This window comes from Burkholderia sp. WSM2230 (assembly GCF_000472445.1).
Taxonomy (GTDB): domain Bacteria; phylum Pseudomonadota; class Gammaproteobacteria; order Burkholderiales; family Burkholderiaceae; genus Paraburkholderia.
Genome location: NZ_AXAJ01000020.1, coordinates 1 through 57671 on the forward strand (window position 1 = coordinate 1; position 57671 = coordinate 57671).

The following is a 57671-nucleotide window of genomic DNA, read 5'->3' on the forward strand; positions in this document are numbered from 1 at the left end:
GTGTCGTATCACATGATGGGCGTGCCGACGGCGATGTTCACCCCGCTCTTCGTGATTGCGCGCACGGCGGGCTGGAGCGCGCACATCATCGAGCAGCGCATCGACAACAAGATCATCCGGCCGAGCGCGAATTACACAGGACCTGACGATCTGCCGTTCGTGCCGCTTGCGAAACGCGGTTGAGTTCGACCGTCTTGCGGCAATTTGCGTCCCGCGACCGGGGCGCGATGCGTGCCTCGCCCGGGTTCCAAACGGCCCTAACCGAGGCCGCGCTTTCACAGCCGCGAGCTACGCTACACTGACACGCCTCATCTGAATGCCTCCGCGCGCCCCGCTTCAAAGAGGGCGCTCGATCTGCTTCGCCGCCTTTGTTTGCGCTCCATTACCGATCGTCGCCAAGCCATGAATACTGCCTACCGCAAACGCCTTCCCGGCACCGAACTCGATTTCTTCGACGCGCGTGCCGCCGTCGACTCGATTCAGCCAGGCGCATACGACAAGCTGCCATACACCTCGCGCGTGCTCGCCGAAAACCTCGTGCGACGCTGCGATCCGGTGACGCTCGTCGCGTCGCTGAAACAGCTGATCGAGCGCAAACGCGAGCTGGACTTTCCATGGTTTCCAGCGCGCGTCGTGTGCCACGACATTCTCGGCCAGACCGCACTCGTCGATCTTGCGGGTCTGCGCGACGCGATTGCCGCGCAGGGCGGCGACCCGGCGCTCGTCAATCCGGTCGTGCCGACGCAGCTTGTGGTCGATCACTCGCTGGCGGTGGAATGCGGCGGCTTCGATCCTGACGCGTTCGCAAAAAACCGCGCAATCGAAGACCGTCGCAACGAAGACCGCTTCGATTTCATCAATTGGACGAAGCGCGCGTTCAGGAACGTCGACGTGATTCCGCCGGGCAACGGCATCCTGCATCAGATCAACCTCGAACGTATGAGCCCGGTCGTGCAGGTGAAAGACGGCGTCGCGTTTCCCGATACGCTGGTGGGCACGGACTCGCATACGCCGATGGTCGACGCGCTCGGCGTGATCGCAATCGGCGTGGGCGGACTCGAAGCGGAAAGCGTGATGTTGGGCCGCGCGTCGTATATGCGGCTGCCGGACATTGTCGGCGTGGAGTTGACGGGCAAGCCCGCCGAAGGCATTACCGCGACCGACGTCGTGCTCTCGCTCACCGAGTTTCTGCGCAAGGAGAAGGTGGTCGGCGCATATCTGGAGTTTTTCGGCGAAGGCACAGCGAAGCTCACGCTCGGCGACCGCGCGACCATTGCCAACATGGCGCCCGAATTCGGCGCGACCGCCGCGATGTTCTATATCGACGAGCAGACCATCAAATATCTGAAGCTGACGGGCCGCGACGACGCGCTCGTGAAGCTCGTCGACACGTATGCGAAGCAAACCGGCTTGTGGGCCGACAGCCTCCAGCACGCGGAATATGAGCGCGTGCTTCGATTCGATCTCTCGACGGTGGTGCGCACGCTCGCCGGGCCGTCGAATCCACATCGGCGCTTGCCGGTGTCGGAGCTCGCGGCGCGCGGCATCAGCGGCAAGGTGGAGAACGATCCGGGCCTGATGCCGGACGGCGCGGTGATCATCGCGGCGATCACGAGCTGCACGAACACGAACAATCCGCGCAACATGATTGCCGCCGGCCTGCTCGCGCGCAACGCGAACCGGCGCGGACTGACGCGCAAGCCGTGGGCGAAGACATCGCTCGCGCCGGGGTCGAAAGCCGTCACGCTCTATCTGGAAGAAGCCGGCTTGCTGCCCGAACTCGAGCAGCTTGGCTTCGGCGTGGTCGCTTATGCGTGCACGTCGTGCAACGGCATGTCGGGCGCGCTGGATCCGGCCATTCAGAAAGAGATCGTGGAGCGCGATCTGTACGCGACGGCTGTGCTGTCCGGCAACCGCAATTTCGACGGCCGCATTCATCCTTTTGCGAAGCAGGCGTTTCTGGCGTCCCCGCCGCTGGTGGTGGCGTATGCGATTGCGGGCACGATTCGCTTCGACATCGAAAAAGATGTGCTCGGCGTGGACGCCGAAGGCAACGCGGTGACGCTGAGGGACATCTGGCCGTCGGATGAAGAGATCGACGCGATCGTCGCTTCGAGCGTGAAGCCCGAACAGTTCCGCAAAGTGTATGAGCCGATGTTCGCGGTTTCCGTGGACGCGGAAGACAAAGCCGACCCGCTCTACGACTGGCGGCCGATGAGCACGTACATTCGCCGTCCGCCATATTGGGAAGGCGCGTTGGCGGGCGAACGCACGCTGAAAGGCATGCGCCCCCTCGCGGTGTTGGGCGACAACATCACGACGGATCACCTGTCGCCGTCGAACGCGATTTTGCTGGACAGCGCGGCGGGCGAATACCTCGCCAAAATGGGCTTGCCGGAAGAGGACTTCAATTCCTACGCGACGCATCGCGGCGATCACCTCACAGCGCAGCGCGCGACGTTTGCGAATCCGACCTTGAAGAACGAGATGGTGGTCGAAGACGGCAAGATCAAAGCCGGTTCGCTCGCGCGCATCGAGCCCGAGGGCAAGATCACGCGCATGTGGGAAGCGATCGAAACCTATATGGAGCGCAAGCAGCCGCTGATCGTTATTGCGGGCGCGGACTACGGCCAGGGCTCGTCGCGTGACTGGGCCGCGAAGGGCGTGCGCCTTGCGGGCACCGAAGCGATTGTCGCCGAAGGATTCGAGCGCATTCACCGCACGAACCTGGTCGGCATGGGTGTGCTGCCTCTGGAGTTCAAGCCGGGCGTGAACCGTTTGACGCTGGCGATAGACGGCACCGAGACCTTCGACGTGATCGGCGAACGCAAACCGCGCGCTGACCTGACGCTGGTGATTCATCGCACGAACGGCGAGCGTGTCGAGGTGCCGGTCACCTGCCGGCTGGATACGGCCGAGGAGGTTTCGATCTACGAAGCCGGTGGCGTATTGCAGCGCTTTGCACAGGACTTTCTGGAGTCGTCGAAGGCGGCGGCTTGATCACCATTCAGTTTCAGGACACTCTTTCATGGCGCACAAACCGCAGATCAGAATTCCCGCCACTTACATGCGTGGCGGCACGAGCAAAGGCGTGTTCTTCCGCTTGCAGGATCTGCCCGACGCGGCGCAAATGCCGGGCGCCGCGCGCGACGCGCTGCTGCTGCGCGTGATCGGCAGCCCCGATCCGTATGGCAAGCAGATAGATGGCATGGGCGGCGCGACGTCGAGCACGAGCAAGACGGTGATCGTCGACAAAAGCAGCCGGCCCGATCACGACGTGGATTACCTGTTCGGGCAGGTTTCGATCGACAAGCCGTTCGTCGACTGGAGCGGCAACTGCGGCAATCTGTCCGCGGCGGTCGGGCCGTTCGCGATCAGCGCGGGTCTGGTCGACGCGAGCCGCATTCCGCGCGACGGCGTGGCGATCGTGCGTATCTGGCAGGCGAACATCGGCAAGACGATCGTTGCGCACGTGCCGATGACGGACGGCGCGGTGCAGGAAACGGGCGACTTCGAACTCGACGGCGTGACTTTTCCGGCGGCGGAAGTGCAGCTCGAATTCATGGACCCGGCCGCGGACGAAGAGGGCGCGGGCGGCTCGATGTTTCCGACGGGCAATCTCGTCGACGATCTGGAGGTGCCCGGCGTCGGCACGCTGAAGGCGACGATGATCAACGCGGGCATTCCGACGATCTTCGTCAATGCGCAAGCCATCGGCTATACGGGCACGGAGTTGCAGGACGCCATCAATAGCGACGAAAAAGCGCTCGCGAAGTTCGAGACGATCCGCGCGCATGGCGCGCTGCGCATGGGGCTGATCAGACATCTCGACGAGATCGCGACGCGCCAGCACACGCCGAAGATCGCGTTCGTTGCCGGGCCGGCTGATTATGTGTCGTCGAGCGGCAAGCGGATTAATGCCGGCGACGTGGATTTGCTTGTGCGAGCAATGTCGATGGGCAAGCTGCATCACGCGATGATGGGCACCGCGGCGGTGGCCATCGGCACGGCGGCAGCGATTCCGGGGACGCTGGTCAACCTGGCGGCCGGCGGCGGCGATCGCGAGGCCGTGAGGTTCGGACATCCGTCGGGCACGCTGCGAGTCGGGGCGGAGGCGGCGCGCGTGGGTGGCGAGTGGGTGGTGAAAAAGGCGGTGATGAGCCGCAGTGCGCGCGTTTTGATGGAGGGGTGGGTTAGGGGTGTCGCGGGCTAGTGGAGTGGCTGGTGCTTTGCTTTGTGCGGTAGCGCTTGCCATAGGCGCGCCGCGGCCCTCTCTCTCATTCTCTCTCTCTTTCTCTCTTTCTCTCAACGATCAGGATGCCGATGTAAATGGGGCGTCCTGATCGGCGCTGTGAAGCCAGCGCATTCCTTGACAGCTTTGCATAGCGAAAGCGCCGTGAAAACCGGGCGTCATCGCGACTTCACGCGCACAGTCCGCGCCCATTTAGCCCGCCCAGTTGACTGCCGACACTGCGGTACTCGCTATAATCATCAGCGCATTGAGACACGCTCGATGAACGGGTTTGACCGTCTGCGATCGTAACCGCGCCGTTCATCAACTCCGGGGTGCGGGCGACCCACTGAAGTCTTAGAGAGATCGCACAATGAGTAGGAAAAAACTGCGGCCGCAAGCCGATTCTCGCCCGCCTGTCGACGCTCTCCAGTACGAAAAGCTCGCCCTATCGGCTTTTCATCTCTGCGATCGGCAGATGAGCAAACTGGATACGCTGGTTACGCTCGCGTCCACGATATGTAGGAATCCTGCCGTCACGAGCGAAGAGCGCCACCGGCTGCAGACCACGCTCGAACTGATTGCGAGCACTGGCGAGCAGTATCGGCGGGAACTCGCGTGTGATCGCGAACTGTTCCAGGTGATCGCGCTCGATGCAAAAGGAGTCGCCAGCAAGCGCATTACGGCAAGCCGCGCGGCGCGCCTCCTGCAGGAGGCCGCGAATAGGGCCGCCGCGCAAATGACAGGCCCGGGCGGCTCGAGCCTGCAGGCGCCCCTGGAGCACTGAGCCCGTTCACCTGCGCCGGCAAACCTACTTCGCGCCGTGCTTGGCCTGCCAGCGCTGCATGAAGCCGATTTCGTCGTGTTGCGCCTTGATGATGTTCCTGGCAAGGCGCTTCAACTCGGGGTCCTTGCCGTACTTGAGTTCCACTTGCGCCATCTCGATCGCGCCCTGGTGGTGCGGGATCATGTGCGCGACGAAATCCTTGTCGGCGTCACCGGTGTAGGCCGGCGCGCTCATGTCTTTCATCATCTTGTCGTCGGCGGCCTTGAATGCGGGCGTCGAGCCGCTCGAGCCGGCATCCGTTGAGGTCGACATGTCCATGCCGGGCATGGACGCTGTGTGTTGTGCATGAACAGGCATGGCCGCGACGGCACATGTCAAGCAGGCAAACGAACAGAGGGCACGCAACGAGCGAGGTTTTTTCATAGTCGATTTCCGTTTGAAAGCTCTCTCAGACGAGAGCGGGGGCGTCAGTTTCGCACTGACGGATGAAATCCTGCCGCTTCGATGGCTTCGATCAACCGCGGGGCCGGCAGCGTCGACGTGATCTTGACGATCTTCGTCGCCACGTCGATGTGAACCGCCGCAGCCGGATCGAGACCGGCGACCGCGCGAGCGATGGAGTTGGCGCAGCCGCCGCACGACATATCCTGAACTGCAAATTCCGTTTCCATTTCCATTCTCCTGAGATGAATCTCAAGACGATCTTGGACCTTCCCATGGGGGTAAGGTCAAGTCTGTATCGAGGCGTTTTACGTTTATTGCTGACGCCAATCTGCGCCCGCGTTTGGGAACGGTCCTACACAAGCAGTCGCACGCCAGATCGATAATGCGACGCGGCTCACAGCGCAAGGCGGCGTTCGCGGCCTGCGCCCGTCAAGACCTCCACGGTTCATCAACGCAGACTCATTCTTGCGATCATGCAAAGCCTAACCCCGGTGTCACCTGAAATTATCTCGCTGTGGTTCGACGAGGCGCAGGAGGCGCGCGTCACTGGGCGGCTCGACACGGCGCAGGCACTTCTGGATCGAATCATTGTGCATGACTGCGCTCACGCTGGCGCGCTGTATGCGCGCGGACTGGTGGCGCTCGCGTTGGACCAGTTGCCGTTGGCACAGCGCTGGATCGAGCGCGCCATCGAGGTCGAGCCGCAGCCGCCGTTCTTCGACATGCTGTGCCTGATCAAGATCAAGCTGCGCATGTTCGCGAGCATCGTGCAAACCGCGAGGGCGGGGCTCGCGCATCAGCCGGAGTCGCTCTCGCTTCACTACTATCTGGGCGTGGCGCTGCAACTGCAAGGGCGTGCGGACGAGGCCGCGTCCGTCTATCGGCGGTTGATCGAACTGAAGCCCGACTATGCGCAGGCGCACGCGAACCTCGGCGTCGTCGTGAAAGAGCTCGGCTGGTTGAGGGAAGCGGAGCAGCATATCAGGCAAGCCATTGCGCTCGACCCCGCGAATCGCGGTGCGCGCGCGAGCCTCGGCCAGGTGCTGCTCGCGGCCGGTCGCTATGAGGAGGCATGGCCGTACTTCGAGGACCGCTGGGCCAATTTCGTCGATGCGAACGGGCAACCCGCCCAGGACGCGCCGCAGATCCCGTTGCCGCAATGGAAGGGCGAGCGTCCCGACCTGGTGGGCGGCGCGCATGGTTTGACGGCGGGTGGCGCGCGTTTGCTGGTGCTGCCGGAGCAGGGCCACGGCGACAGTCTGCAATTCGTGCGTTATCTGCCGCTCGCGCTCGAACGCTTTGCCCGGGTGGGCTATATCTGCCCGCCGCCGTTGCGGCGGCTTTACGAGGAGTCCTTGTGCGCCCGCTGGCCAGGCCTCGTAATGCTCGACGACGTCATGCCCAACATCGGCAAATGGGACTGGCAATGCCCGTTGATGTCGCTGCCGCTCGCCTTCGGCACGCGCCTCGACAACATTCCTGCCGCGCCGTATCTGCACGCGGACCCGCAGCGCTCGGCCAGTTGGCGCGCAAGACTGGAGGCGCTGCCTCAGCCGGACTTGCCGCGCGTCGGCGTGGTGTGGGCCGGCGGTCACTCCGGTCTGATCGAAGATCGCGCGCGCAGTCTGACGTCGGCACAACTCGCGCCGTTGTTCGCGTTGTCGGCTGTTCGCTGGATCAGCTTGCAGAAGGCCGACGACCTCGCGAAGCGCCCGAGCGCCGCGACGAAGCCTCATCTCACCGACTGGATGGACGACGTCGCGGACTTCGCGGATACCGCCGCGATTATCGACAACCTCGATCTGGTGATTTCGGTCGACACGTCGGTCGCGCATCTCGCCGCAGCCATGGGCAAGCCAGTCTGGCTGCTCAATCGATTCGCGGGTTGCTGGCGCTGGCTGCGCGATCGCGATGACAGTCCGTGGTATCCGGGCGTGCGCATCTTCACGCAAGTGCAGCGGGGCGATTGGGCGGAGGTGATCGAACGTGTGGCGGCGGAATTGAGGCAGCGCTACGAACTGAAGGGAATGTACGGCTCCTTTGTGCGCTAGATGACTCAGCGTCGCGCAGGGGCTAGGCGCGGGGGCGACGCGAGGGTGAAGTTCGCAACGCACCGCTCGCCGACGCCCGCAGCATGGCTGCGATATTCTCTAACGAGCGCGCACGTCCAGCGCCCGCGCAATTCCACAAAGGAGCCGCGACATGAAAGCCGTCAAGATCGGATCGCCCGCCAGCGTCGACTCTCTACAAGTGGTCGATATCCGCGATCCTGGGGAGCCAGGCGCGGGCCAACTGCGGGTTCGCATTCACGCGAGTTCGTTGAACTTTCATGACTACGGCGTCGTGAGCGGCGTGCTGCCCGCCGAGGCGGGACGCATTCCAATGGCCGACGGCGCAGGCGTGGTCGAGGCGGTCGGCGAAGGCGTCGACGGATTCAAGGCGGGCGATCACGTGGTCTCCTGCTTTTTTCCGTTGTGGGAGAACGGTCCGCCCGCCGTCGGCGACTTCAAAACCACACCCGGCGACGGCGTCGACGGCTATGCGCGCGAAGTCGTCGTGCTGCCAAGCCATTATTTCACGCATGCGCCGCAAGGCTACAGCCACGCCGAGGCCGCGACGCTCACCACGGCAGGACTTACGGCCTGGCGGGCACTTGTGGTGGACGGTCAGTTGAAAGCGGGCGCCACGGTGCTCGTGCTCGGTACCGGCGGCGTGTCGGTGTTCGGCTTGCAGCTTGCCAGGGCGATGGGCGCGACGGTGATCGCCACGTCTTCATCGGATGCAAAGCTCGAGAAGCTGCGCGCGCTCGGCGCCGCTCATACGATCAACTACCGCCACAATCCCGAATGGGGCAAGGCGGTGCGCTCGCTGACGGGCGGGCGCGGCGTCGATCACGTGATCGAGGTGGGCGGCCCGGGGACCTTGCCGCAGTCGATCACGGCTTGCCGGATCGGCGGCCATATTGCACTGATCGGTGTGCTGACGGGACGCGCCGGACCGGTGCCGACCGCCGCGCTGATGGCGCGGCAACAGCGGCTGCAAGGCCTGATTGTCGGTAGCCGGCAGGACCAGCGCGAGATGGTTCGCGCGCTCGAGGCGACCGGCATCAAGCCGGTGATCGACAGCACGTTCGAACTCGCGCGGCTCGCAGACGCGTTCCGGCATGAGGCGTCGGGCGCTCACTTCGGCAAGATTTGCGTGTCGATTTGAGCGTCACGCGTGGCAGCGCTTGCCTCGCGCGCGCGGGCATTCAGCCGCGCTGTGCGAGGTCCGCGAAGCTGATGCGTGCAGCCGCGCATGCTTCGGTGAAGGCTTCGTCGTAGCTCGAGAAGAATACCGTGCGAGTTTGTCCGAGCGTCGTGAAGAGATCGACCAGCACGGCGCGCGCGGCGGCATCGAGTCCGCCCACGGGCTCATCCGCGATCAGCACGCGCGTTTCGCCGAGCACCGCGGAGGTCAGAAAAAACTTCTTGCGCGTGCCGAACGACATCTGCTCGAAGCGTTTTTCCAGATGCGGCGTGAGCCCGAAGCGATCCGCGAGCGCCAGCGTCGCGTCGCTCACGGTGGCGTTGCGCGCGGCCGCCACGCGCTGCAGATAGTCGCGGCCGGCGCAATCGGGCGAAGGCATGCAATCTTCCGGGACATAGGTCAGCAGTGATTTCGCCGCGGCGGGTGCCGCGTTCAACGAGTGTCCGCCGATCCACACGTCGCCTGTATCGGCTGTGAGAGCGCCGGCGAGAATGGCGAGCAGGGTGGATTTACCGGTGCCCGACTCGTCGTTGAGCGCAATGCAGCCGGCTGTGGAATCGTGGTTTAGTCCGGTGAAGACGACGCGGTCGCCATAACGCTTGCTGAGGTTTTCGAATCGAAGCATGAGTCGTGAAGTGCGGAGTGTGAATCGCGCGCAACAGCGCTGGCTGTCGCGGAGAGGCTCGCCAAATAGTGAAGCGTAACAAATCCTCCAGGCCGCCTTCGCATATTGGCCAGAACCCGCACCCGGCAACGCGCCAATGCGCCAAGGCGCGAATGCGCCAATGCGCCAATGCGCCAACCCGCGAACCCGCGAACCCGCCAACGCAAACATCGGCCCGCCCCCGCGATAGGCGCGCGCACTGAAAGCCCCGGAGCAGAACTCAACAACGCCCGCCAGAAAGTAGGGCTCGGTCCAAATGATAGGTCTACAGAATACACGGCCTTTTTTCCGCTGCTACACTGTGCGGCGGAGCAGTTTTCTACCGCATCTCATGCGCCGCTCGCGCCCTTATATTTCGCCTTCCAAACGGCGGGATAGGCGGTAGAAACAGGCCTTTTCTGCGATTTGGAAGAAGCAGCCGCAGGGCATACTGGCTCTACGCCACTGGGTTTAAAAGGGACGCATGGTTGGGTGTCCTTTCTTCCGTGCAGGCATGGCATCGCAATAGCCGATTCCTCTCCCAACCGTTCATCCTCTGATTCGACATGTTTTGGGGCTCGCTTGAGCCCGTTTTTGGAAGTGACTCATGAAGCCGGGAAAGAATTCGCTTGGGAAAACGCGGGCGCGGAAAATCGCCATTGCGGCTGGGGTGGTGCTCATTGCATTGGTACTTGCATTCAGTTTCTGGCATCACCAGCAGCGCGCGGCGCAACTCGCTCCCGCCCTGACCGGCGTCGCCAATCAGATGCGTCACGATACGTCCCCCTGGACGCGTGAAGAGAAAGACGCATCGCAGATGCTGCGCGATATTCAGGAAGCAAAGGTCGCCGCGATCGGCGTCAGTCCCAACGCGATTCTCGTGTCGAAGCGCGACGGTTCGCGATACTTCGTTACCGACCACAATGCGACCTTCTCGCATGCGCTTCTGCTCGGCGAAACCAGGTCCGGCGAGGCGGCTTCGTATCAACTGGTATGGCTACCCGATGCGGACATCCGCACAGGCGGCTCGCGCTGGCTTCAGGTGTTCGACCAGACGCGCGACGTGATCAGCCTGCTTTTGCCGTTGCTGCTGATCGGCGGCATGGTGTGGTTCATGCGCCGCGAGATGCGCGGCGGAGCGACGCTGCTCAGCAAGGCGCCCACGCTGCGTTTCGACGACGTAATCGGCGCCGGCGAAGCGAAGGCTGCGCTCGCGGACATCCGCGGCTATCTGTCGAACCCGAAGCAGTTCACGTCGATGGGCGTGCGCGCGCCATGCGGCATCCTGATGGTGGGCGGTCCAGGTGTCGGCAAGACGAGGCTTGCGCAGGCGCTCGCCGGCGAATGCGGCGCGAACTTCATCTCTATCACCGGTAGCTATTTCAGCGCGAAGTATTACGGCGTCGGCATCCAGAAGGTCAAGCATCTGTTCGAAATGGCGCGCAAGAACGCACCGACGGTGATCTTCATCGACGAAGCAGACGGTCTCGCGAAACGTACCGACACGGGTGGCGGTCCTGTCGAAGCCGAGAGCAACCGCATCATCAATCAGCTGCTCGCGGAAATGGACGGCTTTGCTTCGAATGAAGGCGTGATCATCGTCGCGGCCACGAACCATCCGGACAATCTGGACGAAGCATTGCGCCGCCCGGGCCGTTTCGACCGCACGGTGCAGGTTCGTCTGCCGGATCGCGAAGATCGCGCGAAAATCTTCCGCTTCTATGCGGAGAAGCTGAAAGCCAAAGCCGCGGACATCGACTACGATCAGCTCGCGCGACTGACCACGGGCCTGTCGCCCGCGACGGTCGCGATGGTCGTGAATCAGGCGGGGCTTGTCGCGCGCAAGGCCGGCGACACGGAAATCGCGGCCAAGCATTTCATCGAGGCGATCAAGATCGCGCGTATTGGCGACGTGAGCGGCGCGGAACGCGCATTGAGCGAGGACGAACGCACGCGCATCGCGGTGCATGAAGCGGGGCATGGTCTGGTTGCCGCGCTGCTCGGCACCGGTGTGCTCGAAGAGGTCACGATTCTGCCGCGAGGCGGCGCGCTCGGCGTCGCGCTTATCACCAAGGCGCAGGACAAGCATCTGTATCGCGAGACCGAGATTCGCAACGAGGTCAAGGTGCTGCTCGGCGGCCGCAACGCGGAAATTCTTGCGTTCTCCGAAGCATCGAGCGGCGCGGCGTCGGATTTGCAGGAAGCGTCGCGCATCAGCCTCGACATGGTGTCGAAGTTTGGCTTTAACAGCGAGGGCAATCTGTTTAGCCTCGCCGCCTTGCCTTCGCAATACGCGGGTCTTCAGATGAAGAGCGCGATCGAACAGGCGAATGTGCTGCTCAAGGAACTGAACGAGCAGTGCTACAACCTGCTGCATGCGTATGAGCCGGTGTTGCGCGCTATCGCCGATGAACTGCTCGAACAGGAAACCGTGCCGGGTGAGACGGTGTATCGGCTGATCAAGGAACACAAGAGCACGCTGAAGATCGTGCATGAGCAGGAGTCCGAGCCAGAGGCTGCGTAAGGTCGGGATCGAAGAGCGGCCGCGATCGCAGCGCGCCTCTTCAAAACCTGCGCTACGCAAAGTCAGAGGGGCCAGGGGGAGGAACGCCCGGAGGCGTCTCTGTTTCTCCCAACGGCTCGCGCTTTGCCTCGTCGTCGTCGGCTGGCGGGGTTGTCCCTTTTTCCGGCAGGGGCTGATCGAGCCCCGGTTCGACCGGTGTCGGAATTGCATCGCCGACAGGCTTCGAGACTTCAGTGGGCGGGCCGCCTGGGTCTGCCGTTTCATCCGGGTCCTGGTCGTGCTCGTTCGGGTTGTTCGGCTGAGTGGCCACGGCGCGTCTCCAGTGGTGACAGGTGTGTCAATCAGTCAGCAATGCGTGTGCCATGCCGGCAACCGCGAGCGAATCAGGCTACGTCGCCAGGATCAGGCAGCATCCGAAGCAGCGCCCTCATCCGTCAACGCGCGTGAGCCGGGTTCCTTATGCGCCTGCGCTGATGCAAACCCAGCCTTTTGCGTCGATGCCGGATTCGCGTCGCCCTCGGGCGTGCGCCTCGTCTTCAACCGCAGAACTGGTTCCTCGATCATTCGCCACGACAGCAGCGCGAGCCCGAGCGAGAGGGCGAACGACGCCGCGATCCCCACCGCATGTGCCCATAGCGGCACTACACCGCCGAATAGCGCCTGTGCGCGATGATTGCGCATCAGGTCGGGAATGAGGTTGTGGTACAGATAGAAGCCGTAGCTGATGCGTCCGAGTCCCGCGAGCCAGCGCGCCTCGAGCAGGCCCATGACGGCCGCATTGCGGCAGCACGCAATCGAACACACCAGCGCCGCGATGCACACGCCATAGGCGGCGTCGATACAGGTGAAGAGCAGCGGATCTTGCACATCGCTCCACGCCGGCTCGCTCGCGCAAAAAAACACGAGACAAAGGCTGAGCGCAAACAGCGTCGCGCCATGCCCGAGCCAGGCGCGCGCGCGGCCTGCGTGACGGACGACGACCAGCCCGCCGATTCCGCCTAGCGCCAACAACCAGAAGTTGCTCAACGGATGCGTGTAGACGGTGATTTCCCGCCAATGCGCGGCGCGCATGAGCCACAGCGAAACAAGTCCCACTGCGACCATCAACGCGCACACGGCGAAATGCCGCCGCGCGGCAAGCAGCAACAGCAGCGGCGCAAACATAAGATAGAACTGTTCTTCGATGGCGAGACTCCACAAGTGCGAGTAGCGTCCCGGCCAGTAATGCAGCACCGAGCCTATCCAGAAGTTCGACAGATAAGCGAAGTGGAACGGCATGCCGCTCGCGAGCTCGGGACTCGCCAGGCCGAATAGCATGAGCACCGACATGACGGTCAGCATCAGGTAATAGATCGGGAAAATGCGCAGCGTGCGGCGAAACAGGAAGCGCTTGAGCTCGGCGACGAAGCTGCTGCCGCTTTGCTCGATCCGCAGCCGTTGCATCGACAGAATGCCGGTAATCAGAAAGCCGCTCAGCGCAAAGAAGATCCACACGCCGAGATGACCTATTTCGCCGATGTCGCCGAATAGCCGGTGTTGAAGAAAGACCATGAGGACGGCAATGGCGCGCAGTCCGTCGAAGCCGGCAATCCTGTTGTTCATGTGAGTGTCTTCCAATGCGAGGGCGGTGCGCGGACGCAACCGTTCGGGTCGGTAGTGGAAGGACCGGTGCCGCGTGAATGACACGGCCCGCCGTGCAACCGGTGCGAAAAACCGGCGGCGGCAAAGGGAAGGCGTCGCAATGACGCTCAACGCGCGCACCGAATTCGGGTCGATGTGCGAGCGTGTCCGGTCCACATGAGTGGCCGCCGTGCGGAGCCTTGTTCGCGTGCGATGCACGAGCTCCGACGGTCATGCATGAATTCATCGTACGATGAAAAAAAGCGAAAAAAATCGCATACCGCGCTTTGCGGATTTTTTTCGGCGGCATTTACCGGGTGCATTCGCGAGAGCGCGTCAAAGCCGCAAAACTTGCCGTGAATCGAATGCGCCCGCCATCGCGATTACCGCATGCCGACAGCGGGATTTCAGATTGCCAGCGAATTGCCGTGGACGACAGGCTGCCTGTCAGCGCCAGTGACGTCATCGCACGGCGTTTGCCGAAACGTTATATGGTGGCGCGTTGCTCGATAATTTTCCTGCGAGAACACGAATGGACATTCGCCGCGGACGCTCCGTCGAAGTGGACTTCTTTCGCGGAGTCGTGCTGATCGTCATCGTGCTGGATCACATGCCCGGCAGTACGCTTTCCCATTTGATGCTGCACGCGTATGCGCTGTGCGATTCCGCGGAAGTATTCGTGTTCCTTGGCGGCTATGCGTCGGCGGCGGCCTATACGGCGGTCATGACGGCGCGCGGCGAAAAGGCCGCGAAGCTGCGCTTCATGCGGCGCTGCTGGGAGATTTACCGGGCGTATCTGCTGACCGCGCTGCTCACGCTCTTGTCCGGCGGAGCGCTCGCGCTCCTGCACCTGAATCACGCGATGGTCGAACTCACAGGCTGGTCGCCGTTTGCGGCCGAGCCGCTGCGTCAGGTATTGGACATCGCGGTGCTGCGCCGGCAGCCGTATTTATCGAGCGTGTTGCCGATGTACATGTTCTACGCGCTGCTCGTGCCCGCCGTGGTGCCGCTCGCCTTGCGCTCGCGCGCGGCGGCACTGGCGCTGAGCACGGCCATATGGTGCCTCGCGCGGCCGCTCGCCGTGCTATTCAACATTGACGACGTGGGCCACTGGGCTTTTAATCCGTTTGCATGGCAATTGATGTTCGTGCTTGGTATCGTGTGCCGGCTCGCGCCGATCACCGAGCGCTTTCATGCAGGCGATACGGCTCGCTGGTTCACGCGGGTTGCTATCGCTGCTGCGCTCGCGTTTGCCGCCGTTAAGCTTTTCGTGCTGACGCAGCCTTTGCCCGGCACCCTCAAACAGAATCTATCCGTGGACCGTGTGATCAACTTCATCGTCATAGCCTGGCTCGCGGCGCGACTCGTGCGCGTGGGCAGCATCGCGCGGCTCGCACAGCGCCTGTCGGCCGTCGTTACTGTGGGCCGCACGGGGCTCGTGTGTTTTGTCGGCGGCACGCTGGTGTCGCTGATCGTGGATACGGCCATGCCGCACACGTTCCATGGCGTGGGCGGCGTGCTTATCGGTCTGGCCGGCGACTTCGTCGCGATTGGTGCGTTGCTGATGCTCGCGCGCGCCTGGCACGGATGGCGAGGACAGCAGTTGCGCGCGGCTGCGAGCGGAGCGCGTTGCGGATGATGGCGCACTCGCGCCGCATGTTGATTGCGCGGGCCTGGCGCGTGCGCGCTCTCGCAGTCGCCCCGACGCTCGCCATGACATGGTTCGGGCCAGCCGCGCAGACGGCACTCGGCGCGCAGAGAGAAGCGCCGCTTTCCATGCGTTGCGCCGAATTTGCCGGCGCAGTGTTGCCGCCTGAACTCATCGCCTTGCCCACAGCGGGCGCGCAGATTGAAAGCGCGTCGATGGTCAGCGCCACCGCGCCCGGCAATCAGCAAGGCGGCGAATACTGCCGCATCACGGGGCGCATCAAGGCGCTCAAGCCGACCACGCCTGACATCCGCTTCGACCTGAATCTGCCGCGCCACTGGAACGGCCGTGCGCTGCAGGTCGGCGGCGGCGGATATAACGGCGTGGTGGTGAGCGGCACTGGCGTGATGCCGTTTTCACCGGATCGCGCGCCGCTTGCACAAGGCTATGCGACCTTCGGCGACGATTCGGGACATGTGGGCGATTCATCGCTTGCGGTGTTCGGCCTCGTTGACGAAGCCGTGACCAACTTCGGCTATGCGCATCTGAAGAAGACGCACGACGCAGCGCTCGCACTGATCGCGCGCGCTTATGGCCGGCCGCCGCAGCGTATGTATTTCGCTGGCGGCTCGACCGGCGGCCGCGAAGGCTACACAGTCATGCAGCGCTTTCCCGACGACTACGACGGCGTGATCGCCAATTCGCCCGCGCTCAATTTTTCGGGCGTGCGGCTCATCGGCGTGAAAGTGGGGCAGGCGGAATATGCGACGCCGGGCGGCTTCGTCCCGCCGCTGCTGCTGCAGCACGTGTATCACCGAGCGCTCGCCGTATGCGATGGGCTCGACGGCGTGGCGGACGGCATTGTGAGCGACGTCGCCGCCTGTCGCGAGCATGAAGCGGAGATCGTCGAATCGTTGCGTTGCGCGGGGCGCGCAATGTCAGGCGACGATTCACGCCAGGAGTCACGCGACGAATGCCTCACCGAACCGCAACTCGCCACGTTGATGGTGCTGCGCGACGGCTTGTCGTTGCCTTATAAGCTCGCTTGGGACGTCAGCGGTTATCGCGGTTACAACGTTTTTCAGGGCACACAGCTGAGCGGTTCGCTCGGCCTCGGGCATCAGGCGCAACGGCTTGCACAGCCCAAGTTTTTCGCCAACGGTTACCTGTTCGCGCAAGGCGACGGTTATGTGCGCTATTTCGTTGCGCGCGATGCGGACTTCGACTCGCTGCGCTTCGACCCGCTGCATCCCGGCAAATTCCGCGCGCAGTTGATCGCGCTTTCGCAGACCATCGGCGCGATGAACACGGACGTTGGGCGCTACATCGCGCGCGGCGGCAAGCTCATTACGCTGCAAGGTCTCGCGGACGAAGTCATCAGCCCGAATCAGACGATTGCTTACCGGCAGGCGCTCGTCGCCCGATATGGTGTCGACGAGGTCAATCGTTTCATGCGCCTGTACATGGTGCCGGGTTTTCAGCATGGCAGCGGCGCATTCGTGCCGTCGGTCGATCTGCTTGGCGCACTCGATAACTGGGTGACGCGCGGCGCGTCGCCGGAAACGCTGATCGCCACCGACATCGCCGCGGCAACCAACGGACGCTCGCGCCCGTTGTGCCGCTATCCGCTGTTTCCGCGCTATACGGGCAAGGGCAATGTGAATCTCGCGGCGAGCTTCGTCTGTACCGAGCCGTGACGGCGAGCGGGTCTTCTTTACATTGGAGCCGTTGCAAAATCCACCATCGACGTGGCGGGTTCTGTCTGCAACACAGCGCGCTGAGAAAACAAAAGGACGGCGACGCCGTCATGCGGCGCCGCCGTCCGTCTTTCCAGGCGCTCTCACAGCCTCAAGGTTTGACTGCTGCTTGAGACTTGAGGCTCGAGACTTGAGGCTTGAGCGCGGGCCTTCACTTACTGCCCGTTCTGCGTGGTCCCGTTGGTGCCGCTCGTACCGCTGCGGGTACCGTTGCTCATGCCGTTGTTCGGGCGCTTCGTGGTCGCGCTGTCCGGCGACGCACCGGTGCCCGTGCCCATGCCGCCGCCGGTGCCGGTCACGCCGGGTGAGCCATAGCCGGAATCGCCGGGGTGCTTCATCGTGCCGGGGCCCATGCCAGGGGTTGCGGTGCCGCCCGCGCCACCTGTCGTGCCGCCACCAGCGCCCACTCCGTTACTGCCGCCCGAGCCGCCCGCACCGGCGGCCGCGCCACCACCCGCGCCACCGCCAGCACCGCCGCCGGCTTGCGCATAGGCTCCGCCCGAGAGTGCCATTACGAGCGCTGAAGCAAAAATCGTCTTGGTAAGGCGTTTCATGGTTCATCTCCATAGAGTCGATTGATCTCACGCGAGCGCCTCGCACTCACATGAACGGACTGCCGCAAGCACTGTGCCTTGGGTGCCGACGCGAGGCGCACGGGTGCAGTAGCACGGCGATAATCGAGCATGGCGCGTTCCCGGGACGACGCCTGCCGCACATCCGCCGGCGCTATTGGTTGCGCGGCGCGGCGACAGCCACTCACGCCATATCGCTACGGAAACCGAACTATTTTGCGCCGCAGCGAACGGCGGGGACCTCGAGACGGCAGTACGCGACTTTCCGTAGGCTTCGATTCTCTGCGCTGCAGGCTTTCGCGGTTTCAATTACATTGCGGGTGCGGTCGCGCTTGCGCGTCATTTCATCCACTTTTGCAACGGTGTCTGCCATCGTCGAATCCATGCAGCCAATCGTCTCAGTCACGAATCTGTCGAAAACCTATGCCAGCGGTTTTCAGGCGCTGAAAAACATCAACCTCGGAATCAACCGCGGAGAAATCTTTGCCCTGCTGGGCCCCAACGGAGCGGGCAAGACCACGCTCATCAGCATCATCTGCGGCATTGTCAACGCGAGCGAAGGCAGCGTGACGGTGGACGGCCGCGACATCGGCGCCGACTATCGCGGCGCGCGCTCGTTGATCGGCCTCGTGCCGCAGGAACTCACCACCGACTCCTTCGAAACCGTCTGGGCCACCGTCTCATTCAGCCGCGGCCTGTTCGGCAAGCCGAAAAATCCCGCCTATATCGAGAAAGTGCTGCGCGACCTGTCGCTGTGGGAAAAGCGCAATAGCAAGATCATCACGCTGTCGGGCGGCATGAAGCGCCGCGTGCTGATCGCGAAGGCGCTGTCGCATGAACCGCGCGTGCTGTTTCTCGACGAACCCACGGCGGGCGTGGACGTCGAATTGCGCCGCGACATGTGGAAACTGGTGCGCTCGCTCGCGGCAAGCGGCGTGACGATCATTCTGACCACGCATTACATCGACGAAGCGGAGGAAATGGCGGACCGCATCGGCGTGATCAACGGCGGCGAGATCATGCTGGTCGAAGAGAAGACCGAACTCATGCGCAAGCTCGGCAAGAAGCAGTTGACGCTGCAGCTAGAGAGTCCGCTCGACGCGTTGCCGTCGTCGCTCGCCGGCTACGGGCTTGATGTCGCAAAGGGCGGCAACGAGCTGATCTACACCTATGAAGGCGACGGCGGTCGCACCGACATCATTGCGCTGCTGAAGGCGCTCGACGACGCCAGCATCCGTTTCAAGGATCTGCATACCACGCAGAGTTCGCTTGAAGACATCTTCGTGAGTCTGCTCCGAGGTAACCAATGAACATCTATGCGATTCGCGCAATCTACAAGTTCGAAATGGCGCGCACCTGGCGCACGCTGATGCAGAGCATCATCGCGCCGGTGATCTCCACGTCGCTTTACTTTGTCGTGTTCGGCGCGGCCATCGGCTCGCGCATCAAGGAAGTGGACGGCATCAGCTACGGCGCGTTCATCGTGCCGGGGCTGATCATGTTGTCGCTGCTGTCGCAGAGCATTTCGAACGCGTCGTTCGGCATCTACTTTCCGCGCTTCACCGGCACGATCTACGAGTTGTTGTCGGCGCCGGTCTCGTACCTGGAGATTGTCGTGAGCTATGTGGGCGCGGCCGCCACCAAGTCGATCCTGCTAGGCCTCATCATTCTCGCCACCGCGGGCCTTTTCGTGCCGCTGCAAGTCCAGCATCCGTTCTGGATGATCCTGTTTCTCGTGCTGACCGCGGTCACGTTCAGTTTGCTCGGGTTCATCATCGGCATCTGGGCGGACAGTTTCGAGAAGCTGCAACTGGTGCCGCTGCTGATCATCACGCCGCTCACGTTCCTCGGCGGAAGCTTCTACGCGGTCAACATGCTGCCGCCGTTCTGGAAGGTGGTGACGCTGTTCAATCCGATTGTTTATCTCGTGAGCGGATTCCGCTGGAGCTTCTACGGTCTCGCGGATGTGAACATCGAGATCAGCCTCGGCATGACGGCGCTCTTTCTGGCCGTGTTTCTCGCGATTGTCGCGTGGATCTTCAAGACGGGTTACCGGTTAAAGAGCTGAGCTGCGCGCTGCATATGAAAAACGGCGTGGCGGCAGTTGCCGCCACGCCGTTGCGTGCGCCTGGCTGGGGTTGAACGTCTACGACACGTAAGCCTTCGCGACGTTGATCAACTGCACGCGGTTGCGCACGTTGAACAATTGCCGCAAGCGCCGCAAGTGATAGTCGACATTGTGCGGCGAGAGCCCGAGGAAATATGCGATTTCCTTGTCGCGCTGCCCTTGAACCACCGCCTTGAGCACCGCGTGCTGCAACTCGCTCAACGTCACGCGGTGTTGCTGCGCGGGCGTCATGCCGATCACGCTCTTCGCGTGCGTCCAGATGAACTCATGGATCGTGTGCGCGAACATCAACGTTTCGGCCACGATCGATTCGGTCATCCAGCGCGGGTTGCCGATCTCCGAGTTGAAGCACAGGCTCGCGCTCAGGTCCGGCTCGGGCAGCGGCATCTGCGTGAGAATGCCGCTTTTGCGACCGGTCGCCTCCAGCATGTCGATCAGGCTGCCGAGCCGCTCGCTGCGCATTTGCGCGCGCGGCAGATCGGCGCGCATGTCGACCGTATTCCAGAGGAACGGCATGCCGGTCGGCGACGCGAGCGCCACACGCGGATCCAGCTCGAAATAACGCTCGCGGAAATAGCGCGTAAGCCAGCTCTGCGACTCGTAGCTCGTCAGCACAAACATGGTCTTGCGATGCGCGGACGTGCGCGTGGCCGTATAGCTGAACGAGTTGAAGCCCAACTGCCTGATGCGTTGCCGCACGAATTCGATGCGGTCCTGCGCACTGCCAAAACGTACCAGCGGACTGATGACCGGCGCGCGGCGCGCGGCCGGCGCGGGCGTGCCGATCTCCTCCTCGGTGAAGAGCGTGAGGAAACCCGCCGATGCCGCGCCTGTAGCCGCGCGGCCAGATACGATCGATGCTTCAGCCGCGTGGGCTGACTTCGCGGCCTGCCGCATGCCGGCCGGGTAGGCCGGTTGTGCGGTGACCGCTGGGTTGTATGCTGCCGACGCATGGCCCGCTTCGCCCTGCGGCGAACCGGTCAGCCAATGCGGCAGCGTATCGCATTCGTGTTCCATGAAACGGTAGCTCCGGCGTTTGAAACGCGTGAAAGACGACAACCTGAATGATTAGCTATTTCCAGAAATTACGGTAGCCGGTTCCTTGCTATCATTTTTGAGATCTTGCGCTGACAGCCGACCGGCGACGCGGGTTCGACAGGGTTCTCTCATTTGCATACGGCACCTCCTTGGGAATGGACGTGAAGACACGAATTCCAAAGCTGACAACGACGCTTGCCTACGACCGCTACATGGCGGGCCAGAAACTGGTGTCGAGCGTGGATCGCCCGTGGCGTCACCTGGTGTTGCGCTCCTATCTCGAGCCGGACGAGCAGGAACTGCTGGAAGCGCCCGGCCTGCAGGACCTTACGCTGATGACGCTGGCGAGCGGCGCCGAGCATCTTGAGCGCAATCTGAACGGGCGCTGGGAAAGCGCCGAGCTGCGAGTGGGCGACGTCTGGTACGTGCCGCCCGCGCCGATTTCCTGGCGCTGGCGTTCGATCAGCGATGAGCCGCTGTCGACCGTCCATTTACATATCGAGCGCAGTCTGATCGACAGCGTGGCAGATCAGATGGAGCTCGGCGCAACATGCCGCGAACTGTCGCTCGACGGCGCGATGCAGTTCCATGATCCGCTGGTGGCCGCGATGCTTTCTGCATTGCACCGCGCCGCCGGCGACCCAGCCGACTCGCGCCTTTATGTCGATGCGCTGGTTCATGCGCTCGCCGCGCATCTTCTTCAACATTATTCGCACGGCCGGCAAGCAGGGACGACACAGCCGGCGCAACCTGAACGGCTGGTGCCGCGTCGCATCCGGCGTGTAACCGATTACATTCGCGCGAACCTGGGTGCCGATCTTTCAATCGGCGAGCTGGCCGCGCAGGCTGGTCTAAGCAGCTTCCACTTTGCCCGCGTGTTCCGCCGCGAGACTGGCGAAACGCCGCATCAATACGTGACCCGCTTGCGGCTGGAGGAAGCGGCGAGGCTGCTGCTTTCCACCGATCAGACCGTGCTGCAGATCGGACTTGCGGTTGGTTACGAGAATGCCAGTCATTTCTCCGTGCAGTTCAAGCGTGACTACGGCGTGACGCCGCTTGCCTACCGGTTGCGCGGCTGATTCGCGGACTGCGCGGCGGCACGCACGCAGCGAGTGACCGATAAACCGGCCAACAACAGACCAGTAACCGGCCAGCAAAAATGGCCAGTTCAGCTGCAGGCGGGGTCTTGGCAACAGCCGGTGATGGACGGCGCCCGCTTTGCCCGACACTGCGAGCGGTGCCCTCCGATGCATGGCGGCGCTGCGCCTTTCATTCGCGCTTTGGTTTGGCGGCCAGCGCGGCCACGCAAGGCAAGAGCCAAGCGAGGCCGGAAGCCGTCTGTAGGAATCACGCACCTTTCGAAGTGTGCTGTGCATTGCGCGGCTTGCAAACTACGAACTTTCGTGGCGCAACACTGCCTGGACCTGGCATGGTGATGTTGCGCGTAGTCGAACGAGCGTTGATGGGCGCCTCGCGGCATGCGGTCGAACTGGCCTGACCGGCCCGATGCGAACTGTATCTGTTGAACCCTTGCACGGCACGACAGAATGACCAGCCCAGGGCCTGGCCTGAGCCACGTCTCGCAGACCGCGTCTGGCCGACCGCGTCTGGCCGACCGCATCTGACCGACCACCTTGTCCATCATTCACCGTCATACCGGATACCTAGCGATGACCCGACTTCGAATCACCTCCTGCGGCCATGTCTTTATCGCCGAAACCAACCCCGACGCGCCGCAAACCGTGAGCGCCTTCCTGAAGCTGCTGCCGTACCGCCAGAAGATCATTCACGTGCGCTGGAGCGGCGAAGGCTGCTGGGTGCCGCTCGGCGAGTTCAAGCTGGAGAACGACGGCGCGGCGGTTGGCTTCGAAAATCACACGAGCCATCCGTCGGTCGGCGACATTCTGTTTTATCCGGGCGGCTATAGCGAAACGGAGATCCTGATCGCCTATGGTTCGTGCTGCTTCGCGAGCAAGATGGGACAACTTGCGGGCAACCATTTCCTGACTATCGTCGAAGGCAAGGAGAAGCTGCGCGAAGTCGGCGTCAAGGTGCTGTGGGAAGGCGCGCAAGACGTGCTGTTCGAAAAGATCTGAGCTTCGTCGCGCATCGCTCTCCGCTGCGCGGTCGTGAGGAGATGCGAGCCAGCATCGACTGGCTCGTATTGTTCCAACGCCGGTTCTCGGCGACTTTCAGTATTCGACTAAGACCACTTAGTCGTCCGCATTCCGATTAAGACATTTGGCTGTTTCACGTCTTAGTCGCCCTATGCCATTTAGCTAATTCACGCTAAAAAATCGCTTTTCGGATTAATCGTATTCGCGAACCGCGGACGTGCCTGCACACTCGTCGCTTGAGCCCTGTTTGCCGGGTGAGAGCGCGGTGCGTCCTGAGTCTGTCTCGTCCGCAAGATACTTAGGATGACATAAGAAAAATCCCGGCAAGAGATCGTGGATAAAGAGTGGGAGGAATGTTGAACAAGACCTATAAAGCGGTATGGAACGAAGCAAGACGCGTATATGTGGCAGCATCGGAAGTAACCAGAAGCGGGGGCGTCAGATGCGCTTCGGTATGCCGGGCGCTGGGCGCTGTAGCCGCGGGCCTGCTCGGCGCGCTCGCGCTGGGGCAGCCGGCTGGCGCCCAGGAGTGCGCCCCCGCCGGCTGCCCGGATGTCACGAACGCGCTGTTCTACGATAGCGGCGCGCACGACGTTGCGACGCTCGGCAATCCGGGCACGCCCGTCAGGGTGACGAACGTCGCGGCGGGTGCGCTGAACCCTTACAGCTCCGACGCGGTAACCGGCGCGCAACTGCACGCCACGAACGACGCGGTATCGCAGAATGCGGCGAGCATCTCGGACCTGGCAGGCAACATCGAAAGCGGCCAGATAGGGCTCATCCGACAGGATCCGGATACTCGCGCTCTGACCGTTGGGCAGGGCACGGACGGCGCGTCCGTGGACTTTAGCGGAACCGGCGGTCCGCGCGAACTGCTCGGCGTCGCGGCCGGGACGACTGCGCAGTCAGCGGTCAACGTTGCGCAGCTCAAGCAGGTCGTGTCGACACTCGGCGGCGGCGCCTCGGTGAGCGCGAACGGCTCGACCGTCGGCCCGAAGTACTACTTGCAGTCCGGCACGCAAACCACTGTCGGCGGGGCGCTGAGCTCGCTCGACACCGGCATTGCGACGCTGCAGTCGCAGGTCGTGTCGGGCAGCATTGGCCTCGTCAGGCAGGACCTCGCCACGCGCGACATTATGGTTGCATCGTCGTCAACGGGTATCCGGATGAACGTGGCTGGCCTCAATGGCACCCGCACTCTGACCGGACTGTCGCGCGGCGCGATCGGCGCGTCGAGCACCGAAGCGGTCAACGGCGCGCAGCTTTATAACAATGCCGCAAGCGTGGCGGCGGCGCTCGGCGGCGGCTCGGCGGTGAATCCGGACGGCACGGCCAGGGCGCCCGTCTACACCATAGGCGGAAATACGTATAGCGACGTCGGGTCGGCTCTCGCCGCGGCCGTCAACACCAGTGTTGCAACGAGTACCGCGGCAAGTGCGGCCGCGAGCGCGTCGACGATTGCAGCGGCTACGGCCAATTCCGTCCAGTACGATTCCTCGACGCGCGATCTGATGACGCTCGGCAACGCCGGCGCGCCGGTCCGCGTGACAAACGTGCGCGCCGCGAGTCTCGCGAGCGACAGCGCGGACGCAGTGAACGGTGGCCAGCTGTTCGCGACCAATCAGATGGTGGCGCAGAACAGCGACAGCATCGCGAGCCTGGATCGGCGCGTCACCAGCAGCGCAACCGACATCGCAGAGCTCGACCAGCGCGCGACCGCGAATACAGCCAGGATCGCCGGCCTCGACACGCGCACTACTGCGCTTGAGGGCAATCTGACGAATGTCGCAAAGCAGATCACGAACGGCGAGATCGGGCTCGTCCAGCAAGACATGACTTCGCGTGTGATCAGCATCGGGCAGGGCGCGGACGGCGCGCGCGTCGATCTGGCGGGGACCGGCGGCGCGCGTCAATTGACCGGCGTCGCGGCAGGTCTGACCGACACCTCTGCGATCAATCTTGCGCAGTTCAGCCCTGTGGTCGCGGCGCTCGGCGGCGGCGCGCAGATCAATACCGACGGCACGGTCACCGGGCCCTCGTATCACGTGCAACACGGCACGCAAAACAACGTCGGCGATGCGCTCGACTCGCTCGACAACGGGCTCGCGACATTGCAGCAGAACGTCGAGAAAGGCGGCATCGGCGTCGTGACGCAAGACCCGGCTTCGCGCGTGATCAGGATCGGCGCGACGACCGACGGCCGCTCGATCAGCGTGGCGGGCACGCAGGGCAACCGCGTCGTGACCGGCGTCGGGCGCGGCTCGCTCAACGCAACCAGCACCGACGCGGTCAACGGTTCACAACTGTTCGCGCAGGCAGCGAGCACGGCGACGGCGCTCGGCGGCGGCTCGACGGTGAATGCGGACGGCTCGGTAAGCGCGCCTGCTTACAAGGTGGGCGGGCAGGTGGTGAACAGCGTCGGCGGCGCGCTCAGCAATCTGGACGGCCGCGTCACACAGAACAGCAACGACATTGCGGGTCTGCAGAGCACCGTTGGCCGCATCAACGGGACGGTGGTCAATGCGGTGCAATACGACAGCACCGCGCACGACAAGGTGACGCTCGGCGGCACGGCGGCGAACGGGCCGGCTGTGCAGTTGACCAATCTGAAGAACGGCGAAGTGTCGGCCACGAGCAGCGATGCGGTAACCGGCGCGCAACTCTGGCAAACCAACCAGCAGATCAGCAGCATCGACCAGACCGTCAAAAACTATGCGACCAACGGCAACAGTTATGTGGCTGTGAGCAGTTCCGCGAGCGCGCCGCAGGCGAGCGGCAATGGTTCTCTGGCGCTCGGCGGCGGAGCGAAGGCGTCGGCTGCGAATAGCGTCGCGCTTGGCGAAGGCTCGGTGGCGGATCAGCCGAACACAGTTTCGGTGGGCTCGAGCGGCAACGAACGCCGCATCACGAACCTGGCCGCCGGGCATGCGCCGGGCGATGCGGTCAATATGCAGCAGTTCCAGGGCGGCATGGGCGACCTGGCGCGGCGCGCGTATGCCGGCGCGGCGTCAGCAATGGCAATGAACATGGTCCCGGAAGTCGACGCGACGAAGAACCTCGCAATCGGCGTAGGCACGGCGGGCTACATGGGGTATCAGGCTGTGGCAGTGGGCCTGTCGGCGCGCGTCGCGCAAAACTTCAAGGTGAAGCTTAGCGCGGGCATCAGTTCGGTGACCACGTCGGTGGGCGCCGGCGCTGCGTATCAGTGGTAGGGGAGCCAGCCGGCGAGAACCGTCGACGGCGGATTGAAGGCGCCCCGCTGTAAAAGCGGGGCGCGCATGCGCTTACTGGAACAGCTTCATTGCTTGCGAGAGCGTGTTGTATACGCCCCACGCCAGCGGAACCATCACATACAGCCAGAAGATGGCGATCTTGGCCTTGTTGGTCGGGTGCACGGGTTCAACGGTCGACATGCGAGTCTCCTTATGCGCCTTTGGCGACTTGTGCGTCGGTCATGTGATGCTTGTCGTCCACACGCTTGACCAACAGATTGCAGATGAAGCCGATCACCAGCAGCACGGCCATGATGTGAACCGTCATCGTGTAGGCGTCGGCTTTCGCGACACCGTGCGCGACTTCATACGCGCGGATGTAGTTGACCAGCACCGGGCCGGCCACGCCGGCTGCGGCCCAGGCGGTCAGCAGGCGTCCGTGAATGCCGCCGACAAATGCCGTGCCGAACATGTCTGCGAGATATGCGGGCACCGTGGAAAAGCCGCCGCCGTACATGGTCAGGATGATGCAGTAGGACAGCACGAAGAGCGCCATCTGGCCGGACGCGGCAAAGCTCGGCACGAGGAAGTACAGTACCGCGCCCAGCGCGAAGAAGATGAAGTAGGTGTTCTTGCGGCCGATCCAGTCCGAAGCCGATGCCCACACGAAGCGGCCACCCATGTTGAACAGCGACAGCAGGCCGACGAAGCCGGCAGCGGCGGCGGCCGTCACCGTGCCCTTGAAGCTCTCCTGGATCATCACCGAGGCCTGACCGAGAATGCCGATGCCGGCCGTCACGTTCAGGAACAGTATCAGCCAGATCAGATAGAACTGCGGCGTCTTCAGAGCCTGGTCGATGTGCACGTGGTTACGCGTGATCATCTTTTGCTGTGAGGTCGCGGGCGGCGTCCAGCCGGCCGGTTTCCAGTCGGCTGGCGGCACGCGAATGGCCAGCGCGCCAATCGACATCGAGATGAAATAGACAATGCCGAGCACGATGAACGTTTCGGCCACGCCAATACTGGTGGGGCTCTTGAAGTGGTTCATCAGCGCGACCGAGAGCGGCGCCGCAATCATCGCGCCGCCGCCGAAGCCCATGATCGCCATGCCGGTCGCCATGCCGCGGCGGTCCGGGAACCAGCGGATCAGCGTCGAGACCGGAGAAACGTAGCCGAGGCCGAGTCCAATCCCGCCTATCACGCCGTAGCCGAGATACAGCAGCGCGATCTGGTGCAGGTACACGCCCAGCGCGGAAATCAGGAAGCCGCCGCCGAAGCAGCAAGCCGCGGTGAACATGGTGCGGCGCGGGCCGACGTGCTCCAGCCACTTGCCGGCGAATGCCGCCGACAAACCGAGGAATACGATAGCCAGCGAGAAGATCCAGCCCAGCGACGTGAGCGACCAGTCGTCAGGAGCGGATTGCGTGATGCCGATAACCTTGGTCAACGGGCCGTTGAACACGGAAAACGCATACGCCTGGCCGATACAGAGATGAACCGCGAGTGCTGCGGGGGGAACCATCCAGCGCGAAAACCCCGGTTTCGCAATGGTGGCTTCTTTCGAAAAGAATGGTGCTGAGCCTCGATTGTGCTGCGGCTCGGTAATGCTGCTCATGGTCGGTCTCCCGGGAAGCGAAGTCTTTGTTATCGGCGCATCAGACCGAATGCTTGAGTGTGTCGGCGTTACAATTGCTAGGTGATGCGGCGCTCATATATGCGGCTGGGCTTCATATGAACGTGCGCAAGCTCCAAGAGGAACTTGCCTGGTCGAACGATAGGGCGGCGGACTGGGGTTGGCAATATGAGATAGAAATGCATAAGGCATTGCCCGAGGAAATGCGACGCAGATCTGTCGGATCGCGTCCGCGAATCCCAAATGCCGGGTTGGGCGCCGTGCTCACGCCTGGTCGTGCACGCGGCGTCACGTAGCCTGAGCGGAGCAGTAAAGCAAAAAGGCCGGCGGTGGCAGCATCGCCACGCCGGCCTTTCCAAACCGCCGTCAGTCTTTCAGTCAGACGGTGCGCCCGGTCTTCATTTTCGCGGCGACCAGCACCGAGATCAGACAGCCGATCGCGAGATAGCCCGCCACCGGATGCCACGAACCGCCGGCAAAACTGACCAGCGCAACCGCAATGAACGGCGTGAACCCGCCGCCGACCACGCTCGCCACCTGATAGCCGACGCCCGCGCCGCTGTAGCGATACTCGGTACCGAAGAGTTCGGTGAACATGGGCTGCTGCACGCTTACCACCATGTCATGGGCGATGTTCGCGAGCATCACGGCAAAGACGACGATCCACACGGTCGAGCGTGCTTCGAGGGCCAGAAAGAACGGCACGGCGCTGAACATGCCGACGAGCGCGCCGACGATATACACGCGGCGGCGGCCGAAGCGGTCGGCGAGCATCGCAAAGAGGGGAATCGTAACGCAGCTCACCGCGCCGACCAGCAAGCCGATGGTCAGGAAGAATTCGCGGGGCATGTGCAGATTCGCCGTCGAATAGTTCAGCGCAAAGGCGGTCACGATATACATCGTGAACAGCTCGGCAAGACGCAGCGCGATGATGAGCAGGAACGCTTTCGGATGGCGCAACAATGCTTCGACGATCGGCAGGCGAACGCGGCGTTCACCGTGCGCGCCGACCTTTTCCACAAACTCCTGCGACTCTTCCATGCTGGAGCGAATCCACATTGCGATCAGCACCAGCACTACGCTGAAGAGGAACGGCAGGCGCCAGCCCCAGCTCATGAACGACGCGTTGTCCATCGAACGGCTGATCAGCGCGACCAGACCCGTCGCGAGCACGAGGCCTACGCCATAGCCGACCTGCACGCCGCTGCTGTAGAACGCTTTTTTCTTTTCGGGCGCGCTTTCGACCGCCATCAACGCCGCGCCGCCCCACTCGCCGCCGACCGCAAAGCCCTGGATCGCGCGCAGCGTGACGAGCAGCACCGGCGCCAGCCAGCCGATGGTCGCGAACGACGGCAGCAGGCCGATAGCGGCGGTGGACAGACCCATCATCATCACGGTGAGCACCAGCATGCGCTTGCGCCCGAGCCGGTCGCCGAAATGGCCGAACACGAAGCCGCCGAGCGGCCGGAACAGAAAGCCGACGCCGAACGTCGCGAAGGCCGCGAGCGTCCCCATTGCCGGGCTCACTTTCGGGAAGAACTCCGAGTTGAAGACCAGTGCCGCGACAATGCCGTACAGCAAAAAGTCGTACCAGTCGACGACTGCGCCGACGAAACTGCCCAGCGCCGCTTTGCGTGCCCGGCTGCGCGCCGTGCGAGGGTCGGTTGCTGCGGCCGGCGAAACGGTAGTGCTCATGACGGGTGTCTCCTTGGGATTTTCGAAATGCTGCGGGCGATCAGCCGCGCGGTCCCTGTTGGCGCGCGTGGCCCGGCGGGGGCGGCTCGCTGCGTAGCTGACGGTTGCAGGATGTGCGGAAGATTAAGTGACGCGAGCGTTATCCCACAATTGGCGGAGAGCGAAAATTGCGCGATAGCCGGACGCTCGTGCGCGCATAGCGCGCGTTTCTAGCGTATACACCGAGCGCCACGCGCATTGGCTTAGGGCAGGCGAGACGACGCGGCGCATGCTACCGTAAGATATGATTCAGAAACAACAGTCACTGATATACTACATACCGAATATTGATTTTTGCGGCAATGCAGCATATGATTGAGTCATTCGTTCACTCAATCGTTTGGAGCTACAAATGGAATTTGTTCCTCTCTCGCTGCTCGCCGCCGCTGTTGTTGGCTTGGGTAGTGCCGCCACGGTTCTCATGGCTCGCTGGATTCCGCAGTCTGTCGCGCAACTTGCAGCGCAACATGGCCGCTTCGTCGGACTCGACCAGCAGCGCGAGGCAGCGGTGGCGCCTTATCGTATGCATGTTCAACCTGAGGCGATGAATGTCGTCGGAACTTCAAACTGAAGCGGTGGCAACACCTTTGACGTTGTCGTTGCAGCCTATCGGCGCAAGCGCGAGCTTGCGCGATCAGGCGTATGCAATGCTTCGCCAGGCTATCGCAGACGCGGACATTTACCAGACGCGCGAAGAAATCCGCCTGGACGAACGCGTGCTGAGCGAAACGCTTGGCGTAAGCCGCACGCCCGTGCGCGAGGCGATGACGCTGCTCGAGCAGGAAGGCTTTCTGCGCATGGTGCCGCGCCGCGGCATTTATATTGTGCGCAAGAGCAAGCGCGAAATCGTCGAGATGATTCACATGTGGGCAGCCCTTGAAAGCATGGCTGCCCGGCTCGCCACGCAGCGCGCTACTGACGAGGAAATCGCCCGCCTGCGGCACATGTTCGACAATTTCCGCGACGCCACGCCGGCCGAGCACATCGCCGAATATTCGGACGCGAACATCGCGTTTCACCAGGCGATCGTCGAACTGTCGAAGTCGCAGATCATTCTCGACACCATCAAGAACATTTTTATCCACGTGCGCGCGATCAGGCGCATGACCATCTCGCAAAGCGATCGCGCGTCGCGCTCGATTGTTGACCATCTGCGTATCATCGAGGCGCTCGAGAAGCGTGATACCGAACTGGCAGAGCGTCTGACGCGCCAGCATTCGCTTGATCTCGCGGCCTTCGTCGAGAAGAACTGCGATTTTCTCGATTGACCGCTGAGTAGGTCTCGGCCGCCGGTTCCGGCGAGCACTGCAGTTCAAAGTAGCGCAGGCAAAAAGCCCGCGGTGTTACGCACCGCGGGCTTTTTTCGTCTGGATTCGCGCCGCGTAGGGAAATACCGCGCTTGACGTCGTTTGAAATGTGGTATGTGATATATCAACAATGAACGTCTACGTACCGCGTTCAGTGTTTTCCCTTGCAGCGGTGGCCAGGCGACGTCGGAACAACCGTCTTGCCTCTGCTAGCAAGGGTTGCAGCAGAAACGACCGCTTTATCGGGAACGCGAAATCGTTCTTGCCTCAAACTGATATATCACATACCGTATGTGAACAAAGCCGGCAGCGCATTCTCGGAAGGCGTTCAGAGAACCGACAGGCAGCAGGTTTTTCATGGGACGCGGGGTAAGCGCAGCAAGCGCGAACTCCCATCGATGCTAAAGCATGGAACCGGCGTATCCGCCACAGCGCCCGCGCCGGTCGATATAGACAGGAGACGACCATGTCCGCAGTTGTTTCATCCCTGAACCCAGCCACGGGCAGCACCACAGCGGAAGACACGCTCAAGCAGAAGACGCGCAACGCCGGCGTCGTCTCCGGCGGCCATCTGGTCGCGAAGGCGCTGAAGAACGAAGGCGTCGATACGATCTTCACGCTGTGTGGCGGACACATCATCGATATTTACGATGGTTGTGTGGACGAAGGGATTCGCATCATCGACGTGCGCCACGAGCAGGTGGCGGCGCACGCGGCTGACGGCTATGCGCGCCAGACCGGCAAGCTCGGCTGCGTGGTGACGACGGCCGGCCCCGGCTGCACCAACGCGGTGACCGGCATTGCGACGGCGTTCCGCTCCGAGAGCCCGGTGCTGCATATCGGCGGCCAAGGCGCGCTGACGCAGCACAAGATGGGTTCCCTACAAGATCTGCCGCACGTCGACATGATGGCGCCGATCACCAAGTTCGCCGCCAGCGTCTCGAGCACCGAGCGCGTCGCGGACATGATCTCGATGGCCGCCCGCGAGTGCTTCAACGGCGCGCCTGGTCCCGCCTACCTCGAAATTCCGCGCGACGTGCTGGACCGCGAAGTGGAACTGACGCGCGCGGTCGTGCCGCAGCCGGGTCACTATCGTGCGTCGACCAAGTCGATTGGCGACCCGCGCGATATCGAGAAGCTGGCTGACATCCTCGTGAATTCCGAGCGTCCCGCGATTCTGTACGGACAGCAGGTCTGGACCGCGCGCGGCCATGAAGAAGCGATCGCGCTGCTGCGCGGCCTCGACATTCCGGGCTACTTCAACGGCGCGAGCCGCGGCCTGCTGCCGCCGGGTGACCCGCATCACTTCGACCGCACACGCTCGCAGGCGTTTGCCAATGCGGATGTGCTGATCGTCGTCGGCACGCCGTTCGACTTCCGCATGGGCTACGGCAAGCGCATCAGCAAGGAACTGACGCTCGTGCAGATCGACATGGATTACCGGACGGTCGGCAAGAACCGCGATATCGACCTGGGTCTCGTCGGCGATCCGGGCGCGATCCTCGCGGCGGTGCTTCAAGCCGCGAGCGGCCGCCTGAAGGACGACAAGCGCCAGGCGCGCCGCAAGTGGATGGCGCAATTGCAGGACGCCGAAGCAACGGCGACTGAAAAGCTGATGCCGCTCTTCAAGTCGAACAACACGCCGATCCACCCGTACCGCGTCGCTTACGAGCTCAACGAGTTTCTCTCCGACGACACCATCTACATCGGCGACGGCGGCGACGTCGTGACGATTTCCGCGCAAGCGGTGCGCCCGCGTCGCCCCGGGCAGTGGATGGACCCGGGCGCGCTCGGCTCGCTCGGCGTCGGTACCGGCTTTGCGCTCGCCGCCAAGGTTGCGCATCCGCACAAGGAAGTGCTGTGCTATTACGGCGACGGCTCATTCGGCATGACCGCGTTCGACATGGAGACGGCCAACCGCTTCGGCGCGCCGTACCTCGTGGTAATCGGTAATAACTCGGCGATGAACCAGATCCGCTACGGCCAGCTCGCCAAATACGGCGACGAGCGCGGCAACGTCGGCAATCTGCTGAGCGACGTGCCGTTCAGCAAGTTCGCCGAAATGCTCGGCGGTTACGGCGAGGAAGTGCGCGACCCCGCGCAGATCGCAAGCGCATTGCAGCGTGCGCGCGAAGCGATTCATCGCACAGGCCGTTCCGCGGTCGTGAACATCTGGGTCGATCCGCGCGAGTATGCGCCGGGCACCAAGAATCAGACCATGTACAAGTAATACGGACACCTTAGGAGACACGACATGGGCAAAGCACTCGACGGCGTGCGCATTCTCGATTTCACGCATGTTCAATCGGGCCCGACCTGCACGCAACTGCTGGCGTGGTTCGGCGCGGACGTAATCAAGGTGGAGCGGGCCGGCGCCGGCGACATCACGCGCGAGCAACTGCGTGATATTCCCGACGTGGACAGCCTGTACTTCACGATGCTCAACCACAACAAGCGTTCTGTCACGATCGACACCAAGCACCCCGAGGGCAAGCAGGTACTCGAGGCGCTGATCCAGAAATGCGACGTGCTGGTCGAGAACTTCGCGCCGGGCGCGCTCGACCGCATGGGCTTCACGTGGGAACGCATTCAGGAGCTGAATCCGCGCATGATCGTCGCGTCGGTCAAAGGCTTCGGCCCAGGTCCTTATGAGGACTGCAAGGTCTACGAGAACGTTGCGCAATGCGCGGGGGGCGCGGCCTCCACCACGGGTTTCGACGACGGCCCTCCGGTCGTGACCGGCGCGCAGATCGGCGACAGCGGCACGGGCTTGCATCTCGCGCTCGGCATTGTCACCGCGCTGTATCAACGCACGCAAACGGGCCGCGGACAGCGCGTGCTCGCCGCGATGCAGGACGGCGTGCTCAATCTGTGCCGCGTGAAGCTGCGCGATCAGCAGCGGCTGGAACGCACCGGCGTGATGAAGGAGTATCCGCAATACCCGAACGGCAAGTTCGGCGAAGCGGTGCCGCGCGCGGGCAATGCATCGGGCGGTGGGCAGCCGGGCTGGATTCTCAAATGCAAGGGCTGGGAGACCGATCCCAACGCGTATATCTACTTCATCACGCAGGCGCCGGTGTGGGCCAGGATCTGCAACGTGATCGGCAAGGAAGAGTGGGCGACCGACCCTGACTACGCGACGCCTGCTGCGCGCCTGCCGCGTCTGAAGGACATTTTCGCGGAGATCGAACGCTGGACGATGACCAAGACCAAGTTCGAGGCTATGCAGATACTCAACAAGTACGACATTCCATGCGGGCCGATTCTGTCGATGAAGGAGATTGCCGAAGAGCCCTCGTTGCGTAAGACCGGCACGATTGTCGAAGTCGATCATCCTACGCGAGGAAAGTACCTGACAGTTGGGAATCCTATCAAACTGTCCGATAGTCCAACCGAAGTCACGCGTTCGCCGCTGCTCGGCGAACATACCGACGAAGTCATGGCGGAACTGGGCTATTCGCCCGAGCAGATCAGCGCATTGCGCACCGCCGGCGCCATCTAGGCGTACCGAATCCGCAGAAAAACCGTAGTGCAAGGCCGCCCGCCGCTTGCCGGTCAGGCAAGCGCAGTGCCGGGCGGCGCCCTTTCGAAACCGCATTGGAGACGGCAGGACATGGCATACGAAGACACGCTCTCATTGAAAGAACGCGGCACCGCTCATACGCCGGACGACCGTGCTCAGGTCGCCAACAAGGACGTCGTGCGGCACATTCTCGACCACGCCAAAGCGGAAGGCCGCAACTCGCTGACCGCGCCTGAAGGCAAGCTGGTGTGCGACGTCTACGGCATTTCGGTGCCGAAAGAAGCGCTTGCCACGACCGCGGCCGAAGCAGCGCAATTCGCCACGGAGATCGGCTTTCCGGTGGTCCTGAAGATCGTTTCGCCGGAAATCCTTCACAAGACCGAAGCGGGCGGCGTGCTCGTGGGCGTGAAGAACGCTGCGGACGTGGTGGAAGGATTCACCACCATCATGGAGAACGCGAAGCGCTACAACGCGCAGGCAAACCTGCTCGGCGTGCAGGTGCAACAAATGATCGGCGGCGGCCAGGAAGTGATTGTCGGCGCGGTGACGGATCCGTCGTTCGGCAAGCTGGTGGCGTTCGGTCTTGGCGGCGTGCTCGTCGAAGTACTGAAGGACATCACTTTCCGTCTTGCCCCGGCCACGCGCGACGATGCCCGCTCGATGCTCGACGGCATCGCCGCTGCCGACATGCTTAAGGGCGTGCGCGGCGGCGAACCGGTCGACCGCGAGGCGCTTGCCGGTTTGATCGAAAACGTGTCGCGGCTCGTTTCCGACTTTCCGGAAATCTCAGAGCTGGACCTGAACCCGGTGTTTGCCAGCAAGCGCGGCGCGATTGCCGCTGACGTGCGCATCGTGCTCGATTTCTCCCCGCCGGTGGAGCGTTATCGTCCAAGCCAGGAAGACATCGTGCGGCAAATGAACCGCATCATGAAGCCCGATCGCGTTGCGGTAATCGGTGCATCGGCGGAAGAGGGCAAGATCGGCAACTCGGTGATGAAGAACCTGATCAACGGCGGCTACCAGGGCGAGATCTATCCGATCCACCCGAAAGCCGACGAGATCATGGGCCACAAAGCCTATAAGAGCGTGCTGGATGTGCCGGGCGATATCGACGTCGCCGTGTTTGCGATTCCCGCGAAGTTCGTTGCCGGCGCATTGACCGAAGTGGGCAAGAAGCACATTCCGGGTGCTGTGCTGATTCCTTCTGGCTTCGCCGAAACCGGCAACGTTGAAGGCCAGCAGGAAATCGTGGCGATTGCGCGCGAATACGATATCCGCCTGATGGGCCCGAATATCTACGGCTTCTACTACACGCCGAAGAACCTTTGCGCGACGTTTTGCACACCGTACGATGTGCAGGGCAAGGCGGCGCTGTCGTCGCAATCCGGCGGTATCGGCATGGCGATCATCGGCTTCTCGCGTTCGGCGAAGATGGGCGTGTCGGCTATCGTCGGCCTCGGCAACAAATCCGACATCGACGAAGACGATCTGCTGACCTTCTTCGAGCAGGACGACAACACGGACATCATCGCGCAGCATTGCGAAGACCTGAAGGATGGCCGCGCATTTGCGGAAGCGGCAGCGCGCGTGTCGAAGAAGAAGCCCGTGGTGGTGCTGAAGGCCGGCCGCACGAGTCTCGGTGCGCGTGCGGCGAGTTCGCACACGGGCGCGCTCGCCGGCAACGATCGCATCTATGAAGACGTGTTCAAGCAATGCGGCGTGATTCGCGCCCGCTCGCTGCGCGATCTGCTCGAATTCGCGCGCGGCATTCCCAAGCTGCCGACGCCGAAGGGCGAGAACGTGGTGATCATCACCGGCGCAGGCGGCTCCGGCGTGCTGCTGTCCGATGCTTGCGTGGACAACCGTCTGTCGCTGATGACGATGCCCGCTGATCTCGACGCCGCATTCCGCAAGTTCATTCCTCCGTTCGGCGCGGCGGGCAATCCCGTCGACATTACCGGTGGCGAGCCGCCCTCGACGTATCAGAACACGATCCGTCTCGGCCTCGAGGACCCGCGCATTCACGCGATCATTCTTGGCTACTGGCACACCATCATCACGCCGCCGATGGTATTCGCGCGTCTCGTCGTCGAGGTGAAGGAGGAGATGAAAGCGCGTGGCATCGAGAAGCCGATTGTCGCGTCGCTCGCGGGCGACGTGCAGGTGGAAGAAGCCGCCGAATACCTGTACGCGCACGGTGTGCCTGCGTACGCGTATTCGACGGAGATTCCGGTCGCGGTGCTCGGTGCGAAGTATCAGTGGGCACGCGGCGCCGGCCTGATCTGACGCATCAAACGGAAGGCGGCACGGTTTTCTTCGCGAGTATGGATCGCATCGCCGATCGTGTTGCACCGGCGATTGCGAGCCGCGAAGAAGATCGTGCCGAAGCGCTCGAGGAGCGGCGTATGGATACGTGGATGCGTTTCATGTCCAACGACGGCGGTGTGGTATTCGGCCGCGTCGAAGGTGCTGATCTGCACGAGTACGAAAGCCTGGACCAGCCGGTGCCGACCGGCGCCGTGTTGTCGACGCGTGCGCTAACGCCGCTCGCACCTTGCGCGCCTGGCAAGATCGTTGCGCTCTGGAACAACTTTCACGCGCTCGCCGCGAAGCTCGACAAGCCGGTGCCCACGCATCCGCTCTTTCTGCTGAAACCAGCGGGCTCGGTGATCGGCTCGGGCGAACCGATCCGGCGCCCCGCGAGCTACGGAGGCAAGATCGTCTATGAGGGTGAGCTCGGCATCGTCATCGGCCGGCGCTGCCGCGATGCAAGTGTCGAAGAAGCTGCCGACGCGATCTTCGGTTACACGCTTGTGAACGACGTGACCGCTGCCGATCTGCTCAACCAGAATCCGCACTTTCCGCAATGGTGCCGCGCAAAGGGCTTCGATACGTTTTGTTGCATCGGACCGGCGATCGTTTCCGGATTTGATTGGCGAAGCGCGCATCTCATGACAATGCTTGACGGCGTCGAGCGGCAAAACTATCCGCTCTCCGACATGGTGTTTTCGCCGGCCGAGCAGGTGAGCCTCATTTCGCAGGACCTGACGCTGGAACCCGGCGATGTGATTGCATGTGGCACGTCGGTGGGTGTCGGGTCGATCAGGGATGGCGCGACGGTGTCGGTTTCCATCGACGGAATCGGCACGCTTAGCAATACGTTGAATGCCGCGCTAGTGGTTGCAGCCGAAACGCCGGGACCCGTTTGAACGATGGCCGGCCCGCGAGCCACAAGCTCGCGCGGGCGCCACAACACGGAAGGAGTACGCGTGCCGCAAGCGTCTGAGGGTAGCGTCTGGTTGGGTTTGTTCGTCGCGCTGACGGTGGCATGTGCTGCGTTGCTGGCCTGTGCGCTGGGTTCCGTGTTCGCGGCGCTCGCGCAACTGCCTGTATGGCCGCGAGCGAGTGCAGCGCCACAGACGCGAGCTTACTGGCACGCCGCCGCGCCGGCGGCCGGGTTTGCCGGTGTGTTCGCGGCCGGCCTTGGGGCCAGCGACGGCCTCGTGTTCGCGACGGTAGCCGGGGCCGCAGCCGGTGCATGGCTCGTGAGACGGCGCAATCTCACGCGACGACCCGCGCTCGTTGCATTGCTCGCGAGCGGCATGGGCTTATCTATCGTGTCCGTTGGCGTCGCGCGCTATCTGTGGCCGGGCAATCAGCCGAATCTCGCGATCCTCGAGCGAATAGAACTCTATGCGGCGGTCTTTGTCGGCGCGTTGATCTTCGCTACATCGGCGGTCGCCTTCTGCAAACTGCGCGGCGTGTTGCCGCTTCGCGTAACGGCACGCCCCGGGCACGACGCGGTCAATGTGCTCGCGCTGCTCTTGTGCGCATGGCTCGGCTATGGCTTCGCCACGGAAGCGGCGCAGCCGTTCGGGCTCGCCGCGTTACTCGCGATGAGCGCCCTGGCTTCGTCGATAGGGGTACATGTGACGCTGAGCCGCGCTTACTCGAAGGCGCATATGAAACGACATGCGCATGCGCACGGCACGCGCGGCCGCATGGCGATGAAGTGGGGTGACGACGCGCCAGAGAGCGCCGCCGTGCGCGGCATGGTGCGCGCGGCAGCATACCGTCACGGCCCGCGCTGGCATAACAACGAAATCAGGCAACGGAGCATTCACCCATGCGCGGCGCGCCGCCTTTCCAAACGACTAGCGGTGAGCCGACAATCATGAAGCCAGATCCGACGATCACTGCGGGCAGCACGCTGGCCTATCGCCCTGCATGGACAGAAGCGGCCGCGGCCGCTCGCAGCACGACAGGCGGGAACGCCTTCCCGCCGATCCGCTTACTCGCCCAACGCGGCGAATTCGCTGAAATACTGCGCTTTCTTCTGCAGGATCAATTGCGCGAGGAAGTCGGGGTCATAGGCGCGATGAAGATGTGCATGGAACCGCTCGATGTAAGCGGTAATGCGCGCAGCCTCGCTGTTGAACTCGCTGAGGACGTCGAGCGTCGCGTGGTCCCAGCGAAAGCGAAGGCCGAGGTCGCTGAACGCCGCGTTATAGGCGCTCAGATGCGGGTCGTTTGGATGGTCGGCGGAAGCACGTGTAGTGCGTGCGCTGGCATGAGTCGCAACCGAAGCGTGGTTCATGATCGGCCTCCTGGGCTGACAAGTGATGGAACTCGCTTGCAGCATAGAAGTACTGAACAATTTGCAATAGTTAAACTTTTATTGGATTTCCATAGCCTATTGCTTATAGACGCTCAATTCCTTCACACGTGTGATGTTCTCGATGAGGCTCGCACCTTCTTCCATCAGAAAACGCTTGAAGGCGACGGCAACCGGCGGCAGGCGCTTGTTCTTGCGATGAACGACGTACCAGTTCAGCATGACCGGAAAGCTCTCGACGTCGAGCACAACGAGGTGGCCGAGTTGCAGCTCGAGGCTGATCGTATGTGCAGACAAAAAGGCGATGCCCATGCCTGCGATCACCGCCTGCTTGATTGTCTCCGTGCTTTTGATCTCCATCGCAATCTTCAGATTGGAGAGTCGGCCGGCAAAGCCTTCTTCCATCGAATTCCACGTGTCCGAGCCGCGCTCGCGCACGATGAAGGCCTCGTTCGCCAACTGGCTGAAGCGGATGTTGCGCTTGTTCGCGAGCGGATGCGTGGGCGCGGCCACGATCACGTATGGGTGCGGCGCGAACGGTTCGTTGGTCGCGTCCATTTCATGCGGCGGACGCACCATTACCGCCAGGTCCGTCTGGTTGGTCGCAAGCTGATGGAGCAGCTCCTCGCGATTGTGCACCGCGAGGTTCAGCACGACGCCCGCATAGCGCCGCGTGAATTCGGCAAGCAGCCGCGGAAAGAAGTAGTCGCCGGCGCTGATCACCGCGACATTCAGCTTGCCGCCGGAGACGCCCTTCAACTGGCTCATCGCTTCGTCGACTTCGTGAAACTGCTGAATGATTGCGCGGCTGTAGTGCAGCATTTCAGTGCCGGCCGGCGTGAGGTAGATCTTCTTGCCGAGCTGTTCGAAGAGCGGCAGACCGGCGTGCTCCTCGAGTTGACGCACCTGGGTGGAGACCGCGGGCTGCGTGAGATGCAGCTCTTCCGCGGCGCGCGAAAAGCTCAGGTGGCGCGCCACGGTTTCGAACACCTTCAATTGACGCAGCGTGGCATTGCGCATCGTCACGACCGATGTATAAGCAAATATGAATCAACATAATAACAAACTTTAATTATTAGTAATTCAGCAATGACCCTAGCATGAGTTGTAAACATAAGAAGCTGCCGGCACCACACTCGGGTTAACGCCTGGATTTCAGGCGTGGCGGGACGAAGGGCAGGATGGCGGAAAAGAAGAAGAAAAGCCGCATTAGTCGGAATTAAGAACTTCGAAAAAGGCGACGGATAAAGCGCTCTTTAAAGGAAGTGCTTTAAAGACTCAAATATAAAGATTCCCCGATCGCAAGGCTTTGCGGGTCATAACGATAAGGCGGGACACATACAGCACGGCGCTTTGGCCGGCTGCACTAAATAATTGCGGAGACAAGGCACATGGACGATATCACTCAACAGACCACGGCCCGCGTATTCTGGGCGAACCGTTGGTGGCAGCTCGTCATCGGCATGGTGTGCATGGCGTTGGTGGCGAATCTGCAGTACGCATGGACGCTGTTCGTCGCACCGATGGACGCGCGGCATCACTGGGGCCAAGCCTCGATTCAACTGGCGTTTGCCATCTTCATCCTCACTGAAACCTGGCTCGTGCCGCTGGAGGGCTGGCTCGTCGACAAGTTCGGTCCACGGCCCGTGGTGGCGGGCGGCGCGATATGCGCGGGTGTCGCGTGGGTGATGAATTCATACGCGACCACCTTGCCCATGCTTTACGTTTCCTCGGTGATTGCGGGCATGGGCGCGGGCGGCGTGTACGGCACATGCGTCGGCAATGCGCTGAAATGGTTTCCGGACCGTCGCGGCCTCGCCGCTGGCCTTACGGCTGCTGGTTTCGGCGCGGGTGCAGCGGTCACGGTGATTCCTATCGCGAACATGATCACGCGTTCGGGCTACGAGCACACGTTCTTCTTTTTCGGCATCCTGCAAGGCGTCGCGATTCTGCTGCTTGCAATGCTGCTGGTAAAACCGGTTCTGCGTCAGCACACGCCGGCGAAGAAGAAGTTCTCCGTGTCCAAGGTCGACCTCTCGCCCGGGCAGATGATCAGGACACCGGTGTTCTGGGTGATCTATGTGTCGTTCGTCGCAGTCGCAGCCGGCGGCCTGATGGCTACCGCGCAGATCGGCCCGATCGCCAAAGACTGGGGCCTCGCACGCATTCCGATGACGATCTTCGGTGTAACGCTGCCGCTGCTCACGGCCACGCTTTCCATCGACAACATCTGCAACGGCTTTACGCGCCCGCTGTGCGGTTTCATCTCCGATAAGATCGGCCGTGAAAACACCATGTTCCTGATTTTTATCGGCGAAGGATTGTCGTTGCTGGGCATGATGGAATACGGCACGAACCCGTATGCGTTCATGACGTTCGCCGCGTTGATCTTCCTCTTCTGGGGCGAGATCTTCTCGATCTTCCCGGCGATCTGCGCGGACACCTTCGGCAGCAAGTATGCGGCCGCGAATGCGGGCACGCTGTATACGGCGAAGGGCACGGCCTCGCTGCTGGTGCCGATTGCATCGGTGCTGTCGGCAACCGGCGGATGGAGTCTCGTGTTCACGGTGTCCGCCGTGATCACGATTGCGGCCGGCGTGTCCGCGAAGTTCATCCTCGCGCCGATGCGCTCGCGCTGGATCCACTCGCAGGACGAGCCGCAGCCCGGCGTGCTCGCTGTCGCTGCTAACGGCAAGGCCTCGCGCCTGAGCCACTGGCCCGAGCAAACCGGCGAATAGGCCGGCGAGCCGCTCGCACCCCGGCCGTGACGTCATGAATGTTTCGCTGCAGCAACTCAGGGTGTTTGTCGCCGTCGCGCGTGAACGGAGCTTCACGCGCGCGGCACGCGACCTGGATCTGACGCAGTCCGCGGTGAGCCGTTGCGTGCGCGAGCTCGAAGATGCGGTGGAACTGAAACTGTTCGACCGCACGACGCGCCAGGTCGAACTGACGCATGCCGGCGCGAGCCTCGAAAGAAGAATTGGCCGCCTGCTCGATGAAATCGATCTGACCTTGCGCGAAGAGCGGGCCGCGTATGAAGGGCACCGCGGCGTGGTGGTGCTGGCGAGCAATCCCGTGCTGTCGTCCAGTTGGGTCGCGCAGGGGCTCGCGCGTTGCGCCTCTGCTTTTCCGGAACTGCTCGTTACCGTGCAAGACCAGGCGCAAAGCAGTGTGCTTGCGAGCGTCGAGCACGGCGAGGTGGATTTCGGCGTGGTCTCGCTGGCCGAGCCTCTCGCCAACGATCAGTTGCATGCGCAACTGGTGTTCAGCACACCGCTGCATGCGGTCATGCCGCCGACGCATCCTCTTGCCCGTCACGCGAGCGTCGCGTGGGACGCATTGCAGGACTGGTCGCTTGTCACCCTGAACGCAGACGCCGGTGTGCGCGCGGCGCTTGCGCGCGCCTTCAGTGTGAATGGTTTGAAGCGGCGCCCGGTGCAGGAATTCGGGCACGTCGCGGCCGTGCTGCGCATGGTCGAACTCGGGCTCGGTGTCGGCGTGCTGCCTGTCGACGCCCATTGGCCCACTGTCGGCGAATCCCTCGTGAGCCGGCCTCTTGGGCCCGAAGTGACCTTGACCACGCTGCTCGTGCATCGCCGCAACCGCTCGCTCAGGCCGAATGCCGCGGCCGCATGGGCGCAGTTCGCGGAGCATGCTGGTGCGTCTTCGGGTAGCGCGAGTGCGGACGTCAGCCTAGCCGCAAGCCCGAAGCCGGCTGCGGACGCTGTCCCGAGCACAGCTTCCCCCGAATCCTCGCGGCTGGTCGCTGCGCGCAGCGGCGCGGAGCTTCACGAGCCGTAGCGGCGCGCAGCGCTTGCCCGCATCGGTCTTCCCCAGACCGACCTGCTGCTATCAGCCCACGCAACATCCAATGCAAGGAGATTCATGATGACCGACCTCGTGAGCCATGACCTGCTGATCGACGGCAAACGTTTGCCGCCGGGCACAGGCGAATATTCTGTCGACATCAATCCCGCCACCGAAGAGCCGATTGCGCGCGTTGCGCAGGGCAGCGCCGCCGACGTCGACACGGCCGTGCATGCAGCACGTGCCGCGCTGAAAGTGTGGAACGGCATCAAGGCGGCCGAGCGCGGTCGCATCCTGGCTCGGCTTGCAGGCCTGATGCGCGCGAATCTCGACGAACTCGCCGCGCTCGAAAGTCTCGATGCAGGCAAGCCGATTGCCGCGGTCATGCGCCAGGACATTCCCGCCGCGATCGATACGCTGGAATACTACGCGGGCTGGTGCGACAAGATAAACGGCCAGGTGGTGCCGGTTCGCCCCGACGCGTTGACTTACACGATCCGCGAACCGGTCGGCGTGGTCGCAGCCATCGTGCCGTGGAATTTCCCGTTGATGATCGGCATGTGGAAAATCGCGCCGGCGCTCGCGTGCGGCTGCACGCTCATCGTCAAACCCGCGGAGATCACGCCGCTCACCGCATTGCGTATCGGCGAACTCGCGCTCGAAGCGGGTTTACCGCCGGGAGTCCTGAATATCGTCACAGGCAAGGGACGCGTGGTGGGCGACGCGCTCGTCGCGCATCCGGGCGTGGACAAGGTCACGTTCACTGGATCACCTTCGGTGGGGCGCGGCATTCTGCAAGGCGCGGCGGGCAATTTCAAGCGTGTCACGCTCGAGCTCGGCGGCAAATCGGCGAACCTGATTTTCGCTGATGCGAATCTCGACAACGCGGTGCGAGCCGCGGCGTCAGGCATCTTCTTCAACACGGGCCAGGTATGCTCGGCCGGCTCGCGCATTCTCGCGCATCGCGACGTCTACGACGAAGTGGTGGAGCGTCTCGCCGCAAGAGCCAAGTCGATCAAGGTAGGCGACCCGTCGCTGCGCGAAACGTCGATGGGGCCGCTCATTTCCGCGGCGCAGATGAAGACCGTGCTCGGTTATGTCGATGCGGGGCGGTCGGAAGGCGCGTCGCTGGTGGCGGGCGGCGCGCGCGTCGGCGAGCGCGGCTTCTTTGTCGAGCCGACGGTGTTCGCGAACGTCGAACATGAAATGCGTATTTCGCAGGAGGAGATCTTCGGACCAGTCGCGAGCGTGATCCGCTTCGACGACGAAGCCGACGCGATACGTATTGCCAACGGCACTCTGTATAGCCTCGCCGCCGGCGTGTGGAGCGCGGACATCGGCCGCGTGCATCGCGTGGCGCGAGATCTCAGAGCCGGCACCGTCTGGATCAACACGTACGGCTACACGGACGTGCGCCTGCCGTGGGGCGGTTCCGGCGATTCGGGTTTCGGCCGCGAACACGGCGACGTCGCGATTGAAAACTTCACTGAGCCGAAGGCGGTCTGGCTCGCTATCGACCAATAACAGCGCGGTAGCAGCAATAAAAAAGGATCGGACGACGTCCGATCCTTTTTCACTTATGCGCGGGCTGATGCGGGCAACGCGATCGCGCTCAGGCGCCCTGCAAGGCCATCCGCTCGCGCAGCTTGACGAGCGCGAGCACCACGTCGATGGTCGGCGTCGGCTCGTTGACGAGACGCCCCATCTCCTGCACGACGGTCAGAAGCGGATCGATTTCCATCGGCCGGCGATTTTCCAGGTCCACGAGCGTCGAGGTTTTATGCGCGCCGACCGCGCCCGCGCCGTCAATGCGCTTTTCGACATCGACACGGAAATGCACGCCGAATTGATCCGCGATGCGCTTGGCTTCGAGCATCATCGTGCGCGATACGGCGCGCGTGCCGGGGTCGCTCGTGAGCACGTCGAGTGTGGCGTGCGTGAGCGCGCTGATCGGGTTGAAGCACAGATTGCCCCAGAGTTTCAGCCAGATTTCATCGCGAATGTTGTCGCGGATCGGCGCCTCGAAACCGGCCGCCTGCATGATCTCGTGAAATTGCTGGATGCGTGGCGTGCGTTCGCCGCTCGGCTCGCCGATCGGAAACTTCTTGCCATACACGTGCTTGATGACGCCGGGCTCGACGATTTCGGCCGCTGGATAAAGCACGCAGCCAATCGCGCGTTCGGGGCCGAGCTTCGTCCATTGACTGCCGTCCGGGTCGACGCTGGCGAGCCGCGTGCCGGCGAACTTGCCGCCATGCTGATAGAAGTACCAATACGGAATGCCGTTCACGCCGGTGACGATTGCGGTGTGCTTGCCGAGCAGCGGCTGCATCGAGTCGACCACGCCGGGCAGCGAGTGCGCTTTCAACGTGATGATCACGACGTCCTGCACGCCGAGCTCGCTCGGGTCGGACGTGCAGCGAACCGGCGCGCTGACCGTCTCGCCGTCCATGATCAAGCGCGCGCCGTGCTCGCGCATGGCCGCGAGATGCGCGCCGCGCGCGATGAAACTGACATCGGCGCCGGCGCGTGCCAGTTGCACGCCCATCAAACCGCCTATCGCTCCCGCTCCGAAGATGCAGATCTTCATGATGCCGCTCCTGTGACTATGAGAAGTCGCTTGCCCATGCCGCGTCTCGCCGAGCACAGCGGCGGGTCATTGATCGAGCATAGGAGCGCCCGGTCTATAGCGATAGTTAAAGTTTCTCGGCAGATACATTAGCGATTGCTTATGAACTCCGGCGAAGCGGCCGTTGCCGGGCCTGAGGCTCACGCGCGACGCACCAGCAGAAAGCTCACGCCGATGGCCGCGAGGAACGCGCCGCAGCAGCGATTGAACCAGCGCCTCACGCGTGCGCGCACGAGCCATTTGCCGAGATGCGTGCCAGCCCACGAATACAGCGCAATCGCCACGCACTCGAGTACCAGAAAGCTGGCGCCGAGCACGGCGAATTGCGGCAGCATGGGTCTCGCAATGTCGACGAATTGCGGCAGAAAGGCGGTGAACACCAGGATCGCTTTCGGGTTGCCGGCGGCCACGAAAAATTCCTGCCGCGCGATCTTTGCGAGCGATGCGGACTCTTCCCGCGTGGTGTCGATGGCCGGCGCGTCGCTGCGCCACAGTTGAATGGCAAGCCAGATGAGATAAGCGGCGCCGGCCAGTTTGATCGCGAGAAAGAACCACTCGGACGCGTGCAGCACGACCGCGAGGCCGGTCGCGGCGAGCACGATCATCGCGGCGAACGCAACGAGCCGCCCGCTGCCGCCGAGGAACGCAGTTGTGAAGCCGTGCCGCGCGGCGACGTTGATCGACAGAAGATTGTTCGGCCCGGGCGCGAGATTGATAGCAAAGCAGGCGGGCAGGAAGAAGAGCCAGGCGGTCGTGGACATTGGGGCCTCGCATGGTGTGCGTTGCTTGGCGCGAGTGTAAGCGCTGCGCCCAGGCGCGGAGAAAACAAAAAGCAGGGTGACGCGCTGCTTCCGATCTGCTTCTGATTGTAGCGAAACGGTGGCCGTGCCTCTGCTGTAACTCTGCTACCGGGTGGCGCCTCGCGTTGCCTAATTCACTGCCTTGATGAACCCGGCGTCCTGCACCAATGCGTCGACGCTGAGCTTGATCGTGTCCTCAATTGCAATTGTGTTGCTGGTGAATTTAGGCGATTTGCGTTTGACGGTCTTGGTGGTCGAGAACACCACTTTGTGTGTGGCGGCGTCGGTGACCACATAGCGCATCTGCAGCGTCCAGAGGGCCGGCGAGCGAACGTCGTCGACGCTGAATTTTTCGATGCGGCCGCTCAGCACCTTGCGGCCATCGTCGAGATGAAAGCCCACCACCTTCAGGCGGTTCTCCACGCTTTCGCGCACTGCGTCGCTGATATCGTTTTTCAGCACGACGCTGGTCATTGCCGTGTTTTCGATGCGGTTCGGCGATACGCGCCCGTCGAGTGCCGGCATGTACGCGAACTCGCGGGCGGGCGCGACGCTGAGCCATCCGGTGGCATGCGCCGGGGCGCGCGGCGAACTGCTGCTGTTCAGGCCGAACCACGACCATGAGCAGGCGGACAGCACCAACGGCAGCGCGATCAAGCCGCAGCCCTTGAGCACCGTGTCTTTCCGGAACGCCGCTGTGCGCGCGGCCTCGCGCGCCAGTTGCGGCAGATGGGAGCCGTGCGGCGCCGATTCGGGCGCTGCGCGGGAACAAGCGGCGGTCGAGATCAGAGGAGTGGCCCTTTCAGTGGTGATATATGCCATGGGAGAACAGCATGGTAACAGCGGCCACCCGCAAGCCATCTCCTAAATGGATGTCAGGCCGCCGACATCAAAAGAAGCCGGCTTTGCCTTGCGTCATATCGACCAATGCGCGCCGCGCGCCGTCGATCATATTGACCGGCAGGCGGACCGTCATTTTCACGAGCATGCCGTGGGTGGTATCGGCAAGCGCGTAGCCTTGCGCCTCGATCCAGCGCCGCACTTTCGCTTCATCCGCGTAGCTCACTTCGACGACCAGCGAGCCCAGTGCAACCCGTTCGACGCGCGGCGCATCCAGCAGCGCCGAGGCGATTGCGTCGGTGTACGCGCGCACGAGGCCGCCCGCGCCGAGCTTCACGCCGCCGTAATAACGCACGACGGCGGCCAGCACGCCGTCCAGATCATGATGCCGCAGCACTTCGAGAATCGGCCGGCCGGCCGTGCCGGACGGCTCGCCGTCATCGGACATGCCCGATTGGCCGCCTGCCAGCAGCGCCCAGCAAACGTGCGTCGCGGCCGGATGCTCGTCGCGCAGGCGGCGCAGTTCGTCCATCGCGGCGTTGCGATCCTCGACGGGTATCGCATACGCAATGAACCGGCTCTTGCGAACCTCGAGTTCGCGGATGTGCCGCGTCGACAACGTGTAAGTCACTGGAATTCCGCTCACTACCCTGGGATAAAAGACTTCGGAGCGCCGTTCGGGCGCAGACTCGAATCATAGCGAGTTTGCCGTGCGGCCTGTTCGCGAAGCGAGGTACACTTTGCAGACCATAAACGCACGACTGCGAAATAATCGGAGACACGATGGACAGCATGCTCGACTTATCCACATTAGGCACTTTCATCGCCGTCGTGCTTGGCCTCTTTCTGATTCCGGGCCCCGCCGTGCTGCTGGTTCTGACACGCACGGTGCACGGCGGGCGCAAGGCGGGCATCTTCACGGGCCTGGGCATTGCCGTCGGCGACTTTGTTCACACGCTCGGCGCAGCAGTCGGCCTTTCCGCATTGCTGATGACTTCGGCGCTCGCTTTCAACGCGGTCAAGTGGATCGGCGCGCTTTATCTCGTCTATCTCGGCATCCGGGCATTGCGCGAAAAGCCGGCAAGCGGCGATATGCCCGCGAGCGCACCGGTGTCCGCGTCGAAAGCCTTCTTTCAGGCCATTCCCGCTGAAGTGCTCAACCCGAAAACCGCGCTCTTCTTTCTCGCGTTTTTGCCGCAGTTCGTGCACCCCGAGCACGGTTCGACGTTTCTGCAGTTTGCGGTGCTCGGTCTGATTTTCGTCGGCATGAGCGCGCTTTACACCACTTTGATCGTGCTGACGATTCGCCCGCTCGGCAGACTCGTCAAGCGCCTGACGTGGCTGCGCCGCTGGCAGAACAAGATTATCGGCGTGCTGTTCATATCGCTCGGGCTGCGCGTGGCGACGCAAACGCGTTGAGCCCGCGGCCTGTGGCTCAGTTCAGCGCGAGGATAACCGAGGCCGCCATCACCATGACTGCCAGACACACGGCGACAAACAGGTCGTACGGATAACGCATCACGCTTCCAATATGGTTTGAGCCACAAAGACTCTCATCATAGGCAAGCTTTTTCCGTTTGACTGTCAGACATTGCAAGAGAGAACGGATGAATGATCCCACCGCTTCGTCGCGCACGCCGGCGCGCGACATCGAGTTCTGGTTCGACTTCGGCAGCAATTACAGCTACCTGAGCGTCATGCGGATCGAGTCAGAGGCCGCCGCGCGAGGCGTGCGCGTTCTGTGGCGGCCGTTTCTGCTCGGGCCCATTTTTCGCGCGCTCGGCTACGACAATTCTCCGTTCGTGCTGCAGAAGGAAAAGGGCGCCTACGTCTGGAAGGATATGGAGCGGCAGTGCCGCAAGTACGGCATTGCGTTGACGCGCCCGAGCGTGTTTCCGCGTGCCGCACTGCTCGCGCTGCGCGTGGCGTTGCTCGGCGCGCAGCATGAATGGATCGCCGCGTATTGCCGCGACATCATGCAGCAGAATTTTGTGCATGACCGCGATATCGGTTCTGTGGAAGTGGTGAGCGAAGCGCTCGCGAAACTCGGCTTGCCCGCGCAACAGATCATTGCAGAGGCGCAAACCGACGCGAACAAGCTGCGTCTGCGCGAACAGACCGAGGCTGCCGCGGCGAAAGGCATTTTTGGCGCTCCGACGTTCTTTGTCGGCAACGAAATGTTCTGGGGTAACGACCGGCTGGAAGACGCGCTCGACTTCTGTTATTCGTCGCCGTACTGAAAGAAGCGCCGGCCCGGCACATGCGAGACGACGGCCTGCGCGATTTCTAGCGGTGTGCTCTCGGCGGGCACCACGCGGCGGCTTGCTTCCGGCGTGTGCTTCATGGTCCATTCGACGAGCCGGTATGAACGTCCCCAAGGCGGTTGCAACGGGTCGGAGACTTTGCATGAGTGAATCTGCCGGACCCATTCGTTGTCGGGCATGGCGCGCAGATGCTCGAATACCGCGTTCTCAACCATGGTTTGACCTCCTTCTTTTCGCAGGCATGCGGCCTGTCTTCTGGCACGTCGGCAAACATCGCTAAAAAAAACGCCGCCGATGTACTGGCGGCTCAACAGGGGATGTTGAGCCGCATGGTTACAGCAAAGAATTAAGCGAGACTTAAGAACGCGTAAATGTCTGTGCGGACGGTTGCTGCGCGCCTTTTCCTCAAGACGTCGCAAAATGGGCCGTGTCCTCTGCGTGGCGTGCGGATTGTGGGCGAGCCGCTCGCGCGAGCATGCATCAGAGGTTGGCCGGTACGCGGGGAGGGCGTGAGTCGGCAACGCGCGCTATGGCAGTGCTGACACAGCACGCGTCAGCGGCTCACAGCCTCACTCCCTCACGCGTCCGGCGGCACACCCAGCAGTTGCAGTGCGCCCCCCGTCACCGCGCTGAACACCGGCCCGGCCACGGTGCCGCCATAAAACGCCTTGCCCGCGGGGTCGTCGATCATGACGGCGACGATCAGGCGCGGATCGCTCATCGGCGCCATGCCGACAAAGAGCGCGCGGTAGCGGTTTTTCGCGTAAGTCGCGCCGACCTGCTTGCGCGCGGTGCCGGTCTTGCCGCCGACGCGGTAGCCTTCCACCGTCGCAGCGCGCCCGGTGCCGCCGTCGCCGGTGGCCATTTCCAGCATCGAGCGGATCGCGCGCGCGGTGGCCGGCGTGGTGACCGCCTGCCGGGCTTGCGCGGCGGCCGCCGCATTGGCGTCCTCGCGCACGAGGCGCACAGGGTGCATCGTGCCGTCGCCGGCATACGCGGTGTAGATCTGCGCGATCTGCAACAGCGACGCTGAGAGCCCATAGCCGTACGCCATGGTCGCCTGCTCGATGGGACGCCAGCGTTTGTACGGTCGCACCTTGCCCGACGCCACGCCGGGAAACGTTAGCTCGGGCCGCACGCCGAGCCCGTATTCCTGATACTTGGCCCAGATTTTTTCGGCCGGCAGATTGAGCGCGAGCTTGGCGAGCGCGATATTGCTCGACTTCTGCATGGCCTCGGCGATGGTCATCACGCCGTGATTCGAGGTGTCGTGGATCACCGCCGGGCCGATCTTGTACCAGCCCGGCGCGGTGTCGATGACGCTTTGCGGCCGCACCTTGCCTTCGTCGATGGAAAGCGCGACCACCACCGGCTTGATCGTCGAACCGGGCTCGAAGGTGTCGACCACCGCGCGATTGCGCAACTGCCGGCCGGTCAGGCGCGCGCGGTCGTTTGGATCGAAGCTCGGATAGTTGGCGAGCGCGAGAATCTCGCCGTTACGCGCGTCGAGCACCACCACGCTGCCTGCCTCCGCGCGATGCTTCGCGATGGCTTCCTTCAGCTGCGCATACGCGAGCTGCTGGATGCGCCGGTCGATGGTCAAATGAATCGTCTCGCCGTTCTGCGCGGGCACGAGCGGCCGCGTTTCCGACACCACCCGGCCGAGCCGGTCGCGGATCACTTCGCGATGGCCGGGCACGCCGAGCAACTGTTCGTTCGCGGCGAGCTCGACCCCCTCCTGGCCGTTGTCCTCAATGTCGGTAAAGCCGACCACGTGAGCCGCCGATTCGCCTTCCGGATAAAAACGCTTTGAATCGGCGATCTGCGTGATGCCCGCGAGTCCAAGCTTCGACAGATGGTCGGCCGTCTCCGCGTCCACCTGACGTTTGAGCAGCACGAACGTCTTGTCGCCGTTCAAACGGCGGCGTAGTTCCGCGAGCGGCAAATCGAGCAGTTTCGAAAGCGGCGGCAACGCGGCTTCGTCGAGCAGCCTGGGCGAAGCCCAGATCTCGTAAGTCGCGAGGCTGACGGCGAGCATCGAGCCATTGCGGTCGACAATGCGCCCGCGCGTCGCGTCGAGTTCGATGGTGCGTTGATAGCGCTTTTGTCCCTGGTCGACATAGAAGTCGCGATTCACAACCTGAACCCAGAACGCACGCCCGGCAAGCGCGGCAAAGGCGGCGAACACCAGCACGACGATGAGTTTCGAGCGCCACATGGGCAGCCGCGCAACCAGTAACTGGTTCTTCGCGACCGGCGCATAAGGATCGCGCGGCTGGGATTTTTTCTTCTGCATCATGGACGAATAGACAACGGATTAGCTTGCGGCACGGCTCATTGTAATGATAACGTAATCAGTATGCGAGATTACTGCAAGCTAACTCGCGCGCCACGCGCAAAAAAGCCGCGCGGACTTTTAAATCCGCGCGGCTCGTTTCGTTCGATTGATGCGTCGATTTCGACGCGGCGTGTCAAAGAGGCGCTCGCCGCCTGTCGAGCGCCTTCTTTTTCATGCGTGCGCCTTCATGCGTGCGCCTTCATGCAGGCAGCGCGAAGCTCGAGATCGCCTCGCGCAGCACGCTCACCTGGTCCTTCAGCGAATGCGCGGCGGCGGCGGCCTGCTCGACGAGCGCCGCGTTCTGCTGCGTGACCTGATCCATTTCGCCGACCGCGCGATTCACCTGCTCGATGCCCGCGCTCTGCTCGCGCGAAGCGTTGCTGATTTCCTCGAGAATCTCGTTCACACGGCGCACCGACTGCACGATCTCGCCCATCGTCGAGCCCGCGTTCGAGACCAGCGACGCGCCGGCTTCGACGGTGCTCGTGGAGGTTTCGATCAGCGCCTTGATCTCCTTGGCGGCCGTGGCCGAGCGTTGCGCGAGGCTGCGCACTTCGGCGGCGACCACTGCGAAACCGCGTCCCTGTTCGCCCGCGCGGGCTGCTTCGACCGCCGCGTTCAACGCGAGAATGTTGGTCTGGAACGCAATGCCGTCGATCACGCCGATGATGTCGCCGATCTGCCGCGAGCTCGTCGTGATCTCGCCCATCGTGCGCACTACGTCGTCGACGACGCGGCTGCCTCGCGTGGCGACGTCGGCGGCCTGACCCGCGAGCTGCGCCGCCTGCTGCGCGCTGTCCGCGTTCTGCTTCACGTTGACCGTCATCTGATCCATGCTCGACGCCGTCTGAACCAGCGCCGCGGCCTGTTCCTCTGTGCGTTGCGACAGATCGGTGTTGCCGGCGGCAATTTCGCTTGCGCCGACGTTGATATTTTCCGTTCCGGCGCGCACCCGCGAAACGGTGTCGACGAGGCCGGCCTGCATGGTCTGCAGCGCATGCAGCAGGCTGCTCGCATCGTTGTCCTTGACCGGCACGCGCACCGCGAGATTGCCGCGCGCCATCAGCTGCGCATGTTCGACGGCAACTTCCAGATCGCCGCCGAGCGAGCGGCGGACACTGCGCAGCACGAGCACCATGATGCCCGTGGCGATGCCGCCGAGCGCGACGGTGATGGCGAGCCAACGCAACAGGCTCGCGTAAAACGCGTGCTGCACGTCGTCCATGTACATGCCGGTGACGAGATACCAGTCCCACGGCTGAAAGTGCAGCGAATAGCTGGTCTTGGCGACCGGTTTGTCGCTGCCGGGCTTGGCCCACAGATAGTCGACGAAGCCGCCGCCTTCGCGATTGCCCGCGTTGACGATGTCGACGAACAGATGGTTGCCCGCGGGGTCCGCAAATTGCGCGAGGTTCTTGCCGACCATATCTTTCTTGAACGGATGCATCAGCATCACGGGCTGCGAGTCGTTCACCGAGATATAGCCGTCCTTGCCGTAGCGCATCGACTCGATCGTGGCGAGCGCCTGTTTCCTGGCTTCGTCTTCTGTGATGGCGTGCTGTTGCGCCAACGCGTAGTAACGGCCGACGACGTGGTTCGCCTGGTCGATCAGCGAGGTGAGCTGATCGCGCCGGTCCGCGATCATCGACGCACGGCTTTGCCATGCGCCGAAGCCGCCGATCAGGATCAGGCCGAACCAGAGAACGGCAATCATTGAGGCCAGTTTTTTGTTCAGAGTCATGGCAAAGGGTCGTGCTTCGCAAAGGGTCGATCAAATGGGCTGTGTTTCCCGCTGACTCATTAACGGCAGCTTTCGGTCTGTTCCTGAGGCAGGGGAAACCCCTGCCGCCACGCGTGTTTCGTCTGATAAAACGGGCGGGGGCAGTCTGTTTAGTGACGCGGAATTAATCGCGTAATCGGCATGCGTAATGGGCCACGTATTGCCAGTTGGGACGAAAATAATATCGCGTGGTGATTTTGGGATTATTCGCGGCGAAGGCGGCCTTCTGCAAAAAAAGACACATTTCTCCACTTAATAGCAAGTCAAGAAAAGGGTGGCCGCGCAAATGACGAATAAATGAAAATTCCGCTATAGTCGCCATTTTCCCGTCGCCAGTCGGGCAAAAGAGCGCCAATAAGCCCGCAGTAGGCCGCCACCAGGAGTACACAAAATGAACGCCCGCGAACCCGCCTTTGTCTCCGCTTCACGCAGCGCACGCCTGCGCCAGATGCTTGTCAGCAACGAACTGGAATTCATGATGGAAGCCCACAACGGCCTCTCCGCGCGCATCGTTCGCGAAGCCGGCTTCAAGGCGATCTGGGGATCGGGGCTTGCCATCTCGGCGCAATTCGGCGTGCGCGACAACAACGAAGCCAGCTGGACTCAGGTGGTCGACAACCTCGAATTCATGGCCGACGCCAGCGACCTGCCCATCCTGCTCGACGGCGACACCGGCTACGGCAATTTCAACAACGTGCGCCGCCTCGTGCGCAAGCTCGAACAGCGCGGCATTGCCGGCGTGTGCATCGAAGACAAGCAGTTTCCGAAAACCAATAGCTTCATTAACGGTGAGGCGCAGCCGCTTGCCGACATCGACGAATTCTGCGGCAAGATCAAGGCCGGTAAAGACTCGCAGTCGGACGAGAATTTTTCGATCGTCGCGCGCGTGGAAGCGCTGATCGCGGGCTGGGGCATGGAAGAGGCGTTGCGCCGCGCGGAAGCCTATCGCCGTGCCGGCGCGGACGCCATCCTGATTCACAGCAAGCTCTCGCGCCCTGACGAAATCCTGGAGTTCGCGCGCGAGTGGGCCGGGCGCGCGCCGCTCGTCATCGTGCCGACCAAGTACTACAGCACGCCGACTGAAGTGTTCCGCGAAGCCGGCATCAGCACGGTGATCTGGGCGAACCACCTGATTCGCGCGGCGACCTCGGCCATGCAGGCTGTGGCGCGGGAAATCCACACGAGCGAAACGCTCGTCAATGTCGAAGACCGCATTGCGGCCGTCAACGAAATTTTCCGTTTGCAGGACGCCGACGAATACTCGGAAGCGGAAGACCGCTATCTGTCGAGCGGCCGCGCGGCCGGCTCCGCCATCGTGCTCGCGGCTAGCCGCGGCAAGGGCCTCGAAGCCGTCACGCAAGACCGCCCGAAAGTCATGTTGCCGGTGGCCGGCAAGCCGCTGTTGCGCTGGCTCGTCGACGCATTCAAGAAGCAGGGTGTGAATGACATCACCGTGGTCGGCGGTTATCGCGCCGATGCAATCGACACAGCCGGCATCAAGCTCGCCATCAACGAGAAGCATGCCGAGACGGGCGAACTCGCGTCGCTCGCGTGCGCGCTCGACAAGCTCTCCGGCGACACCGTGATTTCCTACGGCGATCTGCTGTTCCGCAGCTACATTCTGCGCGATCTGGTGGAGAGCGAAGCGGCGTTCAGCGTAGTGGTGGATTCTTCGCTCACCGACGCGGAAAACGCCAGCGTGCGCGACTTCGCGTGGTGCTCGGCCGCCGACGACCGGGGTCTCTTTGGCAACAAGGTTGTGCTGCGCCATGTGTCGAGCGGACAGGAGGCGTCGTCGGCGATTGCCGCACAAACGCCGCATGGCCGCTGGGTCGGTCTCATGAACGTGCGCGGCGCAGGCCGCGAGCGTCTGCAGACTGTGATGCGTGAGTTGCAGGCGCGCGCCGATTTCGCGTCGCTCGACATGCCCGCGTTGCTGAATGCGCTGATCGAAGCCGGCGAGTCGATCGAGGTGCAGTACGTGCACGGTCACTGGCGCGGTGTCAACGATCTCGAAGACTTCCGCCGCGCGGGCGACTTCGCGCATGGCCAGACGCCGCTCGCGGCGTCCGTCGGCGGTGCGGCCGCGAACGCGGCGAACGGAGTGGCGCAATGATCGAAGCAGCACAGTTCGTCGAGGCGGCGCGCGAACGCGGCTTCGACTGGTATGCCGGTGTGCCGTGCTCGTATCTGACGCCGTTCATCAACTATGTGCTGCAGGACGAGTCGCTGCACTATGTGTCGGCGGCGAACGAAGGCGATGCAGTGGCGCTGATCGCGGGCGTCGCGCTGGGCGCCCGCAATGGGCGCCGCGGCATCACCATGATGCAGAACTCGGGGCTCGGCAACGCGGTCAGCCCGCTCACTTCGCTCACGTGGACCTTCCGTCTGCCGCAATTGCTGATCGTCACCTGGCGCGGCCAGCCGGGCGTCGCCGACGAACCTCAGCATGCGTTGATGGGCCCCGTTACGCCCGCGATGCTCGATACGATGGAAATTCCCTGGGAGACTTTTCCCACGGAAGCCGAGGCAATCGGCCCGGCATTGGATCGCGCCATCGCCCATATGGACGAAACGGGCCGCCCGTACGCGCTCGTCATGCAAAAGGGCAGCGTCGCCCCGTACGAACTGAAGGCAGGCGACGCCAGCGCGCGCCGCGTGCCGGCGGCGGCGCGTTCGCAGTTCAGCAACGTGGCCGCGAGCGAACTCGCGTCGCGTCACCACGCGTTGCAGAAGGTGATCGCGCATACGCCGCTCGAGTCGACGGTGGTGCTGGCCTCGACCGGTTTTTGCGGGCGCGAGCTTTACGCAATCGACGATCGTCCGAACCAGTTGTACATGGTCGGCTCGATGGGCTGCGTGACGCCGTTCGCGCTCGGCCTCGCGCTCGCGCGCCCGGACCTGCATGTGGTGGCGCTCGACGGCGACGGCGCCGCGCTGATGCGCATGGGCGCGTTTGCGACGCTCGGCGCTTACGGCCCGTCGAATCTCACGCACGTGCTGCTCGACAACGGCGCGCACGACTCCACGGGCGGGCAGGCGACGGTGTCGCCGCAAATCTCGTTCGCGGGCGTGGCGGCGGCGTGCGGCTATGCGTCCGCAGTGGAAAGCGACGACCCGGCCGTGCTCGATCAGTTGTTCGAATCCGCGCCGCTCGACGGCCCGCGCTTCGCGCGCGTCGTGATTCGCCGCGGCACGCCGGACGGCTTGCCGCGTCCCACCATTACTCCGCCCGATGTGAAAGCGCGTTTGATGCGCCACATCGGCGCGGGCTGAAGTCAAAGAGAAAGGAAGCGCCTCATGCTGCTGCTCAATCCCGGCCCGGTGACGCTCACCGAACGCGTCCGCAATAGCCTGTTGCAGACGGACTTGTGCCACCGCGAAAGCGAGTTCTTCGATTTGCAGGAAGAGGCGCGCACGCGTCTCGTCGACCTTTACGGCCTCGACGCGAGCGAGTGGCAGGCCGTGCTGATGACAGGCTCAGGCACGGCCGCCGTCGAAAGCATGACGGCCGCGCTGGTGCCGCAAAACGGCAAATTGCTGGTGGTGGAAAACGGTGTGTATGGCGAGCGTATCGCGCAGATTGCCGCGCAATACGGCATCGCGCATGAGGCGCTCAAGCACGACTGGATGCAGGCGCCGGATCTCGCGAAAATCGCCGGGCGTCTCGACGCGGACAAGGCGTTCACGCATGTCGCCGTGATTCATCATGAAACCACCACCGGGCGTCTGAACGACCTCGCTGCGCTCGGTGCGTTGTGCCGCGCGCGCGGGCTGCGCCTGCTGGTGGACGGCGTCAGCAGCTTCGGCGCCGAAGCAATCGACTTCGCCGACACGAGTCTCGACGCCGTGGCCGCGACCGCCAACAAGTGTCTGCACGGCGTGCCGGGCGCGTCATTCGTGCTGGTGCGCCGGGCGGCGCTCGCAGAGGCGGCGAGCCGCACTTACTACCTGGATCTTGGCAGACTCGCGCGCCTGCAGGATCAGCGCAATACGCCGTTCACGCCGTCGGTTCACGCGTACTACGCGCTCGTCGAAGCACTGCGCGAAATCGCCGATGAAGGCGGCTGGCGCGCGCGCCATGCGCGCTATGCGGCGCTCGCCGAGCAGGCCCGCGCGGGGCTGGCCGAGCGCGGCATCGGCAGTGTGCTGGCGCCGCAGGAGTCGTCGGTCGTGTTGCGCGCGTACCGGCTGCCGAACGGCGTCAGCTACCCGCAATTGCACGACGCGCTGAAGGCACGCGGTTTTGTCATCTATGCGGGGCAGGGCGGGCTGTCGGCGGAACTGTTCCGTATTTCGACGATGGGCAACATCCACGCCGCCGACATCGACCGCCTGTTGCAGGGCTTTGGCGACCTCACGAGCTGATTGCTGTGCCGCCGTGTGCGCCGCGCGCCAGCGCTTGCGTTGCAACGGTTGACGAGGTGGCGG

Annotated in this window: 48 protein-coding genes; 29 read left to right on the forward strand and 19 right to left on the reverse strand. The window is 63.0% G+C overall.

Features of this window, described 5'->3' with window-relative positions; translation table 11 throughout:
* From A3AC_RS29530 to A3AC_RS0126565, 4 genes are all read left to right on the forward strand, one after another.
* Window positions 1-183, forward strand: a 183-nt coding sequence (locus A3AC_RS29530; RefSeq protein ID WP_332261497.1) for a citrate/2-methylcitrate synthase, incomplete at its 5' end; no start/stop codon positions are given.
* A gap of 219 nt (window positions 184-402) precedes the next feature.
* Entirely contained in the window at window positions 403-3000 is a 2598-nt protein-coding gene (acnD, locus tag A3AC_RS0126555) for a Fe/S-dependent 2-methylisocitrate dehydratase AcnD (RefSeq protein ID WP_025602458.1), read from the forward strand.
* 28 nt (window positions 3001-3028) lie between these two features.
* A complete protein-coding gene (gene prpF, locus A3AC_RS0126560) occupies window positions 3029-4213 on the forward strand; it encodes a 2-methylaconitate cis-trans isomerase PrpF (protein ID WP_025602459.1) in 1185 nt (394 codons plus the stop codon).
* Between the two features lie 391 nt (window positions 4214-4604).
* Window positions 4605-5018, forward strand: a complete 414-nt coding sequence (locus A3AC_RS0126565; protein ID WP_025602460.1) for a hypothetical protein — start codon at window positions 4605-4607, stop codon at window positions 5016-5018.
* A gap of 24 nt (window positions 5019-5042) precedes the next feature.
* Here A3AC_RS0126565 and copM read toward each other — a convergent pair whose 3' ends face one another.
* Complete coding sequence (copM, locus tag A3AC_RS0126570) at window positions 5043-5441, reverse strand: CopM family metallochaperone (RefSeq protein ID WP_025602461.1); 399 nt, start codon at window positions 5439-5441, stop codon at window positions 5043-5045.
* Window positions 5442-5485: 44 nt separating this feature from the next.
* The gene (locus A3AC_RS0126575) at window positions 5486-5689 is read right to left on the reverse strand and encodes a heavy-metal-associated domain-containing protein (RefSeq protein ID WP_025602462.1); all 204 of its coding nucleotides are present in this window, start codon (window positions 5687-5689) and stop codon (window positions 5486-5488) included.
* 246 nt (window positions 5690-5935) lie between these two features.
* Here A3AC_RS0126575 and A3AC_RS0126580 point away from each other — a divergent pair, with 246 nt between their 5' ends.
* Together A3AC_RS0126580 and A3AC_RS0126585 are read left to right on the forward strand one after the other, a co-directional pair.
* A complete protein-coding gene (locus tag A3AC_RS0126580) occupies window positions 5936-7513 on the forward strand; it encodes a tetratricopeptide repeat protein (protein ID WP_025602463.1) in 1578 nt (525 codons plus the stop codon).
* 151 nt (window positions 7514-7664) lie between these two features.
* The gene (locus A3AC_RS0126585; RefSeq protein WP_025602464.1) at window positions 7665-8672 is read left to right on the forward strand and encodes a zinc-dependent alcohol dehydrogenase family protein; all 1008 of its coding nucleotides are present in this window, start codon (window positions 7665-7667) and stop codon (window positions 8670-8672) included.
* A gap of 40 nt (window positions 8673-8712) precedes the next feature.
* Here the strand turns inward: A3AC_RS0126585 and A3AC_RS0126590 are convergent, their stop codons facing one another.
* A complete protein-coding gene (locus tag A3AC_RS0126590) occupies window positions 8713-9336 on the reverse strand; it encodes an ABC transporter ATP-binding protein (RefSeq protein ID WP_025602465.1) in 624 nt (207 codons plus the stop codon).
* Window positions 9337-9961: 625 nt separating this feature from the next.
* Here A3AC_RS0126590 and A3AC_RS0126595 point away from each other — a divergent pair.
* Entirely contained in the window at window positions 9962-11878 is a 1917-nt protein-coding gene (locus A3AC_RS0126595; protein WP_025602466.1) for an AAA family ATPase, read from the forward strand.
* A 52-nt stretch (window positions 11879-11930) separates the two neighbouring features.
* Here A3AC_RS0126595 and A3AC_RS31130 read toward each other — a convergent pair whose 3' ends face one another.
* Window positions 11931-12188: a hypothetical protein gene (locus A3AC_RS31130; protein WP_084515588.1), complete on the reverse strand. Its 258-nt coding sequence runs from the start codon at window positions 12186-12188 to the stop codon at window positions 11931-11933.
* A 92-nt stretch (window positions 12189-12280) separates the two neighbouring features.
* Entirely contained in the window at window positions 12281-13480 is a 1200-nt protein-coding gene (locus A3AC_RS0126600; RefSeq protein WP_025602467.1) for an acyltransferase family protein, read from the reverse strand.
* Window positions 13481-14030: 550 nt separating this feature from the next.
* On the opposite strand from A3AC_RS0126600, the gene A3AC_RS0126605 reads away from it, so the two are divergent.
* Together A3AC_RS0126605 and A3AC_RS0126610 are read left to right on the forward strand one after the other, a co-directional pair.
* Complete coding sequence (locus tag A3AC_RS0126605; protein ID WP_025602468.1) at window positions 14031-15137, forward strand: OpgC domain-containing protein; 1107 nt, start codon at window positions 14031-14033, stop codon at window positions 15135-15137.
* Entirely contained in the window at window positions 15134-16843 is a 1710-nt protein-coding gene (locus A3AC_RS0126610; protein ID WP_025602469.1) for a tannase/feruloyl esterase family alpha/beta hydrolase, read from the forward strand. The genes A3AC_RS0126605 and A3AC_RS0126610 overlap by 4 nt, the downstream gene beginning before the upstream one ends.
* Window positions 16844-17058: 215 nt before the next feature.
* Here the strand turns inward: A3AC_RS0126610 and A3AC_RS0126615 are convergent, their stop codons facing one another.
* The gene (locus A3AC_RS0126615) at window positions 17059-17457 is read right to left on the reverse strand and encodes a hypothetical protein (RefSeq protein WP_025602470.1); all 399 of its coding nucleotides are present in this window, start codon (window positions 17455-17457) and stop codon (window positions 17059-17061) included.
* A gap of 401 nt (window positions 17458-17858) precedes the next feature.
* Between A3AC_RS0126615 and A3AC_RS0126620 the strand changes: the two genes are divergently transcribed.
* Window positions 17859-18785, forward strand: coding sequence for an ABC transporter ATP-binding protein (locus A3AC_RS0126620; RefSeq protein ID WP_025602471.1), 927 nt, complete (start codon window positions 17859-17861; stop codon window positions 18783-18785).
* On the forward strand, window positions 18782-19543 hold the full coding sequence (locus A3AC_RS0126625; protein ID WP_025602472.1) for an ABC transporter permease: 762 nt from the start codon (window positions 18782-18784) through the stop codon (window positions 19541-19543). The genes A3AC_RS0126620 and A3AC_RS0126625 overlap by 4 nt, the downstream gene beginning before the upstream one ends.
* 78 nt (window positions 19544-19621) lie before the next feature.
* Here A3AC_RS0126625 and A3AC_RS0126630 read toward each other — a convergent pair whose 3' ends face one another.
* Window positions 19622-20620 (reverse strand): helix-turn-helix transcriptional regulator, encoded by a 999-nt coding sequence (locus tag A3AC_RS0126630; protein ID WP_025602473.1) that lies wholly within the window; start codon window positions 20618-20620, stop codon window positions 19622-19624.
* A gap of 176 nt (window positions 20621-20796) precedes the next feature.
* Here A3AC_RS0126630 and A3AC_RS0126635 point away from each other — a divergent pair, with 176 nt between their 5' ends.
* The 3 genes from A3AC_RS0126635 to A3AC_RS0126645 all read left to right on the forward strand — a co-directional run bounded on the left by A3AC_RS0126635 (window position 20797) and on the right by A3AC_RS0126645 (window position 25970).
* Window positions 20797-21720: an AraC family transcriptional regulator gene (locus A3AC_RS0126635; protein ID WP_025602474.1), complete on the forward strand. Its 924-nt coding sequence runs from the start codon at window positions 20797-20799 to the stop codon at window positions 21718-21720.
* A 591-nt stretch (window positions 21721-22311) separates the two neighbouring features.
* Window positions 22312-22737, forward strand: a complete 426-nt coding sequence (locus A3AC_RS0126640) for a DUF3830 family protein (protein WP_025602475.1) — start codon at window positions 22312-22314, stop codon at window positions 22735-22737.
* 374 nt (window positions 22738-23111) lie between these two features.
* Window positions 23112-25970, forward strand: a complete 2859-nt coding sequence (locus A3AC_RS0126645) for a YadA-like family protein (RefSeq protein WP_025602476.1) — start codon at window positions 23112-23114, stop codon at window positions 25968-25970.
* A gap of 72 nt (window positions 25971-26042) precedes the next feature.
* On the opposite strand, the gene A3AC_RS0126650 is transcribed toward A3AC_RS0126645, so the two are convergent.
* The 3 genes from A3AC_RS0126650 to shiA form a co-directional block, all read right to left on the reverse strand.
* A complete protein-coding gene (locus A3AC_RS0126650) occupies window positions 26043-26171 on the reverse strand; it encodes an MFS transporter small subunit (protein WP_025602477.1) in 129 nt (42 codons plus the stop codon).
* 10 nt (window positions 26172-26181) lie between these two features.
* Window positions 26182-27585: an L-lactate MFS transporter gene (locus A3AC_RS0126655; RefSeq protein WP_025602478.1), complete on the reverse strand. Its 1404-nt coding sequence runs from the start codon at window positions 27583-27585 to the stop codon at window positions 26182-26184.
* Window positions 27586-27981: 396 nt separating this feature from the next.
* Window positions 27982-29298, reverse strand: a complete 1317-nt coding sequence (gene shiA / locus A3AC_RS0126660) for a shikimate transporter (RefSeq protein ID WP_025602479.1) — start codon at window positions 29296-29298, stop codon at window positions 27982-27984.
* A 391-nt stretch (window positions 29299-29689) separates the two neighbouring features.
* On the opposite strand from shiA, the gene A3AC_RS0126665 reads away from it, so the two are divergent.
* From A3AC_RS0126665 to A3AC_RS0126695, 7 genes are all read left to right on the forward strand, one after another.
* Complete coding sequence (locus A3AC_RS0126665; RefSeq protein ID WP_025602480.1) at window positions 29690-29908, forward strand: hypothetical protein; 219 nt, start codon at window positions 29690-29692, stop codon at window positions 29906-29908.
* Window positions 29886-30605, forward strand: coding sequence for a GntR family transcriptional regulator (locus A3AC_RS0126670; protein WP_013341769.1), 720 nt, complete (start codon window positions 29886-29888; stop codon window positions 30603-30605). Before A3AC_RS0126665 ends, A3AC_RS0126670 begins: the two co-directional genes overlap by 23 nt.
* Before the next feature lie 505 nt (window positions 30606-31110).
* Window positions 31111-32874: a thiamine pyrophosphate-binding protein gene (locus A3AC_RS0126675; RefSeq protein ID WP_025602481.1), complete on the forward strand. Its 1764-nt coding sequence runs from the start codon at window positions 31111-31113 to the stop codon at window positions 32872-32874.
* Window positions 32875-32898: 24 nt separating this feature from the next.
* Window positions 32899-34146 carry a formyl-CoA transferase gene (frc, locus tag A3AC_RS0126680; RefSeq protein ID WP_025602482.1) on the forward strand — a complete coding sequence of 416 codons (1248 nt, stop codon included), beginning with the start codon at window positions 32899-32901 and terminating at the stop codon, window positions 34144-34146.
* Window positions 34147-34257: 111 nt separating this feature from the next.
* The gene (locus A3AC_RS0126685; RefSeq protein WP_025602483.1) at window positions 34258-36453 is read left to right on the forward strand and encodes an acetate--CoA ligase family protein; all 2196 of its coding nucleotides are present in this window, start codon (window positions 34258-34260) and stop codon (window positions 36451-36453) included.
* Window positions 36454-36572: 119 nt separating this feature from the next.
* The gene (locus tag A3AC_RS0126690; RefSeq protein ID WP_025602484.1) at window positions 36573-37376 is read left to right on the forward strand and encodes a fumarylacetoacetate hydrolase family protein; all 804 of its coding nucleotides are present in this window, start codon (window positions 36573-36575) and stop codon (window positions 37374-37376) included.
* A 60-nt stretch (window positions 37377-37436) separates the two neighbouring features.
* Window positions 37437-38345 carry an NAD(P)(+) transhydrogenase (Re/Si-specific) subunit beta gene (locus A3AC_RS0126695; RefSeq protein ID WP_025602485.1) on the forward strand — a complete coding sequence of 303 codons (909 nt, stop codon included), beginning with the start codon at window positions 37437-37439 and terminating at the stop codon, window positions 38343-38345.
* Window positions 38346-38458: 113 nt separating this feature from the next.
* Here A3AC_RS0126695 and A3AC_RS0126700 read toward each other — a convergent pair whose 3' ends face one another.
* Together A3AC_RS0126700 and A3AC_RS0126705 are read right to left on the reverse strand one after the other, a co-directional pair.
* Window positions 38459-38764: a hypothetical protein gene (locus A3AC_RS0126700; protein ID WP_025602486.1), complete on the reverse strand. Its 306-nt coding sequence runs from the start codon at window positions 38762-38764 to the stop codon at window positions 38459-38461.
* A gap of 96 nt (window positions 38765-38860) precedes the next feature.
* Window positions 38861-39808 carry a LysR family transcriptional regulator gene (locus tag A3AC_RS0126705; protein ID WP_025602487.1) on the reverse strand — a complete coding sequence of 316 codons (948 nt, stop codon included), beginning with the start codon at window positions 39806-39808 and terminating at the stop codon, window positions 38861-38863.
* A gap of 365 nt (window positions 39809-40173) precedes the next feature.
* Here A3AC_RS0126705 and oxlT point away from each other — a divergent pair, with 365 nt between their 5' ends.
* The 3 genes from oxlT to A3AC_RS0126720 all read left to right on the forward strand — a co-directional run bounded on the left by oxlT (window position 40174) and on the right by A3AC_RS0126720 (window position 44113).
* On the forward strand, window positions 40174-41520 hold the full coding sequence (gene oxlT / locus A3AC_RS0126710) for an oxalate/formate MFS antiporter (protein WP_025602488.1): 1347 nt from the start codon (window positions 40174-40176) through the stop codon (window positions 41518-41520).
* Window positions 41521-41554: 34 nt separating this feature from the next.
* On the forward strand, window positions 41555-42583 hold the full coding sequence (locus A3AC_RS0126715) for a LysR family transcriptional regulator (RefSeq protein ID WP_025602489.1): 1029 nt from the start codon (window positions 41555-41557) through the stop codon (window positions 42581-42583).
* 87 nt (window positions 42584-42670) lie between these two features.
* Window positions 42671-44113, forward strand: a complete 1443-nt coding sequence (locus A3AC_RS0126720) for an aldehyde dehydrogenase family protein (protein WP_156924672.1) — start codon at window positions 42671-42673, stop codon at window positions 44111-44113.
* An 88-nt stretch (window positions 44114-44201) separates the two neighbouring features.
* Here the strand turns inward: A3AC_RS0126720 and A3AC_RS0126725 are convergent, their stop codons facing one another.
* From A3AC_RS0126725 to A3AC_RS0126740, 4 genes are all read right to left on the reverse strand, one after another.
* On the reverse strand, window positions 44202-45179 hold the full coding sequence (locus A3AC_RS0126725; protein ID WP_025602491.1) for a 2-dehydropantoate 2-reductase: 978 nt from the start codon (window positions 45177-45179) through the stop codon (window positions 44202-44204).
* A 179-nt stretch (window positions 45180-45358) separates the two neighbouring features.
* Window positions 45359-45979 (reverse strand): LysE family translocator, encoded by a 621-nt coding sequence (locus A3AC_RS0126730; RefSeq protein WP_025602492.1) that lies wholly within the window; start codon window positions 45977-45979, stop codon window positions 45359-45361.
* Window positions 45980-46147: 168 nt separating this feature from the next.
* Window positions 46148-46693 (reverse strand): hypothetical protein, encoded by a 546-nt coding sequence (locus A3AC_RS0126735; RefSeq protein ID WP_025602493.1) that lies wholly within the window; start codon window positions 46691-46693, stop codon window positions 46148-46150.
* Between the two features lie 214 nt (window positions 46694-46907).
* Complete coding sequence (locus tag A3AC_RS0126740) at window positions 46908-47489, reverse strand: IMPACT family protein (protein WP_025602494.1); 582 nt, start codon at window positions 47487-47489, stop codon at window positions 46908-46910.
* Between the two features lie 161 nt (window positions 47490-47650).
* Here A3AC_RS0126740 and A3AC_RS0126745 point away from each other — a divergent pair, with 161 nt between their 5' ends.
* Window positions 47651-48277 carry a LysE family translocator gene (locus tag A3AC_RS0126745; RefSeq protein ID WP_025602495.1) on the forward strand — a complete coding sequence of 209 codons (627 nt, stop codon included), beginning with the start codon at window positions 47651-47653 and terminating at the stop codon, window positions 48275-48277.
* A 188-nt stretch (window positions 48278-48465) separates the two neighbouring features.
* Window positions 48466-49098: a 2-hydroxychromene-2-carboxylate isomerase gene (locus A3AC_RS0126755; protein ID WP_025602496.1), complete on the forward strand. Its 633-nt coding sequence runs from the start codon at window positions 48466-48468 to the stop codon at window positions 49096-49098.
* Here A3AC_RS0126755 and A3AC_RS0126760 read toward each other — a convergent pair.
* The 3 genes from A3AC_RS0126760 to A3AC_RS0126770 all read right to left on the reverse strand — a co-directional run bounded on the left by A3AC_RS0126760 (window position 49080) and on the right by A3AC_RS0126770 (window position 53201).
* Window positions 49080-49337 carry a DUF2866 domain-containing protein gene (locus tag A3AC_RS0126760; RefSeq protein WP_025602497.1) on the reverse strand — a complete coding sequence of 86 codons (258 nt, stop codon included), beginning with the start codon at window positions 49335-49337 and terminating at the stop codon, window positions 49080-49082. The genes A3AC_RS0126755 and A3AC_RS0126760 overlap by 19 nt on opposite strands.
* A 362-nt stretch (window positions 49338-49699) precedes the next feature.
* Window positions 49700-51421, reverse strand: a complete 1722-nt coding sequence (locus tag A3AC_RS0126765; protein ID WP_025602498.1) for a peptidoglycan D,D-transpeptidase FtsI family protein — start codon at window positions 51419-51421, stop codon at window positions 49700-49702.
* 238 nt (window positions 51422-51659) lie between these two features.
* Window positions 51660-53201, reverse strand: coding sequence for a methyl-accepting chemotaxis protein (locus A3AC_RS0126770; protein WP_025602499.1), 1542 nt, complete (start codon window positions 53199-53201; stop codon window positions 51660-51662).
* Between the two features lie 430 nt (window positions 53202-53631).
* Here A3AC_RS0126770 and aepX point away from each other — a divergent pair, with 430 nt between their 5' ends.
* Genes aepX through A3AC_RS0126785 form a run of 3 tightly spaced genes read left to right on the forward strand, consistent with a single transcriptional unit; the run spans window position 53632 to window position 57608 of the window.
* Entirely contained in the window at window positions 53632-55356 is a 1725-nt protein-coding gene (gene aepX, locus A3AC_RS0126775; RefSeq protein WP_025602500.1) for a phosphoenolpyruvate mutase, read from the forward strand.
* Window positions 55353-56516: a phosphonopyruvate decarboxylase gene (gene aepY, locus A3AC_RS0126780; RefSeq protein WP_025602501.1), complete on the forward strand. Its 1164-nt coding sequence runs from the start codon at window positions 55353-55355 to the stop codon at window positions 56514-56516. The genes aepX and aepY overlap by 4 nt, the downstream gene beginning before the upstream one ends.
* Window positions 56517-56540: 24 nt before the next feature.
* Window positions 56541-57608, forward strand: a complete 1068-nt coding sequence (locus A3AC_RS0126785) for a 2-aminoethylphosphonate aminotransferase (RefSeq protein ID WP_025602502.1) — start codon at window positions 56541-56543, stop codon at window positions 57606-57608.
* Window positions 57609-57671: the final 63 nt, after the last annotated feature.

Bases quoted from the DNA above. Each gene is read 5' to 3' on its own strand.
- acnD (WP_025602458.1), top strand. From the start codon at position 403: ATGAATACTGCCTACCGCAAACGCCTTCCCGGCACCGAACTCGATTTC.
- prpF (WP_025602459.1), top strand. From the start codon at position 3,029: ATGGCGCACAAACCGCAGATCAGAATTCCCGCCACTTACATGCGTGGC.
- A3AC_RS0126565 (WP_025602460.1), top strand. From the start codon at position 4,605: ATGAGTAGGAAAAAACTGCGGCCGCAAGCCGATTCTCGCCCGCCTGTC.
- copM (WP_025602461.1), bottom strand. From the start codon at position 5,441: ATGAAAAAACCTCGCTCGTTGCGTGCCCTCTGTTCGTTTGCCTGCTTG.
- A3AC_RS0126575 (WP_025602462.1), bottom strand. From the start codon at position 5,689: ATGGAAACGGAATTTGCAGTTCAGGATATGTCGTGCGGCGGCTGCGCC.
- A3AC_RS0126580 (WP_025602463.1), top strand. From the start codon at position 5,936: ATGCAAAGCCTAACCCCGGTGTCACCTGAAATTATCTCGCTGTGGTTC.
- A3AC_RS0126585 (WP_025602464.1), top strand. From the start codon at position 7,665: ATGAAAGCCGTCAAGATCGGATCGCCCGCCAGCGTCGACTCTCTACAA.
- A3AC_RS0126590 (WP_025602465.1), bottom strand. From the start codon at position 9,336: ATGCTTCGATTCGAAAACCTCAGCAAGCGTTATGGCGACCGCGTCGTC.
- A3AC_RS0126595 (WP_025602466.1), top strand. From the start codon at position 9,962: ATGAAGCCGGGAAAGAATTCGCTTGGGAAAACGCGGGCGCGGAAAATC.
- A3AC_RS0126600 (WP_025602467.1), bottom strand. From the start codon at position 13,480: ATGAACAACAGGATTGCCGGCTTCGACGGACTGCGCGCCATTGCCGTC.
- A3AC_RS0126605 (WP_025602468.1), top strand. From the start codon at position 14,031: ATGGACATTCGCCGCGGACGCTCCGTCGAAGTGGACTTCTTTCGCGGA.
- A3AC_RS0126610 (WP_025602469.1), top strand. From the start codon at position 15,134: ATGATGGCGCACTCGCGCCGCATGTTGATTGCGCGGGCCTGGCGCGTG.
- A3AC_RS0126615 (WP_025602470.1), bottom strand. From the start codon at position 17,457: ATGAAACGCCTTACCAAGACGATTTTTGCTTCAGCGCTCGTAATGGCA.
- A3AC_RS0126620 (WP_025602471.1), top strand. From the start codon at position 17,859: ATGCAGCCAATCGTCTCAGTCACGAATCTGTCGAAAACCTATGCCAGC.
- A3AC_RS0126625 (WP_025602472.1), top strand. From the start codon at position 18,782: ATGAACATCTATGCGATTCGCGCAATCTACAAGTTCGAAATGGCGCGC.
- A3AC_RS0126630 (WP_025602473.1), bottom strand. From the start codon at position 20,620: ATGGAACACGAATGCGATACGCTGCCGCATTGGCTGACCGGTTCGCCG.
- A3AC_RS0126635 (WP_025602474.1), top strand. From the start codon at position 20,797: ATGGACGTGAAGACACGAATTCCAAAGCTGACAACGACGCTTGCCTAC.
- A3AC_RS0126640 (WP_025602475.1), top strand. From the start codon at position 22,312: ATGACCCGACTTCGAATCACCTCCTGCGGCCATGTCTTTATCGCCGAA.
- A3AC_RS0126645 (WP_025602476.1), top strand. From the start codon at position 23,112: ATGTTGAACAAGACCTATAAAGCGGTATGGAACGAAGCAAGACGCGTA.
- A3AC_RS0126650 (WP_025602477.1), bottom strand. From the start codon at position 26,171: ATGTCGACCGTTGAACCCGTGCACCCGACCAACAAGGCCAAGATCGCC.
- A3AC_RS0126655 (WP_025602478.1), bottom strand. From the start codon at position 27,585: ATGAGCAGCATTACCGAGCCGCAGCACAATCGAGGCTCAGCACCATTC.
- shiA (WP_025602479.1), bottom strand. From the start codon at position 29,298: ATGAGCACTACCGTTTCGCCGGCCGCAGCAACCGACCCTCGCACGGCG.
- A3AC_RS0126665 (WP_025602480.1), top strand. From the start codon at position 29,690: ATGGAATTTGTTCCTCTCTCGCTGCTCGCCGCCGCTGTTGTTGGCTTG.
- A3AC_RS0126670 (WP_013341769.1), top strand. From the start codon at position 29,886: ATGTCGTCGGAACTTCAAACTGAAGCGGTGGCAACACCTTTGACGTTG.
- A3AC_RS0126675 (WP_025602481.1), top strand. From the start codon at position 31,111: ATGTCCGCAGTTGTTTCATCCCTGAACCCAGCCACGGGCAGCACCACA.
- frc (WP_025602482.1), top strand. From the start codon at position 32,899: ATGGGCAAAGCACTCGACGGCGTGCGCATTCTCGATTTCACGCATGTT.
- A3AC_RS0126685 (WP_025602483.1), top strand. From the start codon at position 34,258: ATGGCATACGAAGACACGCTCTCATTGAAAGAACGCGGCACCGCTCAT.
- A3AC_RS0126690 (WP_025602484.1), top strand. From the start codon at position 36,573: ATGGATACGTGGATGCGTTTCATGTCCAACGACGGCGGTGTGGTATTC.
- A3AC_RS0126700 (WP_025602486.1), bottom strand. From the start codon at position 38,764: ATGAACCACGCTTCGGTTGCGACTCATGCCAGCGCACGCACTACACGT.
- oxlT (WP_025602488.1), top strand. From the start codon at position 40,174: ATGGACGATATCACTCAACAGACCACGGCCCGCGTATTCTGGGCGAAC.
- A3AC_RS0126715 (WP_025602489.1), top strand. From the start codon at position 41,555: ATGAATGTTTCGCTGCAGCAACTCAGGGTGTTTGTCGCCGTCGCGCGT.
- A3AC_RS0126720 (WP_156924672.1), top strand. From the start codon at position 42,671: ATGACCGACCTCGTGAGCCATGACCTGCTGATCGACGGCAAACGTTTG.
- A3AC_RS0126725 (WP_025602491.1), bottom strand. From the start codon at position 45,179: ATGAAGATCTGCATCTTCGGAGCGGGAGCGATAGGCGGTTTGATGGGC.
- A3AC_RS0126730 (WP_025602492.1), bottom strand. From the start codon at position 45,979: ATGTCCACGACCGCCTGGCTCTTCTTCCTGCCCGCCTGCTTTGCTATC.
- A3AC_RS0126745 (WP_025602495.1), top strand. From the start codon at position 47,651: ATGCTCGACTTATCCACATTAGGCACTTTCATCGCCGTCGTGCTTGGC.
- A3AC_RS0126755 (WP_025602496.1), top strand. From the start codon at position 48,466: ATGAATGATCCCACCGCTTCGTCGCGCACGCCGGCGCGCGACATCGAG.
- A3AC_RS0126760 (WP_025602497.1), bottom strand. From the start codon at position 49,337: ATGGTTGAGAACGCGGTATTCGAGCATCTGCGCGCCATGCCCGACAAC.
- A3AC_RS0126765 (WP_025602498.1), bottom strand. From the start codon at position 51,421: ATGATGCAGAAGAAAAAATCCCAGCCGCGCGATCCTTATGCGCCGGTC.
- A3AC_RS0126770 (WP_025602499.1), bottom strand. From the start codon at position 53,201: ATGACTCTGAACAAAAAACTGGCCTCAATGATTGCCGTTCTCTGGTTC.
- aepX (WP_025602500.1), top strand. From the start codon at position 53,632: ATGAACGCCCGCGAACCCGCCTTTGTCTCCGCTTCACGCAGCGCACGC.
- aepY (WP_025602501.1), top strand. From the start codon at position 55,353: ATGATCGAAGCAGCACAGTTCGTCGAGGCGGCGCGCGAACGCGGCTTC.
- A3AC_RS0126785 (WP_025602502.1), top strand. From the start codon at position 56,541: ATGCTGCTGCTCAATCCCGGCCCGGTGACGCTCACCGAACGCGTCCGC.